This is a genomic window from Chryseobacterium sp. RR2-3-20 (assembly GCF_017808115.1).
GTDB lineage: Bacteria > Bacteroidota > Bacteroidia > Flavobacteriales > Weeksellaceae > Chryseobacterium > Chryseobacterium oryzae.
The window spans coordinates 1-57,671 of the sequence record NZ_JADQBD010000007.1; the positions used below are offsets into that span (position 1 = coordinate 1).

General features: G+C 33.8%; 52 protein-coding genes (1 of these 52 running past the window's edge). 22 read left to right on the forward strand and 30 right to left on the reverse strand.

Annotated elements, in window-relative coordinates:
- Positions 1–300 precede the first annotated feature (300 nt).
- From IV513_RS02900 to IV513_RS02910, 3 genes are all read right to left on the reverse strand, one after another.
- A complete protein-coding gene (locus IV513_RS02900; protein ID WP_209389018.1) occupies positions 301–1,293 on the reverse strand; it encodes a phosphotransferase in 993 nt (330 codons plus the stop codon).
- 235 nt (positions 1,294–1,528) lie between these two features.
- Complete coding sequence (locus IV513_RS02905) at positions 1,529–1,828, reverse strand: type II toxin-antitoxin system RelE/ParE family toxin (protein WP_209389019.1); 300 nt, start codon at positions 1,826–1,828, stop codon at positions 1,529–1,531.
- Positions 1,828–2,076 (reverse strand): type II toxin-antitoxin system ParD family antitoxin, encoded by a 249-nt coding sequence (locus IV513_RS02910; RefSeq protein WP_077564582.1) that lies wholly within the window; start codon positions 2,074–2,076, stop codon positions 1,828–1,830. Before IV513_RS02910 ends, IV513_RS02905 begins: the two co-directional genes overlap by 1 nt.
- A 517-nt stretch (positions 2,077–2,593) precedes the next feature.
- Between IV513_RS02910 and IV513_RS02915 the strand changes: the two genes are divergently transcribed.
- The 7 genes from IV513_RS02915 to IV513_RS02945 all read left to right on the forward strand — a co-directional run bounded on the left by IV513_RS02915 (position 2,594) and on the right by IV513_RS02945 (position 12,747).
- Complete coding sequence (locus tag IV513_RS02915) at positions 2,594–3,811, forward strand: site-specific integrase (protein ID WP_209389020.1); 1,218 nt, start codon at positions 2,594–2,596, stop codon at positions 3,809–3,811.
- A gap of 95 nt (positions 3,812–3,906) precedes the next feature.
- Positions 3,907–4,782, forward strand: a complete 876-nt coding sequence (locus IV513_RS02920; protein WP_209389021.1) for an IS982 family transposase — start codon at positions 3,907–3,909, stop codon at positions 4,780–4,782.
- Positions 4,783–4,869: 87 nt separating this feature from the next.
- Positions 4,870–5,340 carry a hypothetical protein gene (locus IV513_RS02925; RefSeq protein WP_245168838.1) on the forward strand — a complete coding sequence of 157 codons (471 nt, stop codon included), beginning with the start codon at positions 4,870–4,872 and terminating at the stop codon, positions 5,338–5,340.
- A 12-nt stretch (positions 5,341–5,352) separates the two neighbouring features.
- Positions 5,353–5,568 (forward strand): hypothetical protein, encoded by a 216-nt coding sequence (locus IV513_RS02930; protein ID WP_209389022.1) that lies wholly within the window; start codon positions 5,353–5,355, stop codon positions 5,566–5,568.
- Entirely contained in the window at positions 5,552–7,981 is a 2,430-nt protein-coding gene (locus tag IV513_RS02935; protein WP_209389023.1) for a hypothetical protein, read from the forward strand. The genes IV513_RS02930 and IV513_RS02935 overlap by 17 nt, the downstream gene beginning before the upstream one ends.
- 87 nt (positions 7,982–8,068) lie before the next feature.
- Positions 8,069–9,166 (forward strand): metallophosphoesterase, encoded by a 1,098-nt coding sequence (locus tag IV513_RS02940; protein WP_209389024.1) that lies wholly within the window; start codon positions 8,069–8,071, stop codon positions 9,164–9,166.
- Positions 9,163–12,747: an NACHT domain-containing NTPase gene (locus IV513_RS02945; RefSeq protein WP_209389025.1), complete on the forward strand. Its 3,585-nt coding sequence runs from the start codon at positions 9,163–9,165 to the stop codon at positions 12,745–12,747. The genes IV513_RS02940 and IV513_RS02945 overlap by 4 nt, the downstream gene beginning before the upstream one ends.
- A gap of 86 nt (positions 12,748–12,833) precedes the next feature.
- Here IV513_RS02945 and IV513_RS02950 read toward each other — a convergent pair whose 3' ends face one another.
- From IV513_RS02950 to IV513_RS03070, 25 genes are all read right to left on the reverse strand, one after another.
- Positions 12,834–13,742, reverse strand: coding sequence for a hypothetical protein (locus IV513_RS02950; RefSeq protein WP_245168839.1), 909 nt, complete (start codon positions 13,740–13,742; stop codon positions 12,834–12,836).
- Positions 13,739–16,843, reverse strand: a complete 3,105-nt coding sequence (locus IV513_RS02955) for an AAA domain-containing protein (protein WP_209389026.1) — start codon at positions 16,841–16,843, stop codon at positions 13,739–13,741. The genes IV513_RS02950 and IV513_RS02955 overlap by 4 nt, the downstream gene beginning before the upstream one ends.
- 54 nt (positions 16,844–16,897) lie before the next feature.
- Positions 16,898–22,027: an SNF2-related protein gene (locus IV513_RS02960; protein ID WP_209389027.1), complete on the reverse strand. Its 5,130-nt coding sequence runs from the start codon at positions 22,025–22,027 to the stop codon at positions 16,898–16,900.
- A gap of 13 nt (positions 22,028–22,040) precedes the next feature.
- Entirely contained in the window at positions 22,041–22,721 is a 681-nt protein-coding gene (locus IV513_RS02965) for a hypothetical protein (protein ID WP_209389028.1), read from the reverse strand.
- Positions 22,722–22,789: 68 nt separating this feature from the next.
- Positions 22,790–23,542, reverse strand: coding sequence for a DUF6449 domain-containing protein (locus IV513_RS02970; RefSeq protein WP_209389029.1), 753 nt, complete (start codon positions 23,540–23,542; stop codon positions 22,790–22,792).
- Positions 23,543–23,593: 51 nt separating this feature from the next.
- Positions 23,594–24,310 carry a hypothetical protein gene (locus IV513_RS02975; protein WP_209389030.1) on the reverse strand — a complete coding sequence of 239 codons (717 nt, stop codon included), beginning with the start codon at positions 24,308–24,310 and terminating at the stop codon, positions 23,594–23,596.
- Positions 24,300–25,190 carry a M23 family metallopeptidase gene (locus tag IV513_RS02980; protein ID WP_245168840.1) on the reverse strand — a complete coding sequence of 297 codons (891 nt, stop codon included), beginning with the start codon at positions 25,188–25,190 and terminating at the stop codon, positions 24,300–24,302. The genes IV513_RS02975 and IV513_RS02980 overlap by 11 nt, the downstream gene beginning before the upstream one ends.
- Positions 25,191–25,194: 4 nt before the next feature.
- Positions 25,195–27,183: a type IV secretion system DNA-binding domain-containing protein gene (locus tag IV513_RS02985; RefSeq protein WP_209389031.1), complete on the reverse strand. Its 1,989-nt coding sequence runs from the start codon at positions 27,181–27,183 to the stop codon at positions 25,195–25,197.
- 34 nt (positions 27,184–27,217) lie between these two features.
- Positions 27,218–28,099: a DUF4138 domain-containing protein gene (locus tag IV513_RS02990; protein ID WP_209389032.1), complete on the reverse strand. Its 882-nt coding sequence runs from the start codon at positions 28,097–28,099 to the stop codon at positions 27,218–27,220.
- 2 nt (positions 28,100–28,101) lie between these two features.
- Positions 28,102–29,301, reverse strand: coding sequence for a conjugative transposon protein TraM (traM, locus tag IV513_RS02995; RefSeq protein WP_209389093.1), 1,200 nt, complete (start codon positions 29,299–29,301; stop codon positions 28,102–28,104).
- A complete protein-coding gene (locus IV513_RS03000) occupies positions 29,297–29,650 on the reverse strand; it encodes a hypothetical protein (protein ID WP_209389033.1) in 354 nt (117 codons plus the stop codon). Before IV513_RS03000 ends, traM begins: the two co-directional genes overlap by 5 nt.
- Position 29,651: 1 nt before the next feature.
- The gene (gene traK, locus IV513_RS03005) at positions 29,652–30,266 is read right to left on the reverse strand and encodes a conjugative transposon protein TraK (RefSeq protein ID WP_209389094.1); all 615 of its coding nucleotides are present in this window, start codon (positions 30,264–30,266) and stop codon (positions 29,652–29,654) included.
- 57 nt (positions 30,267–30,323) lie between these two features.
- A complete protein-coding gene (locus IV513_RS03010) occupies positions 30,324–31,559 on the reverse strand; it encodes a hypothetical protein (RefSeq protein ID WP_209389034.1) in 1,236 nt (411 codons plus the stop codon).
- Positions 31,560–31,561: 2 nt separating this feature from the next.
- Positions 31,562–32,392, reverse strand: a complete 831-nt coding sequence (locus IV513_RS03015; RefSeq protein WP_245168842.1) for a hypothetical protein — start codon at positions 32,390–32,392, stop codon at positions 31,562–31,564.
- Between the two features lies 1 nt (position 32,393).
- Complete coding sequence (locus tag IV513_RS03020) at positions 32,394–33,059, reverse strand: hypothetical protein (RefSeq protein WP_209389035.1); 666 nt, start codon at positions 33,057–33,059, stop codon at positions 32,394–32,396.
- Position 33,060: 1 nt separating this feature from the next.
- A complete protein-coding gene (locus IV513_RS03025; protein WP_209389036.1) occupies positions 33,061–33,744 on the reverse strand; it encodes a hypothetical protein in 684 nt (227 codons plus the stop codon).
- Between the two features lie 11 nt (positions 33,745–33,755).
- Positions 33,756–34,409, reverse strand: coding sequence for a hypothetical protein (locus IV513_RS03030; RefSeq protein WP_209389037.1), 654 nt, complete (start codon positions 34,407–34,409; stop codon positions 33,756–33,758).
- On the reverse strand, positions 34,396–37,470 hold the full coding sequence (locus tag IV513_RS03035) for a TraG family conjugative transposon ATPase (protein ID WP_209389038.1): 3,075 nt from the start codon (positions 37,468–37,470) through the stop codon (positions 34,396–34,398). The genes IV513_RS03030 and IV513_RS03035 overlap by 14 nt, the downstream gene beginning before the upstream one ends.
- Positions 37,442–37,756: a DUF4133 domain-containing protein gene (locus IV513_RS03040; protein ID WP_209389039.1), complete on the reverse strand. Its 315-nt coding sequence runs from the start codon at positions 37,754–37,756 to the stop codon at positions 37,442–37,444. Before IV513_RS03040 ends, IV513_RS03035 begins: the two co-directional genes overlap by 29 nt.
- 1 nt (position 37,757) lies before the next feature.
- The gene (locus tag IV513_RS03045) at positions 37,758–38,078 is read right to left on the reverse strand and encodes a DUF4134 domain-containing protein (protein WP_209389040.1); all 321 of its coding nucleotides are present in this window, start codon (positions 38,076–38,078) and stop codon (positions 37,758–37,760) included.
- A 121-nt stretch (positions 38,079–38,199) separates the two neighbouring features.
- Complete coding sequence (locus IV513_RS03050) at positions 38,200–38,733, reverse strand: hypothetical protein (RefSeq protein ID WP_209389041.1); 534 nt, start codon at positions 38,731–38,733, stop codon at positions 38,200–38,202.
- A gap of 47 nt (positions 38,734–38,780) precedes the next feature.
- A complete protein-coding gene (locus IV513_RS03055) occupies positions 38,781–39,431 on the reverse strand; it encodes a ParA family protein (RefSeq protein WP_209389042.1) in 651 nt (216 codons plus the stop codon).
- A gap of 94 nt (positions 39,432–39,525) precedes the next feature.
- A complete protein-coding gene (locus IV513_RS03060) occupies positions 39,526–41,025 on the reverse strand; it encodes a relaxase/mobilization nuclease domain-containing protein (protein ID WP_209389043.1) in 1,500 nt (499 codons plus the stop codon).
- Entirely contained in the window at positions 41,015–41,374 is a 360-nt protein-coding gene (locus tag IV513_RS03065) for a hypothetical protein (protein WP_209389044.1), read from the reverse strand. Before IV513_RS03065 ends, IV513_RS03060 begins: the two co-directional genes overlap by 11 nt.
- A gap of 31 nt (positions 41,375–41,405) precedes the next feature.
- Complete coding sequence (locus IV513_RS03070; protein ID WP_209389045.1) at positions 41,406–42,602, reverse strand: hypothetical protein; 1,197 nt, start codon at positions 42,600–42,602, stop codon at positions 41,406–41,408.
- 800 nt (positions 42,603–43,402) lie between these two features.
- Here IV513_RS03070 and IV513_RS03075 point away from each other — a divergent pair.
- The 15 genes from IV513_RS03075 (at position 43,403) to trxA (ending at position 56,947) form a co-directional block, all read left to right on the forward strand.
- A complete protein-coding gene (locus tag IV513_RS03075) occupies positions 43,403–43,783 on the forward strand; it encodes a hypothetical protein (protein ID WP_209389046.1) in 381 nt (126 codons plus the stop codon).
- Between the two features lie 58 nt (positions 43,784–43,841).
- Positions 43,842–45,902: a TonB-dependent receptor gene (locus IV513_RS03080; RefSeq protein ID WP_209389047.1), complete on the forward strand. Its 2,061-nt coding sequence runs from the start codon at positions 43,842–43,844 to the stop codon at positions 45,900–45,902.
- A 27-nt stretch (positions 45,903–45,929) separates the two neighbouring features.
- Positions 45,930–47,210: an amino acid permease gene (locus IV513_RS03085; RefSeq protein WP_317196396.1), complete on the forward strand. Its 1,281-nt coding sequence runs from the start codon at positions 45,930–45,932 to the stop codon at positions 47,208–47,210.
- A gap of 6 nt (positions 47,211–47,216) precedes the next feature.
- The gene (locus IV513_RS03090; RefSeq protein WP_209389049.1) at positions 47,217–47,909 is read left to right on the forward strand and encodes a class I SAM-dependent methyltransferase; all 693 of its coding nucleotides are present in this window, start codon (positions 47,217–47,219) and stop codon (positions 47,907–47,909) included.
- 78 nt (positions 47,910–47,987) lie between these two features.
- Positions 47,988–48,533 carry a DinB family protein gene (locus IV513_RS03095; RefSeq protein ID WP_209389050.1) on the forward strand — a complete coding sequence of 182 codons (546 nt, stop codon included), beginning with the start codon at positions 47,988–47,990 and terminating at the stop codon, positions 48,531–48,533.
- On the forward strand, positions 48,533–48,898 hold the full coding sequence (locus IV513_RS03100) for a carboxymuconolactone decarboxylase family protein (RefSeq protein WP_209389051.1): 366 nt from the start codon (positions 48,533–48,535) through the stop codon (positions 48,896–48,898). Before IV513_RS03095 ends, IV513_RS03100 begins: the two co-directional genes overlap by 1 nt.
- 83 nt (positions 48,899–48,981) lie before the next feature.
- Positions 48,982–49,563 (forward strand): TetR/AcrR family transcriptional regulator, encoded by a 582-nt coding sequence (locus IV513_RS03105; RefSeq protein ID WP_209389052.1) that lies wholly within the window; start codon positions 48,982–48,984, stop codon positions 49,561–49,563.
- Positions 49,564–49,581: 18 nt separating this feature from the next.
- Positions 49,582–50,907, forward strand: a complete 1,326-nt coding sequence (locus IV513_RS03110; protein WP_209389053.1) for a TolC family protein — start codon at positions 49,582–49,584, stop codon at positions 50,905–50,907.
- Between the two features lie 4 nt (positions 50,908–50,911).
- Entirely contained in the window at positions 50,912–52,003 is a 1,092-nt protein-coding gene (locus IV513_RS03115; protein WP_209389054.1) for an efflux RND transporter periplasmic adaptor subunit, read from the forward strand.
- Positions 52,004–52,007: 4 nt separating this feature from the next.
- The gene (locus IV513_RS03120; RefSeq protein WP_209389055.1) at positions 52,008–53,231 is read left to right on the forward strand and encodes an FtsX-like permease family protein; all 1,224 of its coding nucleotides are present in this window, start codon (positions 52,008–52,010) and stop codon (positions 53,229–53,231) included.
- 3 nt (positions 53,232–53,234) lie between these two features.
- Positions 53,235–53,927 (forward strand): ABC transporter ATP-binding protein, encoded by a 693-nt coding sequence (locus tag IV513_RS03125; protein ID WP_209389056.1) that lies wholly within the window; start codon positions 53,235–53,237, stop codon positions 53,925–53,927.
- Positions 53,928–53,932: 5 nt separating this feature from the next.
- Positions 53,933–54,574 (forward strand): carboxymuconolactone decarboxylase family protein, encoded by a 642-nt coding sequence (locus tag IV513_RS03130; protein ID WP_209389057.1) that lies wholly within the window; start codon positions 53,933–53,935, stop codon positions 54,572–54,574.
- 186 nt (positions 54,575–54,760) lie between these two features.
- On the forward strand, positions 54,761–56,227 hold the full coding sequence (locus tag IV513_RS03135) for a rhodanese-like domain-containing protein (RefSeq protein WP_209389058.1): 1,467 nt from the start codon (positions 54,761–54,763) through the stop codon (positions 56,225–56,227).
- Positions 56,228–56,247: 20 nt separating this feature from the next.
- Positions 56,248–56,619 (forward strand): rhodanese-like domain-containing protein, encoded by a 372-nt coding sequence (locus IV513_RS03140; RefSeq protein WP_209389059.1) that lies wholly within the window; start codon positions 56,248–56,250, stop codon positions 56,617–56,619.
- A gap of 34 nt (positions 56,620–56,653) precedes the next feature.
- The gene (gene trxA / locus IV513_RS03145; protein ID WP_209389060.1) at positions 56,654–56,947 is read left to right on the forward strand and encodes a thioredoxin; all 294 of its coding nucleotides are present in this window, start codon (positions 56,654–56,656) and stop codon (positions 56,945–56,947) included.
- A gap of 73 nt (positions 56,948–57,020) precedes the next feature.
- On the opposite strand, the gene IV513_RS03150 is transcribed toward trxA, so the two are convergent.
- Positions 57,021–57,539, reverse strand: a complete 519-nt coding sequence (locus IV513_RS03150) for a TlpA disulfide reductase family protein (RefSeq protein ID WP_209389061.1) — start codon at positions 57,537–57,539, stop codon at positions 57,021–57,023.
- 62 nt (positions 57,540–57,601) lie between these two features.
- A protein-coding gene (locus tag IV513_RS03155) for a bifunctional UDP-sugar hydrolase/5'-nucleotidase (protein WP_245168843.1) crosses the window boundary here: on the reverse strand, positions 57,602–57,671 show its final stretch. 1,475 nt of this gene lie beyond the right edge of the window; 70 of the gene's 1,545 nt are visible here — the last part of the coding sequence; the start codon falls outside the window, past its right edge; its stop codon occupies positions 57,602–57,604.

The window sequence follows — 57,671 nt, forward strand, 5'->3', positions numbered from 1 at the left end:
TTTTTGATAGGTATATTTTGGACACCTATTGAATTTTTCTTGTTCCATAGTTTGACAATATTTAATGAATTTTTTGTCAACCTATTTCAGGAATATGCATTGTATAATATTGCACATAACGGAAAAAGTATTGGCGAAGACGGGCAAAAAGGAATTCGGAGAATTCAATTTTGACTGAAAGAAGCCAATGCTTTTTCGTGGAAACTAAATTACAAAAAAAGTTGGAACGAAAAGCATTGGCGGCTAAGAATATTCCAATTTTCAATTTGGATATTCAAGCCCGTTTTTGCCAATACCGTGTTAGCCGTAGTTATTTTTTTCTTCATAATAATTAAGCCAATTTTTTATTCTTCCGACAAACATTTTAAGATAATTTTCTGTTAAAAAAATATTCGACCAATCAAATCTTTGAGCTTGAATACCAAGATAGAATACAAATATTGATGCTCCAGCTTCGGGAATTAATTCAATTTCTTTTGATGATAAATTCCTTAATTTTTGATAACCATTAAGAAAATTTTTTGCCTTTAATTCGTATTCATTTTTGTCAGATTCTATAAAGAATAGTTGCTTAAGAAAATAACCGACATCTAAAATTAATAATCCATTTCCGCAATTATCAAAATCAAATATTGTGATTTCATTTTCATTATTTACGCTTAAATTATCATACCAGATATCTAAATGAACGATTCCTGTTGTATTTTCTAATTCATTAATTTCATTAAATTTCTTTGGGATTTTTTCTGCAATATCTTTTAACAGCTTCATTTCATCCAATTTTTCGTCAAAATATGGCTTTAAAAAATTGTATGCTTTGTTTAAAAGAATTTCAGAATCATAATTAATTCTGTCTATTTTTTTATTTTCGGTTATGTTGTGAATTTTTGCCATCAAAGAACCTATTGAAAAACAGATTTCATTAGACATAAAACGCATTTTTTCACCTTTAGCAAATGAAAAAAGTACAGCATATCGAACTCCTTCAGGAGCATTGATTTCTTGAATTAGATTTAGGTTGCTATCTGGAATTGGATACGAAATCGAAAGAGAATGATTTTTTAGTAAATTGAGAAGTTCTAATTCTTGCTCAATTTCTTTTTTTGTTCGCCAATTATAACAGTAAACTCGAAAAACAAACCTTATTTCATTATCCGAAATAAAGTACGTGTGATTTACTCCCGTTCTAAATAATTTACACTGAAAATTTTCTGATAGTTGATATTTTTCCTTTATAAAATTTCCTAATTCTGTTTCCGATAAAGTTGAAGCTATTACTGGGAAAGTTGTCATTGAGCACTGCTATTTAATAATTACGGCTAACGGAAAAAGTATTTGCGAAGTGCGGGCTGAATTGAGCGAAAAGTTCAATTTAGACTAAACGTAGCCGATGCTTTTTTCTTACACTAAATTACTCTTTTTTGTGGAATAGAAAAGCAGCGGCGGCAAAATATTACAAAATTTCCAACTAAAACTTCACCCCGCACTTCGCCAATACTATGTTATCTGCAGCCAGAATTGCGGTTATTTAATCATTTATGTGAGATTCGACATCCATTTGTTGATGAAGTATTCTGATAATTTCTATACATTCTTCCTTAAAGTTAATTCTGTAAAATATAAAATGAGATTTTACTCGAGAACGAAAATATCCTTTCCTAATTTCGTTATAATCTTTTCCCGATTTTGGATTTTTAGAAATATATTCGATTTCATCCATAATCAATTCAAAATAATAGTCAGCTTGTTCAATCGACCATTCTTCAAAAGTATAAAGCCAAATATTTTCTAAATCAATTTCTGCTTGTTTACTGATTTTGTAATTCATTATTCTGCAGAATATTTTTGATGTAAGTTTTGTTTGAAAGTTTCTCTATTAAAACTAGCCGCAAATCCCGATTTTTCACCTTTTTTAAGTTCTTTAATTAATTCAGATTTTTTAGTTTCCTCGTGTTCAAACATTCTTAAAGCGGCTCTTACAACTTCACTTGCTGAAGAATATTTTCCATTTTTAATTTGTGAATTGATAAAATTGTCGAAATAATCGCCCAATAAAATCGAAGTATTTTTTGCCATAACAATTTGATTTAATATTCAAAATCAAATATACCAAGTTTTGGTATTTAAACCAAATTTTATTTACGTAATATTGGTCAAATCTGGTTGCAGATAACGGAAAAAGTATTTGCGAAGGGCGGACTAAATTGGACGGAAAGTTCAATTTCGACTGAACGAAGCAAATTGCTTTTTTGTGGAACTAAATTACAAAAAAAATGTGGAACGAAAAGCAATTTGCGACTAAATGCATCGGGTTTTTGTATTATATATTCAACCCCGCCTTTTGCAAATACTATGTTATATGTATAATTTAATTTTTCGAATTTAATTGCCTGTAATTGCTTATAAATAGGGTATTTTTAAAATATTACTATGTAAACAAATGCGAAAAAAAGCAAGTAAAATAAATAATTGTTGTACTAAATGTTGTATCTTTGAAATGTAATGCTTCCGTTTATATCTCGTTGGATTTACGTTGTTTCATTTGGTTGCATTGCTTTTCAAATTTAGTTCTATTTCTTAAATTACAAAGATTATGGCAACAGTTAAACTGATACTTAGAACACAGCAGATAGATAAAAACGCAGAAAGCCCTTTATATATCCGAGTTATCAAAGATCGCAAGTCAAGGTTTATCAGTACAGGATATAAATTCAAGGAAAACCAGTGGGATGAAGAAAAGCAAAGGGTGCGAAAAAGCTTCCCTAATTCAGCAAGGGTAAATGCATTGTTGTCTCAAAGGGTTGCAGATGCAGAAGGACACGTTGCAGACTTGGAACGAAAATCAAAAACAGTGTCGGGTAGGAGATTAAAGGAAGCTATTAAAGGAAAATCCTCAGTTAATTATTTCAATTATGCTTACAATAGGTTAGAGCAAATGAAACACGGAGTTTCTTATAGAACCTACAGAGGCTACAAAGATTGCATTTCGAAGTTTGAAAATTTTATAGAAAGTAAAGATTTGAATTTTGATGATATGACAGTTTCAATGTTGAAGGACTATAACAATTATTGTAGTAATGTTCTCGAAAATTCAAATACTACAATAAAGCACGCCATGACCATTTTAGCTAAATTCTTTAAAGATGCCATAAAAGAAGATTTGGTGGATGCTAATGTCTATCCATTTGATAAAATTCAAATAAAGAAAGAACCAGGAAAGCGAATGTTTTTAAATAAAGATCAAATTCAAGCTTTTAGGGATTTAGAAGTAAGTCAGAATTCAAAAGCACCTGTTATCAAAGATATGTTTTTGTTTTCTGTTTATGCCGGAGGATTGCGTTTGAGTGATGTTCTGGAATTGCAATGGGAACATATTAACCTCAAAGAAAATAGAATTACCAAAACTATTCGTAAAACAAGAAGATTTCATAGTTTCAAAATAGGACAAGTAGCAATTGACATTCTTAACAAATACAACGACGAAGGTCAGGAAGAATCAGACTTTGTATTTCCAATGTTGGAAAATAATACTCCGTTTTTCGAAAATAGACTTTATGCTAATGCTGAAATTGAAAGGTGTACATCTCTATGTTCTTTACACCTAAAGAATATTGGAAAAGCTTTAAAATTACCTTTCAATTTATCTTTTCATCTAAGCCGTCATACATTTGCTACCAATGCACTCAACAATGGAATGCGGATAGAACACGTTTCAAAACTAATGGATCACTCAGATATTGGGATTACTCAGATTTATGCTAAGATTATTTCTCAAGAATTGGATGACGCGGTGGATAAATTTGTTTATTAATTTAACCCGTAGTGCATTTGTAAGAGTAATATAAAAAGGTTGTTCCAAAATAGAATATTTTGTATATTTAATTAATTACCAGTTAGTTAAATAATATGAACAACCTGAAAGCAAGTTACAATAAAATTTTGAGAACGATTAATAATTTGGAAAAACAGGAAAGCTATCTTGTTCAAATCAGAAAACCAAAACTAAATGATAAAGAAGTAGTTTCTTTAGTATTAGTTGCAGAATATTTGGGTATAGACAGTGAATATGAACTCTTTCGTAAAATGCCAAAATCATTGTCCTTAAAGATAGAAAGGAGTGTTTATAATCGTAGAAAAAGGAAACTATTTCCTTTTATTGAACGAATAAGAGGGCGAATGTCGAAAGCCATTATCTCTAATGAAGAATATCATATAGTAGACAGCATGCCATTGGAAATCTGTAAAATGTCAAGAAAACATAGGTTGAAAATCTGCAAAGAAGAATTTACAACATCTCCTAATGAAGGTTTCTGTGCCTCACAACAAACTCGATATTATGGCTATAAACTTCATGCTGTATGCACAATACAAGGTGTTTTTAGAAGTTTCGATTTGAGTAAAGCTTCTGTTCATGATATTCACTATTTACATGATGTTGAAAATTTATTTTCAAATGTTACTATTCTTGGAGATAAAGGCTATTTGAGCAAACAAATCCAAATAGATTTGTTTAATTATCACAAAATTAAGCTGGAAGTTCCTATGAGAAAAAATCAGAAAGATTATAAAGAACAGCCATATCTGTTGAGAAAATCAAGAAAGCGTATTGAGACACTTTTTTCACAGTTGTGTGATCAGTTTAATATTAGGAATAATTATGCAAAAACTTTTCAAGGATTTAAAACAAGAATATTAGCTAAAATAACCGCTCTAACTGTGATACAACTCATTAATAAACAAAACAACAGAAATATTAACAATTTAAAAATTAGTATTGCCTAAATGCACTACGGGTTAATTTAGTATTTTTGTTAAATTTTAGCACAAAGTGGCAGCGAATTGAAAGCCTTTATTAAGCGAGATTTGATTATGAATAACGAATTAAGTAATAAGACAGTTACTATTTATTTTGATGCTCCAATGTCTTTTGAGGCAAAAAATATTAAACCCCTGAATGGTATTACTGGTTTATATTTTATTTTTAGTTCAGATATCCAAATACAATATCCTTTTGATAAATCAAAGTTGCTTTATATTGGGATGAGTGAGAAAAGAACAAATAGTATTGGTAGCAGACTAATTGGGCATTTTGAAGGCACATCAAAAAATATCGGATTAGTGAATTACAGAAAAGTAGAACCGCTTTGGTTTACTTATATCAATATTGAAATGCTAAGGAATATTTGGGATTTCAGAGTAGAGGATTTGGAAAGTTATTTCATTCTGAATTTTGTTAAGCACTATGGTGTATATCCAATTTGCAACAATAAAACAGGATTTGAAATACTTAATAATACATTGACAACAGATTTTAAAATTGATTGGAGTTACTTCAAATAAAATAAAGACAGAATGGAAGAAGCAAATAAAAACATAATCGAAGATACAAAAGTAAAATCAGGCAAAGAAATTTTAGATGATTTTTTCAAAGAAATTTCATCAATTGAAAACGTTGATAAAAAGATTGCTGAGAGTTTGGCAGAATTATACACCAATGGAAAATTAACTGACAAGAATGTGGTTAATGAACTACAAAAAATAAGAACCGAGAATGGCAACGAAAATTAGAAGCATATCAATTACAGGAATCAGGGGAATAAAAGATTCCATTTCATTACCGCTTAATGAAAAATCTGTATTGCTATATGGCGATAACGGAACAGGAAAAAGTAGTATTTCTGATGCTATTGAATGGTTTTACACTGACAAAGTTTCTCATTTGTCGGGTAGTGAAATTGATTTGAAAGATGCTTTACGAAATTCATATCAAAAAGAAAATGACACATCTTCTATTGCCATTTCATACACTAAAAATGCAATTGATGCTACAAAGAATTTGTTTAGCAAAAAAGGAAAGCTAATATCTGAAACGTCAAATTCTTCCGATGATTTTCAAAAATACTATTCCGCTTCACAAAACGAAAACTTACTACTTAGATACCAATTTCTGCGTGATTTCATTGACCAAACCAAAGGCGACAAACTCAAATACTTGTCAGACATTATTGGTTTTTCAGAAGTAACCAAAACGAAAGATGTTTTACGAAAAGTATTTAATTCAATTAAATCAGAAATAAAAACCCAAAACTTTGAAGCACAAATTAACAATGAAAAACAAACGCTAATTGCAAAAATTGGTGCAGCAGTGAGCCAAGAGAATAATTTGTTTGAAAAGATAAATGAAATTATTGAACCTTTAAAAACAGGAATTACTGTAAGCTCTATTGAAGATATTGATAAGGTTTTAAACCACATCAAGAAACCTGCAAATACAAAACAGATAACAGAACTTCAATTTTTAGAAAATTCTAACAAAGCACTTTCAACACTTAAGAGCGAAATCTCTTTTATTGACGAAGAATATCAGAAATACTTTTCGGAGTTCAACAAAATTGCCGAAGATGTTCAAAGCATAATGCAAACTTTTTTGGCTGAACTTTTGAAGTCGGGAGAAACTGTCATAACAAAGAAATTCCACAAAGAGGATAATTGCCCATTGTGTTTACAGGAAAAGAACCTTGAAGAGTTAAAAACTGACATTCAACGGAGGTTAAAAGAAATTGAAGAATCATCTAAAAAGAAAATTGTATTTGACAGCGCTAAAAAATCTGTTTCCGACATTATAGCAGAACGATTGAAACGACTTGAACTTATAGCGAATAATGCTTTACTGAATGAACAAGAAAATGAAAGTATCAAAAAGGCAATAAGTAATTTAAGCACCAAGCTAACCGAATATCAGAAATCAGCTAATGAAAAAGTTACTTCGGGAAATAAACTTCCTGCAAACAATATTTTGATTTTAGCTGAAGATGATTTCAAAATTCAAGAGCAAATTTCTACAAGATTTGAAACAATACAAACTGCAATTAAAAACGATAAATCAACTGAACTTTACGCAAACATTTCGGCTGCAAAAGATGCTTTTTTGAAAATCAAACGCTTTGAAAAAGACAAAAGTAAATTAGAATATCAAAAGAACTCTTTGGAACTTGTTTTCAACGAATTTGTAAAACGCCAAAAAGAGGGTTTGGAAAGTTTCATAAATGCGTTTTCTTCATACATCAACGACTTCTATCAATATATGAATCCTGATGAACAATTTCACGAAATCAGGATTGTTACCATTGGCGAGGATGATGAATTAAACGGAATTACTATTGAATACAAATACAATGATGAGTGGGTTTCGCCACCACAAAAGTATTTTAGTGAATCACACTTAAACTGTTTTGGAATTTCATTTTTCTTGGCTTCTGTAATTGCTTTTAATAAGGAGAATAAATTCATCGTGTTAGATGATGTTATATCAAGTTTTGACACTACACACAGAAAACGCTTTGCAGATTTACTGTTTGATAAATTTGCAGATTATCAATTCATTCTTCTGACGCACGAAGCAGAATGGTTTAGTTATGTCCAGCAATTAGCAAAAAGAAAAGGTTGGACAATCGGAGAAATAAAATGGACAGAAGCAAAAGGAACACACCTTGAAAAAAAACCAAGTGATCTAAAAGAGTTTATTGAACGAGAACTAGCAAACAGTTCAGTTGAAACCCTTGGAAATCCAATACGAAAATATTTGGAAGCCAAACTAAAAGAGATTTGTTTGAATTTGGATGTAAAAGTAAGTTTTAGACTAAATGATGTGAACGAAAAAAGAATGCCAGATGAATTATTGAATGAATTAAAATCAAAAATTAATAAAAATGGCGGACAAGACTTAAAATCGAAAGTTCCAGTTATCGAACGTGTTGCAAATTCTTCTTTACTGGGTAATTTACTTTCTCATGATAACCCGTTTAACCCTAAAATTGGTGATTTAAAAGCATTTTGGGCAGACATAGAAGAGCTTGAAAATATTTTTTACTGTCAGGAATTAACTTGCAAACGACCTAAGGTTTCCATTAAAAACTATGATAACGTTGCAAAGAAAATAAGATGTGGCTGTGACACGACAAAATATGATTGGAAAATTTAAGTTTTCACCTAATCTTAATTTACTGTGTAATTAAACTTTTGGAACATTTAGATTAAAAATAACGACAATTAATAAACTTTTTACTTAATGAGAATCGTTCATATTTCCGATATTCATCTCTCCAAAAATAATTATACGGAGTTTGAAAATAATTATCGTGAAGCACTAATGAAAGTTCTGGAAAGGGAAAAGTCTATAAAACCAATAGATATTATTGCTATTACAGGTGATTTAGTAGATCAGGGAGGTCACTCTTTACTTGAAATAGAGAAATTTTGTGATTATAAAGACCCATATCTTATTTTTGAAGAAGAATTTATTTTGCCTTTAAAAATAAAATTAGGTTTGTTTAATTCTAATTTTTTATTCATTCCGGGGAATCATGATGTCGACGAAAATGGAATAATATGGGTCGACGAAAAAAGACTTCAAGATTCAGAAGTTAATGGTAAGGTAGACGAATTACTTTCCGCAAATAGAAGTGGATTTAATAGTAGTAATAAGCGTATTGAGTTATTTAAAAATTTTGAGAAGCGATTTCATAAGGATACAGATAAGTATACCTTTTCTAACAATGAATCAACATTTATCTATGAATATTCCAATGGAGTAAAGGTAGGCTTTGCATTAATAAATGACAGTTGGAGATGCAGTACTTGTCATTTGAAAAAACATGAAGATAAAAAGTTGTATTTCGGTGAACAACAACTATATCACGCTCTTAATAGAATTTCAACGTTTGGTACCGCTTGTAATATTATTCTCACTCATCATCCATTAGAAAGTTACGCCGAGAAAGATGAGGTGTTTAGGACTCTAGCTCAAAAAGACTTTCATTTGCATTTAATTGGAGACAAACATCATCACGCTTATTTAAATCACATTACACCAACAGGAAGTTGTTTTGGCATCATGGCTAGAGCAGCATTGAATAAACCAGCAGAAACCGAAAATAAATGGCAACCTGGGTTTCATATTATTGACATTAACTTTGAAGAGGCTATAATTGAAAAAATTACATACTACAAATATATACATGATAAATGCATGTTTGGAAAAGATAGTGATACAGCACCGGATGACGGTTGTGACAATTCTAAACATAAATTATCATTTACAAAAATTGAAAGGAATGTAAAGGTAAATAGTCAAAATCTTGATAAATCTAAATTTTTCAGATCATGAACAAAGAGTATTACGAGTTAAGATATATTGAAACAAGTACAATTGATACTGGTACGTTTTCTTTATTTGATGATATTGAAGATCGCAGAACTTTATTGGATTTCATTTACGATAATGATAAGATATTTTTATTAGGGAATCCGGGTGTTGGAAAAACAACGGAATTGAAATATATTTTTGAGGAAATTTGGAAGGATATAGATACAAGCCAATTAATACCTCTTTATCTCAACATCAAAACTTTTAGAACAATATCGACGATCGAAGATTTAATTAATGTTGAGAATTGGCAAAATTTGCCATCTATCATTTTTATTTTTGATGGTCTTGATGAAATTGCCAATATTCAGGATTTTATTTCAGAGTTGGAAAATTTTATCTTGAAATACAATGATTTAAAAATAAAATACGTATTAAGTTGTCGTACGAATATTTATGAAAAATATTTAATAAATGTTCCTGAATTTAAAAGGGTCTATCTTAAATACCTTTCTTTAGATCAAATCAAAAGAATTTTTGAAAATAAGCATGGTTTACAAGTTTCTGATGACGGAATTGAAAATTTAGAGTCTGTTCTACAGACACCATTTAACTTAGATTCGTTTGCAGAATACTTTTTTTTAAATGGAGATTTTCCTTCTACGCTGGTAGAATCCATGGAGCTGTTCATTGACTCGGAAGTTAAAAAGACAAAAGAAAAACTATGTAAAAGATTTAACTTTACAGAATCTCAAATTTTATCTGCATGCAAAAAAGTGGCTATATCAGCAGAATTAATGCAACAGAATTCAATATCTGAAGTACAGCTGCATACAATTTTAGAAGATGCTGGAATTAGTATATTTCAAGAACTTCCTTTTATTGAAATTCAAGAATCTAAAACCGATTTCAATTTCAGACATAAAAATTATCAAGAATATTTTGCAGCAAAATATATTGAGGGTTTAGAAAATGAAAAAATAATAGATTTTATTTCTGTAGAAGGTTTAAAAAAAATAAAGCCTACTTTATTTAATACAGTTACATTTCTTCTTAATATTTTGGAAGGAATACGATTTGATTACCTGAAAGAGTGGCTTATAAAACATGATATTGAAATTTTGTTCTTTGCCGATGATGATAGGTTGTCACCTGAAATCCAAAACCAAATTTTTGAAACATATTATACAGAGCGATGTTTAAATAAAACTTTTTGGTTAAATCAGAATGGGAAAGTTAAAATTGATATTCTGGCAAAATATGCCGACTTCAATTTTATTATAAAAGAAATTGAGAATAAAGAAAGATTAGAGCGAAGTCGTATTTCGCTTATTGAAGTTCTTTCTTATAAAAAATTATCAATTAGTCAATTAGAAATTACTAAAGATTTATTTTTTAAACTGATTAATGATGAAAACGCCTATTTTCAATCTGAAATTTTGAAATCTATTAAAATTCAGAATATTCACAAAAAAGACTCAGTATATTGGAAACAGGTTCTACTTTTGCTCAAAAATTCAAAAGACAAATCTATATCTCATCAGCTTATCTCAATATTGGGCACTATTCCTGAAAATGAAAGAAATAACAATATTGTTTACACAATAATTTTAAATCACTTTAATCCTGAAGATGATAGGGTTCTTCGTGGTACAGAGCAATTGGTTGGAAATATAATGCTTAAGACAAATGACGCTGATTTTTTTATGAATTTAGTCAAATTACTTTTTGATGATAATAATACCTTACGCATTGATAGTATATATTCGCCAGATTTCAAAGATGATTTAGCAATTAGAATTGAGCAGTTTTCAAAAGAAGCTGAATTTAAAAATTCATTTTTAGATTTTTGTTTTTCAAATGACGTTAGATTGTTTTCCCGAGAAGAATTCTTAAGTAGTACTTTGAATAGAATTGGAGTATCTACTGAAGATATGTTACGTCTTCTGCAATCGAACAAAGTACAGCAAAACTCATTATACGTACTAAGTAGATATTTTACAGAAGATTCTATTGATGAGGTAGTAATCGCATATACTATAGGTCAGTTAGAATTTCTTAATGCAAAAGATATTCAATCAATCCGGAACTGGATGTCTCATGACAACAGAGAACTAGCTGTATATTGGCAGAGCAAATTTTTGGAAAAAGGTTATGAATTTTCAGAGTTATTATATACAGATGAGCAAATTAGAGATTATCAAGAAAAATATGAAAGTTTTAAGAAATGGAATTTTGAAATTTTATTTAACAAAGAAAAATTAATTTCTGAAATTCAACATTTCTTTGCAACTAATGAAATTGGAGAAATTGAACAAGCAGAATTTCAAAAAATATTTTGGAATTGGTATGAGATAACCGGTTACCATGGATTACGCTATTCTGTACACGCTGTTATTGAAACGGCATTTCGTAAACAAAACAAACTTAATTTTGATTTCGTAATTGAACTTCTCAATGATGAATACTTTTATTTATCTGTGATTAAATCAATATTGAGTCATAATAGTGCGAATTTTTATAAACTTTCAGAGGATAATAGAGAAAATTTGAAAGAATTGACCTATAAGTTGGAAAGAAAAATTGATTACAAAAATGTTTTAGACCTTCATCCAACGGAAATAGATAGGTTTTCGCCTACTATTAATTATGAATATATCAAAATTCTTTTATTCTTAGATATTAAATTTGAAATACAGAGAAGTGAAGATTTTTATCTTAATGTTCTTGAATATGGAAATATTGCAGGTTCTTCGGGACAAGAGAATGCTAATTTTATAGATTTCATAAAGTCAAGAATAATTGACCCGATAAAATTAAACAATAGAGTTATAAAAAATATCAAAGAAATCTCGCTTCGATATTTGGCAAAAAAAGACCATTTTGAATATGCAATTGAGAATAATCTAAATGAATGTTATACGAAAATAGGACAACAATTAATTGAGGATGATTTTTTATATTTTAGTAGTGATATTCTTGATTATTTTTCAGATAAAATTGATAATCCTCTCGAATATCTGAAATCTTGTTGTACAGATGTATCTACTCATTTGTGTTGGAGAGCAGTTAATCTAATTAAAGAAAAATATAATGATGATGCTTTTTGTTTAGAAATAGCAAGGACATATTTAGGGAAAGATCACAAAGAATTTATTCATAAAGCCGTAAATATTCTTTTTTATACAAATCAAAAGGATTCCTTGTATTATTATGATGTTATGCTCAATACAATGATAGATATTCAGCATGGGGGAGCAAGCGGAAATCTTCCAAAAGATGTTTCCAATTATAAACGATTAAATGAGCTTGAACTGATTGAACCACTATTTTATAAAATTTTTGTAGAAACGTATGAGGGTTCATTTTACTTACATCATTCAAGGGAATTTTTGAGAATTGTTATTGCTAATCTTGGTTATTGTGAAGAAGGATATAATAATTTGAAAATAATTTTATCAAAGATTAAATCTGATGTTGATGATAAAACTAATCAAGCTTTTTATATTAACCATTTAATTGAAATTTTAGAAAACTCCTATCTGAAATCAAATTCAAAAAAAATTTCTATAAATGATGTGATAAAAACAATAAATTCTTAAACTTTTTTCAATCATTGAATAAGAAAAATCTTGCGTTGCTTTTCATAAAATTTTTGTAGAAATCATCTCTCTGAACATAATTCACGTTAGCTAAGAAAATTTTCTTGAATTTTGTACAAATAACAAAGAAGCCAAATTGTAATTCCGGTTTTAATTTTTAAACTTCTTACCTGACTTTCATTTATACCAATATTTGGCTGATGAACATTACATAATATTGAATAACAATCACAAATATATTGAATGTCTTTTTGTGTAAATTCTTCTAAGAATCCATACTCGAATTTACGTGTGAAATATTTGATTTTTTTACTTCGCGAAACCTTAACGAAATGAATATCTTGCTTTCCATTGTGATATTTTTTAAATTCAGATTTGAACATCTCATCATTTTTAATCTTTTCAAAAGGTGCAAGTTTATCATCTATAAGGTATTCAAGTATTGTCCTTAATGAAATTAAACAGTGTCTTAATTTATCAGGGTTCTCTGAAGATTCTATAGCATAATTAGCACCAAGCCATAAGTTATCTAATTGAAGTTCTTCTAAAAGTGGAATTAAGTTTTTGTTAAGTAAATCTTCCTTCTCAGTTAGTTTTTCATCAGCAAGACTTTCAATCAAAGATTCTTTTAATTCTTCCGTTGATTTAAGATTTAGAATTTCTAAATCTGTTATAAATGAGAATTGAACTTCTGGATTATTTGATATTTTCTCACCAATTTGAGAAATGCTTTTTAGAGATTCAAATACATTTGAACTGTAATAAATATTTTTTGAAAAATCTGGGATTATTTTTTTATAATCAGGAAATTCAAAATTTGGAATTATAGTTTCAGAAACGAAAGTCTTTGGTAAGATTACACTGATTCTATATTGGGTATCAATCATATTTTGAACACCTGGTGGCAATGAAAATATGTTCATTTGTTTGGTAAGTTTCCATAATTTAGAATCTATTCCGGAAAGCTCTTTAATTTTGTCGAAATTATTTGTCATGAAAGTTTCTTTAATTGATTAAAATAAGACTGTTTTAACCATATATCTCCGTCTCCAATTGCAATGAATCTATATTTAGCTCTGGTAACTGCAACATTCAATAAATTTGGTTTTTGTGAAGCCCAGTTTGCGGCACCTTTTGATTTTTCATCTAATCCCAAACATAAGATGACTCCTTCCGCTTGTTTTCCCTGAAAAGTATGTACTGTTCCTATATGAGTTTTTAACCACTCTGTCATTTCATTATTGCTTACCTCTTTATGCTTTTTTATTTCATTTATTAAATATTTAAAAAGAAAGCGGTTAAGATTAGACGCGATTTCACTAAATGGTGTTATTACAAAAACATCAGGTAGATTTTTAGTGAAATTTATTTCTTCTTTTAAAAGGTCTTTAATAATATCGGCTTGCTCTTGTACAAAATGTCTTCCAATGACATTTCCTTTACAATGAATAAATGAAGTTTGAAATTTTACACTAACATTATCTTTGTTAGCCGTGCAATTATACATGGTATTGTCATACGCAATACTGTTTGAAATTTCAAACATAGGACTGATGCAACGTCTATGCACTCTCAATGGCATTCCTATCCATTCTTTTTTACTATTGATTGTCAGATATGAACCAAAAGGATTTATCCTATCAGCCATTGATTGCACCGAGAGTTCAGAACTTATTTGATTTCTGTCCAAATCAAAATATTTACTAATATTATCCGTAATTGTGTTTGGAATAGTTACGACTGGCTCAATTTGAAAAGGATCACCGACAACACTAACTCTTTTTGAACGCCAAATAGAACCAGCAGCGGCTTGTGGCACTGCCTGACCTGCTTCATCAATGAAGAGCCAAGGAATATCTTCTCTGTCTAAATCCTTGAACATCGTTTGAATGGAGGCAAATGTTGAAGAAATCACAGGAATTACCAAGAAAAAAGTGTCCCACATTGCTTTTATTTCTTGTTTGGTAGCTTGCGTATCGCCTTTTAAATATTCAAAAAAGCCAGCTAAAGTGGTAGAAATTCTGCTTGAAGTTGAATTGGCTGTCAGAATAAAAATTTCATTAAGATTTAAGGAAATTATAAATAATTCAGATTGTAATTTTTTTAATTTTTCAGAATACCACGGACAAGATTCCTGTGAGTTTTTTGATTCTATATTTTCCCAAAAATCAGAATCAGCATAATTATTTTTTAGTTCTAGCCTTGCTTTGTTAGCCAAGGTTTTTAATTCGTTAAGCCGTTTGTTCAAAACAGATTTCTCATCAGTTTGTTTTGTTTTTAGTAGTTTTAAAGTATCTAGCTCTGACTCCGTTTTTGATAAAATAGAGCTTTCAGTATTTAAATTCTCGGAAATTTTATTATAATTATTTAATGCCATTTCCAAAGCATTTTTATATGTATTTCGTCTGTTTTTATTGAACCAATATGAAAAAAAGCTTGGCTTACTAGTTTTAATTATTGAAAGCTCGTTTAATGTCGTTTTTTTATTTTTTTCTAATGCTGAGACTTTAGTTTCTTGGTTTTTAAAGCTATTTTTTAATTTTTCAAAATCAATTGTCGTAGTATCTAATTCTTTTGTTACTTTAAATAGCGATTCTTCGGTACTAATTAATTCTTTATATTCTTTTTCAAATAACGTTAGTCTTTTCTTTTCCGAAGATATTTCATCAAGCTTATTTTTAAATTTAGTTTTTATCGCACTCCATTCCGAATTATCAAAAATCTTATCTTCTTTAAGAGTGTTTTGTAAATCTTTAAATTCAGCATTAAACCACAAACTACTTACTAATTCATTTCTGTTTTCTTTGTTGCCTAAAACGGCTGAAATTAGTCCCCAATTGCCTTCATCAATACATTGTTCAGCAACTGTTTTAAAGTATGATATATTGGAACTATAATGCGTTGAGATTTCTTTTTTTAAAGGTAATTCTTTTGAGATATTTTCTACTGCACCGTTATTTGAAGAAGCTATTAGGATTCCTCCGTTTGTCAATTCTTTGATTGGTTCATAAATATAGGGTGAGTACTCTTCATTGATTTTTACAGAACCCACTTTTTTAAAAGCTTGGGAAGGATTTTCAATTTTACATAATTGTTTTGCACGTTTTACGATGATGGGTGCAATAATATCTCTTAGTAAAGTTGTTTTTCCTGTTCCTGGAGGACCATTTACAGAGAACATACCTTCCTGATTGTTTTCAGATAAATTATTAAAAATGGTATTTATAGCAAACTGCTGCATTAAGCTTGAAGTATAGTCAGAGGGCCAGCACCCATCTGGATAATTATCTGGGGTTAAAACACTTTTAAATTTTTTTATATCTTTTACAATATCAATTCTTTCAGATTGCATACCCAAATTCCCATTTAAATACTCTTTAAAAGCTTTTGGTATTGGTTTTTCGATATAATTCGAAATAATTTTTTCTAGGTCTTTAGCATAAAAACTATTAAGTATCTCCGCATTAGATGTGACTTCTTTATCATTCTTTGTTTTAAATCTCTCAACTCTTTTAATATAAATATCTTTCAAAGGTTTGATACTCCATTTGCTTAATGAATCTATTTTATCTTGAAGCTTTAGTAGTTGAATGTTGTTTACAACTTTTGAAATTTTTACTATTTCATTGTTTGCATTGGTTATTGTCTCTTTAAAGTTTATGTAAATATATTCTGCTAAATTTTCTTTGATAGTCTCAAAAGTGGTTTCCCAATCATCATTATTTATTTTGCCATTCTCAAGTTGGCTAAGTGCCCATGGCAAAGTGGATAGTCCTAACGACTCGTTTATATATTTACCATTTTCATCCAATTTTAAGGAAGCATAGCATATTTTTGAATTTCTGAAATTCTCATCTTTTTCTGTGTTTTTGAAATAGGTTGTAACAAAATCATTTACTATTGATGAATCAAAAACACCTATGTAAATTGTGTACTCAAGAACTTTGTTTTGTTCTGCAGATTTTAACGGAATTTTCCAAGGTTCCTTTTTTTCGTTAAGTACATCTACATTTATGTCTGATACTTTTGGTACAGAAGCAGGGCTGAAATGCTCAAGTTTATGCCAGCAAGATAGTAATTTTTTATGTTCGTTCATTGATGATTATTTCGATTATTTAATTACATAAAAATAAAGAATATTTTCAATCTATTATCTTCTCCTCTGAAAAGAAGTCATCTGTTCCGGTATTATCGGTATCTTGTTATTCAGAGGAGTAGAATTGCTGTTTTTTATCTCATAATTAAAATCAGTCTTTTTAAAGAGAAAATTGTTTTCCGTTTCCCTTTCTTTCACATAATCCTTATTGGCACTAGCTTTAAGTTGCTCCTGTTTTTCCAAAGTATATCGTGAAATTAATTCAATTTTTCTTTCGGGAAGTTCTTCCAATTTTTTGTCAAGTTCAGCAATTTTATCTTCGGTCATTTTAGTTTGGAGTTCGATCTCGGTCACATTTACTCCTTTTTGAGATAAATTTTCAATGGCTTCAGAAACCAAAATTTTCGCAGAATCAATTGACTTTTGATAAAAGGGGAGTTGGTTTTTCCAATATTCTCCATTTTCACTTTCCTCTTTAGAGTAGCCTAAAATCCTGTTGTAATTGTGCTGAGCTTTGGTTACATCTTCCTGAACTTTGATAAAATCCTCATACTTTCTCAATACAAAAGCATTGTCGGCAAAGAATTTATTTTTCTCGTTTTCCATCTTTTTTTTCATCAGTTCAATTTCAATATTGGCTCTGGTTTCCGGATTGGTGATAATGGCAGTTTTCAGTTCCTGCGTGCTGATATCGGAAATATCCAAAACGTCAGCACCTTTTTTCATGGCTTCCAAATATCTAGCTTGTTTGGATTGCAGTTTTTGAAGCATAAAAACATCAATACTGTCATTGGTCAGCATAAAATTGATCCGCACATTTTCATTTTTGTTTCCTTGCCTCCAAGCGCGTCCTTCCACTTGTCGAAGTGATGTGAAATTATAGGGCAACGAAAGAAGATATACATCCGTTGTATTCTCCTGAAGATTCATTCCTTCCTGAATCGCTTCGCTGCCAATAACCACTTTTATTTTCCCAGAATTGAATTCATCCTGAATTTTCAATCTGTTAAGTTTGCTTGTCGCTCCAGTAATCACTCCAATTTCTGTAGGTTTGTAGCCGATTTCCTGTACGAGATATTCTTTTAGTTTTGGAAATTCAGAAACGGCTAATTCAGAATAAATAATTTGCCCTGAATCTGGAATGTCTTTTTTGTTCTGCTGGATCAAATCCATGGTCTGCTTTAACTTCGGAGAATTTTCAATAAATTCATTCAAGGTAGGTTTTTCTCCTTCATAATACGGAGACAAATAAGGAGAGATAGCAATCAAACGTGCATTAAGAATGTGCGTTAGAATCGCTCCTTTTTCACTTTCTGCAAAGTTTTCATTCAATAAATCGTATTGCTCATTTGTCAAATCATTTTGCTCAATTTTATATTCTTTATTTATTTTCGTAGGACGAATAAGTTCGGGATTGTCCTCTTCACCTTTAATATCAATAAACTCCGAGAGCAGTTGCTGAAAAAGAGAATTATTCTTGAATCTTCGGACATTCGCTTTAAACTTTACATCACCTTTAGCATCAATCTCCATATCATTATCCGCCTCCATAAAGGTTTCAAAGAAAGTATTGACATTAAAATATCCCGATTCTTCCAAGCGTTTGTTGGCAATAAGCGATAGGATGGAATAATACTCCAAAGGTTTGTTGGTAAAAGGCGTTGCGGAAAGTAGCGTAACATTTCTGCCGTCGTATTGATCCTGAATGTATTGTGCCGCCATCCACGTATTGATTCCGAGTTTTGAAGTTTGTTGGTTTTGACTTCTAAAATCCGAAGCAAACCTGCGGTCTTCAATTCTCACTTTTCCTACAATATGATTGGCGTTGTGAACTTCATCAAATGTCAGATGGTCAAATCCAAAATCTTCCCAATCGTAGATTTTCCCTCGCTTCATTTTTCCTTGGATTTCTTTTTCTTTTTCCAATTCTTTCTGGAAATCTCTTTCGCTGATGGAATTGACACTTTTTAATTCATTCTCTGAGATGTATGAAAATTTGGAAGCCAGATTTTCAGTGACATTTTCGGAAAAGCCAATGTTATTAAAACCTTCGTAGGTAACGATGGTAATTTCACTGTCTTTATTATCGAATCTAGACAAATCATAATCTTTTCCTAGATTTCCTAAAACATTGACTTTGGCATTAGGAATCGTCTCAAAAATCGTTTCTACCCATTGTTTTAAAATACTATCGTTCGGAACTATGATAATCGGTTTTTTGGCATTTCCACGCTCCATTGCTTCATGCATGGAAAGAATTCCCGATAAAGTTTTCCCGAATCCCACTTCATGGGCCAAAAGTCCAACACCTTTGGTAGTTTGTCTACCAATTCCTGCTTTCTGAACTTCTGTTAACCGCAATTCTCGACCTTTAAAATTCAAATGAATTTTTGAAAACAAAGGAAATTTCGAATAGTCCGGAACGTGAATATTGTTGTAATTTCGGTTGAAATCCTTAACAAAACGTTCTCTCAAATCATCGGATAATTCTTCCCGAATAAACTTGTAAAACAAATCGTTGGCTGCTGCTTTTCGTCTTTCCCGGATTAAAGCATTCCGTTCTTTGTCGCTTCCCGTAACGGTTTCATTATCAACAAAACCTTTAACTTCCCAAGATGATGATCCAGCAAAAGCATCACTAGATAAAGTACCTACAAAGTCTTTAAATTTTTCGGCAAGATTGTAATCTACAACTGCTGTTTCAGAACGTCTTGTAGTATAATTATAGTATTCCTTTTCTATTTGTCCTAACCCGAACTGATGTATAAATTCGTGATTCGGGCTGATGAAAATTTCATCTAAAGTTTTTGGTTTTGGAAGAACACTAAGAAGCAATTTCTTTTGTTTTTCATATTGGTTTTCTGTTCCGCCAACGGAATATTTATCAGAAAAATCTTTTTCAAGCTGTTCTAATTTTGCATAAATATTTCCTTCGGCATAATAAAAATCGTGTACCCATTTTCCATCCATATAATTGGCAAATTGGTAGTGTTTTCCATGATTATTCAGTGTTCCGTCATATTCAGTATCTCTGAAGGCTTGAATCTGTTCTTTGGTAATGTCGGAGCTGTTTTGTAGCGAAGTATTGACCATTTCATCTGCTTTCGAAAATTGATATTTTAGAATTCCTTTTTTAATTTCAGGTTTCGTCTGGATTTTATATTCCGCATTTCTTTCATTTTGGGATTGAATGATTTTATCTGCTTTTTGCTGGATTTCATCAATTTGGCTTTGGTCAAACTTCTTGGGTTCGCTAGTAATTTGAGATTGTAGTTTAGAGTATTTTTCAATTTCCTTTAAAACTGCCGGAGATTTGAATTTTACAGCATTGAGTGTTGAAATTACCTGTTCAATTTTTTCCAAAGTTTCGGATGTCTCTGGAATGTTCTTTTGACTCGAAGCCTTCGTCGAACTTTTGGTTTCTGAAACTTTATTCTCAGTTTTAGGTTCTTCAATTTCTAAAAACAAATCTTCAAAAAGATTTCCGATTCTTTCAGTTTGTTGTTTGTTTTTAAGTTGCTCTATTCTCGATAAAGCATCATCTAGATTCCCGTGAACATAGTTTTCCAAACGCCCGAAACGATTGGTTTTTTCACGCGTTTCGCCAAGAATTTTTTCAGGATTTTGCTCAAAATAGTCTGAAATATTCTGAGATTGTAAGAGAGTATTTTTCTTTAAAATGATAATGTCTGTACCGATTTGCGTTCCGGCAAAAGCTCCGACCGGCAAACGGAATCCTTCTATAATTTCTGCCTTTTTCAAATTGTTTTGTCGGTTTAGCCAACCTGAAGGAAGCACCATTGCCAATGTTCCACCATCTTTCAGAACGTCCAAACTTCGTTTTACGAAATAATCTTCGTATTTGGATATTTTAGCTTCTTCGCCTAAACCTTTGTAATAGCCCCGATGTTCGCCGTAAGGTGGATTTCCGATGACCAAATCGTATTTTTCCGAAACCTCTTTTTTACTGCCTTTTTCATCAATAAATTCAGTTTCAAAAGAACGAAGGTTGATAGAGGCTTCAGGATAAAGGATTTTAGCAATTTTTGCAGTCGTTTCGTTGATTTCAAAAGCGGTAATGTTTGCTTTTAATCCCAAATCTTTCGCAGCATAAAGAAAATTTCCGGTTCCGACACTCGGTTCTAAAACTGAAACTTCCTGTCCATTTTTAAATTGGTCTTTGATTAAATTACGAACGGTATCTACAATTTTGGAATCGGTATAGTATTCATCTAAGATTCCTCTGCCTTCTTTTGCAGTTCCACCGGATTCGTATTGATTGCAGATGTCTTTTAAATCATCGGTGATGATGAGATTTTCTTTGAGAACAATTTTGTTGTCGGCAGAAATGAAACAAGTTGCGGAAACGACTTCTGCAACTTGCTCGTTGGTCAGTTTTTGACCTTTGTATTTTGAAATAAGAGCTTCTAAATCCTCATTATTTTGAGCAGATAAATCTAATTTTCGTTCTGTACTATTGGATATAGCTCTTCTGGATACGATTCCGCCCAAGGAATGTTCTTTTCCTTCATTTTCTTCAGCATTTTGCGGTTGTGCTCCGTCATTGGATCTTCCATTTCTGTCTCCGACCAAATGCTTCCAGATTGTGTCTTTAAGTCCATTTCCAGCATTGTTGCTGTCCACATTTTGTCCGCTTGTGTTATTTCTGTTTTGCTCGGATTGGCTGTTTTGGAAAGGTTTTCCAGAATTTCGTTCAGAAAATTCGGATCCCAAGTGCTGAGTGTCGGAAATTCGGTTGGATTGAGTTCTATCATTTGCATGTTTTGAAATTTTTGGTTCAACTAAAGTAGTATTTTTCTTTTGAAGTTGGAGTTTGTTTTGTAAATATTCGCTAAGGTTTTGATGGCCGTTTTCAGAAATTCCGTACAACAAACGGATGTCTTTACTATTTTTGTTTTGAAGTTCACCAAGAATTTTTCTGGTTGCTGTATCTCCTGTTTTGTTTCCGCTTAGGCATAGGAATATTTTACCATCAAAATTCTGATACCTGTTAAGAAATTTCTTTGTGTTGATGGTAGAATTCAAGGTTATAAGAGTTCTGTTATTTTCCTGGCTATTTAATTTCAAAAGTTGTAGAAATGAAAGGGTATCCAATTCATTTTCAAATACAATTAGTTCATTTTTGCTTCCTTTAAGTACGGAAATATCATCATTAACGTTCATAAAATCTGTTGTTTTATTTACTTTTTCTGTTCTTTATAAAATGGTTGAATTCAAATAGTTCTTTCGCTGAATCATCCCAATTTTTTCTAGGCAGTAATTGAAGGCTTACAAAAACATCACTTTTTTTGTTGTAGGAATCAATACGCTCCAATCTTCCGTTGTAATCATGTTCTGCATGTTTGTAAATTGAGTAGGGTAGAATGGTATCTGTTGGATAGATATAAAACCGAGTGTAAGTCCAAGGAGAATTGATTTCAAAACGTTTGTATTTTTTATTGAATAGGAGTGTATCCGATAAATTTCTTCTGTTTTTATAATTCGGAATTTCTTCTTTTGAAAAAATAGCTCCTTCTTTTTTGTTCCATACCAATGAAGCTTTTTGCTTGTCAGAAACATCTGAAAGTATGATATTACCGCTTTCCGTACCCAAGGAATAACACAATGAATCTTTGATGTAATACATCTCTTTATTGATTTCGGGGAACGTAAGATCGGGAACCAATTCTATAAGCGTATCTCCCGAATAATTCATTTTTGACAAATGGAAATTCTGCATTCTGTCCAAACCTTTGGAAGCATCGAAATACACATTGGAAATCATGTCGATTCCACCTTTTTCGGATTTGATTTCTTTGTGACAGGATAGGAGAGCTAACCCCAAAATGGAGCATGAAAATATTGGTTTTCGTTTCATTTTAATTCGATTTAAAAAAAGCGGCAAATCATCAGACGTACCGCTTTCGGAAAATGGTCAGGTATTATTTATCGTTTAATGCTTTGCTCTCGTACGTTGTTTTTTTCGTGCTTATTGTCTTGTTCCAGACCTTCCAAAGGTTTATTGGTGTTGAGTCTGTTCATGTCGTTGTCGTAGAGTTTGAGATTCCTGTTTTCAGGATTCAGAATTGCTTTTCCTTCCACAATTTGATCATTTTCCTGAAATTTCACTTTGACTATATTTCCTTTTTCAAGGGATTTTATGGTATTTTCCTTGTACTCCGGTTTATCGAAAATAAGATTGGATTTTTCAACAATTTTGTCAGTATCCACGCCATATTTTTGATAGAAATTCTGAAACAGATAGTTTCCTTTTTCTGTTTTGGGTTCTTCGAAGTTGAATTGGATAAAAGCAGTTTCCTGCTGATCGCTTTTCGGGTTGTGAAATTCAATCTTTACGCTACGTCCTTCCATAAGATTCACGGCTTCTTTTGCGGTGAATGAGTTTTCTCTATTGACCGGAAAATTGTGAGAAATTTCTTCGTTCTTTTCGTTGGTTAGCTTTGCATGATACGAATTGATAAAAATGCCACCACTTTCCGTTTTGTTGAATTTTAAGGTAAAATCAGCCTTGTTTCCAGGAAGTGTTTTGTCGGAAGTGGTTTTAATTTCAAACTGCTGTTCTTTAGAATTTATACCTTTTTCTAAATCTTTGTGAAGTTGTTCGCCTTCTCCGAAACCTAGGTATTTCAATTGGTCTTTTAAAAATTTTACTTTGTCGAATTCTTTTTGTGTTTCCATACTATTTGGATTTTGATTGTTACTATTTATTGATCGTTGTCTGTTGTCAAATTATCTTCTGAAACCTCGTGATTTCTGTATTTCTTCAGTTTCTTTTTGTTCTTCTCTCATTCTGTTGGCATCTTCAAATAGATCTCTATCGTTCACAATCAGTTGAATGTCGGAATTACCTCCTTTAGAAATTTGTTTCTCATCGGGTGAAATACTGTTTACGTTGTTTAATTCTTTAGAAACAATATTCAGGTTCTCGGTAATTTCTTTGGCGATTTCAGGATATTGGTCTATTTTGTCCTGAAGAAAAGATTGAAGTTTTTTCAGTTCGATTTTGTACCGATTCACTTCTTCAGGTTTTTCTCTTTCTGTAATCAATTGGGTAATGATTGGAGCATCTTTAATCATATCATATTCGATTATTTTTTGTTTTTTTTCATCGAATATAAAGGCAGATTTCGTCCAGTTGAGCCGTGCAGCATTCTTTTCATCATTAATACCATACTTTGAAAAAGTAGTAGAGTATTGAATTTCGTTTTTGCTGTTGCTCAGTATTTCGGAAAGATTCTTATCTCTTTCCAAAAAGATGACTTTCAACTTGGTATTGTTTTCCGTGAGCTGAAAAGTTGCTCTGTTTTTGTCGTTATCTGCAACAATGGTATATCCTTGCAGAAATTTCTGGATGTCATCTGCATTCAGTTTTTTGGAGAATGATAAATCTTCGTTGATGATTCCGAATTTTTTCAAATCTTCGGTGGGTAAATTGTTATTGTTCATAGTATGTTGCAATTAGATTATTCACTTTTATAAGGTCATTTAGAAAATGAGCAGGATTGATTAGTTTTCCATATTCTTTTACCATAAAATGTAAATGTGGTCCTGTAGAATTTCCGGAGTTTCCAGATTTTCCAATTATAAATCCGGCTTTTACATGTTCACCAACCTGGTAATATATTTCTGAAAGATGTAGATAGGCGGTTTCAAACCTGTTGAAATGTTTCACTTTAATATAATTTCCTCCGCCTTTAGAATCCCAACCTGCTTCAATAACAGTTCCGTCTAAAACAGCATATACATTTTCATAATTGGCCTTAAAATCGATTCCATTATGCAATTTTCTTGTCCCAAAAATGGGATGAATGCGGTTTCCAAATGGTGATGTAACGGTCATCCTGCTTTTCAGAGGCATATTGATTTTGGAAACAAAATCATTTTCACTGTTTTGGTCTTCCAAAAATTCAGATTGTCGTATGAACTTTCCGGGATTACCCAGATTTCTAGTATTTTCTTTTAGCATTTTGATTAGAGAATCTTCTACTTTTCTGAAATCGAAATTCTTTTTTTCGTTTTTTATTACACTTAATTTGAGCATCTGGTTTTTCAGAGAATCTATTTGACTCGTTAACCACTTCGTGGAACTTTCAGTTTCATTATTTAAATTGGATTTTGTAGTTAAATTCAATATTTGCTTCCACGATTTTTTATCCTTTTTTTGCTTTGGATTGTTCTCTTCAACCGCTTTAGTGTTCTCCAATATTTTTTGGTTTTCCATTTTCTTTGGCAGCATTGGTGTTAAAGTGTTGAACTGTGAAAATCCTGATGAATAAAAGAGAAAGGCTATTAAAGCGTAGTAATATTTCATTTTACTTGTATTCATTTGATTATGCTTTATTGTTTTCATTGACAATGAGTTCCACTTCCATATTTATTTTCCTGAAATTGGTCATGAGTACTTCGTCTTTTCGGTTATTCCCTTTTTTATCCACGAATGAATAGTAGATTGGCATCGGAACGTAGTTCTGTTCTTCATTTTTAATGGCTTTCATATCGAGATTAATTTTGCCGTTGATTGCGGAAGTTTTGTATTCTTCAGTATCGTTTTCTTCACCTTGAGCAATCATTCCCACCATTTCTCCGGTTCTTAAAGCGGCAATTTTTCCTGCAGGAATCATAAAATCCATTTTTTCATTGATACTGGTGGTTGTTCCTTGCTGAGAAATGGATTGGGAATATGACTTTTGTTTGATTTTTCCGAACAGTTTTTCAAGCCAGTCCAGTGTATTTTTATCTCTTGCTGAACCTGAAATAATGTTTCCTACAATAGCAGAAATCGTATCTGCTACTTCCTTTTTATAAAATTGTCGAAGCTGTGGAATTTCTTGTAATCCTAATAATACTGCCACTTTGTTACTTCTTGCGGTCGCCACTACATTGTCAATTTTATGGATGTAAATGGTTGGAAATTCATCTGCGATAATTCCGCCCGGAAGATTGTGTTTGGAATTGATTAATCGTAAAGTCCGGTTTAAAACCGACGAATACAAAGCAGAATTAATGTCCTGTGTTCCCGGATCGGAAGCCAATATCAAAATAGACGGATTTTCTCTGTCCGTAATTTTCAATTCCACTTCATCTCCTGAAAACACCCAAAAACTCTCTTTTGTTGCCAATCGGGAAAGGAATATTTTGAGTGTTCCGATTTGTCCTTCCAACTGGTCAAACGCTTTATTGTCATACGCTGTTTTGAAGGGCGAAAGCAGGGAAAGAATTTCTTCATTGGTAAAAAGCGTGTCGAAAATTTCTTTATAACTCCGGTTCATGAAAGAAAGAATATGGGGCAGATCCGAATATTTTCCGTTTTCGAGGGTAGCAAAAAAATAAATACAGGAAGACAGAAAGTTAATGGCAGATTGCGTAAAAAATGCTTCAGAACCACCTCCGGAACTTGCTCCACCTTTCTGCAACGAAGACACCATAGATTCAGCCATTTCTTGTGCTTCTGCTAAAGTTTGAATGTATTTTTTATGAAATGGGTTTACTCTTTTTGATTTTTCGACTTCATTCAGATTAATCACGTGGAAGCTGTAATTATATTCTGACTCTTTGCTCTTTTTCAATAAATAATGATAGTATGCGATTTGTGCTAAATCGGGAAATTTAAAATCATAAATGCAAAGACAAAAACCTTTTGCAATCATTTGTCTTATAGCCGGATTTATAATTCCAAAAGACTTTCCGGAACCTGGTGTTCCGATTACCATTGTTCCCCGAAAAGGATTGAGATTAATCCAGCCGTTATTCGTTTTTTTGTTAAATCTGAACAGATACGGAATATTAATGGACGTATCGGTTTGTACCAATTCCTGATTTTGGGCAAAACTTTCTTCTTCTATATTCCATCGGTCTTTTCCCATTTTCTGTTGCATCAGCTTTGAAATAGAATCTGCACCCATCTGAAGAATGACAGCTCCTAAAAAAGAAAGAACAGCGTATAGAATCTGATAAGTGCTAAGCATCGGAATAACTTTCGGGAAATAGGGATTACTCGCCAAAATGGCGAAATAAAGAGAACCGAATATCATGGTCAATCCAACGATAATGGGAAGTATAATTGCTTTTACAATGTTTAAATCCTGCTTCTTTTTGGCTCTTGTTCCCATTGCAACCAAGGCAATAAGAATTAATGTGGAGATTTTGGCATTGACCGGAGGATAGAAAATCTGCATTTTCGCAAACCCTTCTAATAATTTGGACACCACAGAAACTTTAGCATGCAGAAAAAACAAGGTGATACAATCCAATGCAACCACTGCATACACTGCTTTTTGCAGGAATCCGTAAATTTTAATCTGATGTTGTTGTTCTTGCATTTTATGAGAATTAAAAAATTCTAGTATTAGGAAATTAGAATGTGTCTGCTTTAAGGATGTCGGAATAATTCACTTTTATTTCTATGGCTCTTCCTGAGAGCTGTTCTTCGATTAATCGTATCATCATGACTTTAGAATTCGGAAAAGTGAATTTTTTGAATATATAGATATTCCTAAAGTTTTTCCTGAAATGTTTTTGAGGATTCAGCTGAAAAAGAGGAGTAAGCTCAATACTTTGGTTGTTCATTGCTTTATGGATTTTTTTATCTTCTATGGAAAATTTCAAATCCTCAATATCATAGCTCAGATTCGAGTTGTTTTTAAAGGTCATATCTAAAAAGATGTAATCACTGATGACATAGACGTTATTGATTTGGACATTGAGTTTTAGATTTTTCTCTTCCCGGATTGGATTTTTCACGGACTTATTCTGAATGATGTCCATTGCGAATTTCCTTAGCTCAAGACTTGAAAATCTCATTTTATCAAATTCAATAGGCTGCATTTCTTCAGGTTGGATGTGAATGTTCGTCACGATATTGAGGCTTTCAGAATTTCTGTAAACGGCTTTATATTGTGCAATAAACGATTGCCCAACAACGGTAATAATTCCGATGTTTTCTCCAATTGAAAAAGATGGGACAACATTTTTAGTGGCTTTTTCATTGTTTTCTACAGAATCAGACGAAGAATCATTGATTTTAATTCTGGCAATATTGGTGCTTGGTAAATCTCCGGTGAGTTTCTGGGTTGATAGATCCACATACTGAATCGGTTCCGGTGAAATAATATGCAGGTTGATTCCTTCGGTAATTTCCAATTCCGGTAAATCGGAAATGATTTGTTCTTTGGTAGCGGTTTGTGCGGTTAAAAATTGAGCTGTAAATAATAGCAGGGTATATAAGATTGCTTTCATTTTTATTTTTTTTGTTGGTTTTGTGAATTTTTAAGCTGGCTTTCATCAATAAGAAAGACATAGGAGTTGTATTTCAGTTTGGCTTTATTGGTTTTGATTAGGTTGGCGATAGATTTTGATGTGGAAGAAAATAGTTTGGAACCGATGCTGGTAAAAAATCCTTCTCCGCCCATATCCATTTGAGTTCCCTGAACGGAATTGCTTCCCATTTCGCGAACCATTTCTCTGAAAATACTTTGAGGAACATATAATCCTTTCATTCCGTCCACGTCATAAATGGTGAGATTGACAGGAAGGATTTCTCCTTTCGTAAATATGGATACAATGGTAAGATCAACTCTTTGCATTGAGAATCCTGAGATTTGACCGTAAAGAATGGAACCTTTACCAAGCTTTTTGTTTCCAACAAAAATGTCTTCCAGTAATCGAAATCGGATTCTGCTTCCCAGGAAACCTTTGTTGTTTTCGTCAATCACGGCTTTGATAAAGCTGTTTTCTTTTTCCTTGTAAAAAGCGTTGAACTCGCTATTAATTCCCGATTTACTTACGTTAAAGGTTGAATTGAGAAATGCGTCCATTTTTTCTTTATTGGCTTTGAGTTTCTGCTCGGCTGCCAATTTGTTTTGATATTCTGGATCTTTCGCTTTTTCCAAAGAATCCATGACCAGCATTTGCTGTTTCAGAATTTTTACAGGGTCTTGCTGGACACTTTGTGTCTTTTCTTTTGATGTATCAGTGTAATTATTTTCCGGTTTTCCGTAGGATTTATCATTCAGCATTCTGATAATTTCTGAAGATCTCTTGTAATCTTTATCATCATTTTGCTGATTCGGATTATAGTACGATGACGGATTTTCTTTCCTTTGATATTTTCTTGAAGAAACAGCTTTCAAAGAATCAATTTTTCTTTTTTGGTCTAATGATAACTGGTCACCATAGCTTAACAAGCTGTCATTTTCTTTGTCCAATCCATCAAGCATTGTTCTGTTATCCTCTTTTTTAAAAAGTGCATCATAGGCATCATTTTTTGTCATGATGGAATCCTGAGTTTCTCCTAAAGAAAGGGAAAGCTCTTTGGGTTTCTCATTTTGTGATGCATCTTCTTTGGTAAACTGAGCACCTACATATACAAAGAGCAATAGAAACGGCAATGCTAAAAGAGGCAGAATATATTTCTTCTGTTTGAAATCAATTTTTTTAATGTCCATGTTGCAATTGTTGATATTGGTTATACAGATATTCAATTCTGAGACTGTCTTTTTTTTGTAAAGCGTTTTGGTCTCTTTTTACTTTTAAAGTCTTGAGCTCAGTCACTATTTTTTCCATTTCTTTTTCGTTGTTTAGAGTTGTATTTTGGGCGGTATTACTTTTAGAATAAAGAATAGGAGGCTTTATTTTAAATGCGGTTTCAGAGGGAAAGAAAATTCCCTGTATCATTGATATTGCGAAAGAAACCGATAAAAAAAGCATCGAATACACAAAAAACTTTTTTGGATTCTTAACAACCCAATTCAGCCACTTTTGTCCGGATTGTTTAAAAAAAGTGCTCATTTTAATAGGAATTTTTAGTTTGGTTAGATAGTTCTTCGTTGCTAATGATCCGCCAGTTTTTTAGGAGGACACCGTGTGGATTGTTGGGACTTCGGATGATGTCTTCAAAGAAGCCTTCCGTAATAAGCCTTCTTGTAATGACGGATGATTTTCGGGTAATCATCTGTTTACCGAAAAAAGCGAATTTTTTATGCTCCATATCCAATGCGATAGAATCTGTATGGATGCTGACCATTGAACTGGAAGCAACGATTTGATTATAAAATCCTTTTTCTTTTAGGTTCGTATATTCTTTTTTTCCACTGTCGTCAATCAGATACAGCGATTTTTGGATATTATCCTTAATATAAGCATCATCAGGAGCGAGCGTGAAAAATAGCCTATGGAATAATTCGATTTGGGCTTTGTACTCGACAGGTCTGTTCAATAAGACATCGGTTTGTTTTGCAAGAACTGGAACGCCATTATCCAGAATGTAAATGGATTTGCGGGAATCCTGAATCATTTTGTACGCAAAGAAAAAGCCACTGATAAGAATAAATACTGCAAAAGCAATGGTTGATATTGAAACAATCTTATTGATTTTAATTCTTTGTTCTATGTTTTTAATAAGCATTTTTTTAGTTGTTGGGTTTTGGTTGGTTGTCGGTTGATGGTAATTGATGATTAACATTTATTTTCCGTTTTTCATCGCATCCTGCACTCTTCTTGATGCAGAACCTGCTGCTGCGGATTTTACAGCAGAAGCTCCACCTGTTTTAACTGCTAATACGGCTGCTTTTGCACTACCAGCCATTTTTCCTACGGCACTTTTCATTTTGGTCATCGCTCCGGCTCCTCCAGCAGTAACAATCGTATCGGCAATGGTCGGTGTCATGAGAACTCCGATTCCTGTCACGATATAGGCTACGCAGGTAAAGAGTTGATTGTAGATCATTCCGGAATTACTGACATAAACCATTAGGGCATCCAAATTGGTAATGGTACCGTTGGTTAAAAGGGTATCATATCTTTCGATTTCCATTTCATATCCGGAAGCGATGAGTTGCTGACCGATATTGATGATGGTGTACGCAACAAAAGTGTACAGATTGATATTGATGAATTTGGAAACCCAGCTGTACAATGAGTTTTCAAATCCGGGGATAAGTGCCATTCCAACAGCAATCGGACCTAAAATGATAAGAATGTACGCCCAGATTTTCTGGATAAAGAAAATAAGATAGACGCACACCCGAAGAATGGAAAGGCAGACAAATTCTATGAGTTCAGCGACTAATTTTTGCATCTGGAACTCCATTCTGATTTGCCATTCTTTGATGGGTTGAATGAGCTTGTCCAATCCTTCGCTGATGTCAAACCAGGAATCATCTGCATCCTCTGTCGTATTATTGATGACATCTTGTTTGGCATCTTCTTCGGCTTTCAGTTTAATGACGGCATCGAGTAATTGCTGTTGCTTTTTGAACCTTTGTATTCTTAAATCGTTGACTTCGGACTCTATATCACTGAAAATGGCAATTCCGGGCTCCGCAATGGCTTCAAAAGGAGCTTGTATCATATTGACAAATCCTGTCCAATACACGAGCGTAAAACCTATGAGAATAGGTTTCAACATAGGAGTGATTTCCCATTCACGATCACCAGCTGCCATTTGCCATCCCATATAGCCGAGGTACATCAATGCTCCCAAACCGCCGATAGCTCTCCCGACCAATGCAGATCCGGCTGCACTGTCCTGTACGCTGTTATCCAGCTTCGTAAAGACCTCCATAAACCATTTTTCAAAAGCACCGTCACCTTTTAAAAATTGGAGCAGGTTACTGTAATCACTATCTGTCTGGGCAAAGCCAATAATTGGTAATAAAAGTGCCAGAAAACAAAAAATGAATGTTATTTTTTTATTCATATCTAATATCTGTGTTTGTATTGTTGCATCACATTTTGAACAATGTCTTTATCCGAAGCAGGAGTCCATTGTGCAGGCAAAGCGGTTGATAAATGGTTATTCAAAATGTTTTTATAGTCAAGGAGCAATGTTGTTTTGTTATTGTATTTTCTTAATTCCTGAACAAATCTTCGCCATCTGATGAGTGTTTCGTGATACATGATGAATCGTTTTCCTCGGGGCATATCCATGGATCGGGACATGGTATATTTTTCTTTAATCATATCCAGCTCTTCTTGAAGTCGTTTTAATGTTCCTGTAGTATTGAGCGTTTCATACGTCTGCTGGTCTCTCAATCTCCAATCAATGAAATTTTGTGGTGTATCGGGAAATTCGGTGATGGGTTTCAGCATTCTTTTATAATACAGTAGCCAAAGGGGATCGGCATCAACCGTTGTGGACGTCCAATGGGCAAAATCCTGTACGCTTCGTTTATAAATAGTGTCGGAGGCGGCTTTTATCTTTTTGGCTTCTTCTTCCTGTAATTTTAGTTGTGCAAATCTTTGGTTTTGTATCCCTGTTGGTTTTAATGGCCGAATGTCCTCTCCATTTTTGTAATCTCTATTTCGGGATGGAGCCCAGTTTCCCCAAACCGTAGCATAAGCAAAATTGGTTTGAATGCCCAGAAGATATTTGGGATAAGGTCGCCAATCGCCCCAGCTTTCAAAGGTCATTCTTTTATGCTGGGCAACAATAGAAGGATCGTTCAGTCTCTTTACACTTTGTCCAAAAGCATTTGTGACCAAAAATAGAAAGAGGGAAAAAATTCCTTTTATGAATGGGTTTTTCATCATTTTAATTGAATATGTATTTGTATTTAATGATGATTTCTCCGACAATGGCTTTGTCTATATTGATGTAATTCCTTAGTACAGGAACCTGATACAGGTAGGGAATTTTCTTAGCATTTTGCAATCGTAAAATGATGTAGAGAATATTCCCATTGATATTTCTTACCCGTGTAAATATGTTTTCAATGAGCATCTCCCTGTCCATTGCATCCATCAGAAAGTCTTTGTTTTCATTCAATATATCCTGCGATACTTCCTGCTGAAGCTTTAAGACTTGTTTACCGATTTCAACGTAATATTTTGAAACCAAAACAGAATATTCAGGGTGCTGTGCTGATAAATCCAGCATGGTGTTTGAATTGGTCACAATCTTCCCTAAATACTGGTAGAGATAAACCAGCTTTTTACTTTGTGTCAATGCGGAATTGACATTTTTCAACTGCTGATAGATGTATTCTTGAATGGCGATGACCTGTGCCGTTTTGTTTTTAATCTCGTTATACAGTTCATTCTGTTTTTCATAAGAATCCAAAAACGTCTGTTCACTTGCCAATCGTACTGTATGATCTTTTGTAAGTTGAGTTAATAACTTGTCGTTGATAACAATTTGCTGACTATTTACAGAACCCCAAAAGAGGAATAAAGTTGATATGATTACGATTTTTCTCATTTTAAAAGTTTTTGATATTATTCATAATATTCTCCACAACCTGCTTATCCCGATTGACGTAATATTGAAATGCTCTTTTGTTCCGTAAAACTTTGGCTTTGATATCTCTAATTTTTAAGAGCATATGGGTGGAATTTCTGCTGAGTGTTTTGACTTCTGCCAAAGCATAGTCCAGTAAAATTTTACGTTCCGATTTCTCCATCTGGTTGATGGCTCCGTAAGAAAGAATGATTCCAGTTATTAACCGTGTTACCATTTGCAAGTCATCTACAAACTGAACTTGGGAAGGTAAAACTGCAATAATAGAGTAGGGAGCTGTATTGATTTCACCAATGATAGCCGTCTGATTTTGGGTGATTTTTGTAATTTCTCTGCTCATTGCGATTCCAGTAGGGATAGACTGAATGGCAAATGATACAATACGTAATCTGTCTTGAATCTTGGTAACTTTATCTTTGAAGTCATTCCACTGCGTTCTGTTTATGGCTTCTGTACTGGCATTGAGAGTTTGTTTCTGTCTCATTTCTTTTTGGCGGTCGTGTTCTTTCATTGTAGCATTGATCTCCAAATTCATCATCGGGAAAGAAACATTTTCTTTTTCCCATGCAGGAGTGGAACCACCGCTTGAAGATGTGATAACGACATACACTGTGGGAATCAATAGGATTTGAAAAACCTTCTTCATTTTAATGAGTTTTAGAAATTTCGTTTATATCGATTCATAATATTTTCCACAATTCCTTTATCGGTATTGATATATCCTGCAAAAGGATTGATGGAATTCCAGAATCCCAATCGATTGGCTTTTTCCAGTCTTAGCTTTATCGCCAAGAGCCATAGCTTTAGGTTTTTTACATTTTCGGAAATGTTATGCAGGATTTTGTAACGATCACCAGCAGTCGCAAGGTTTAATTCTCCGGAAGCAAGAATATCTGAAACGTCAGTAACGATCTTCAGACTTTGCTCATAGGTTTTTTGTGAAGCTTTCGTTCCAAAAATGGCATACTGAGGATGTTGTGATGCTAATTGAACTACATCTGAAGAATAGGTGTAGCATTTATTCAACTCACTGTAAATCTGCTGCACCTGAATTCCGTTTTGTAATGTTCCGGAAACTTCTTTCAAGCCTTTCAGTATTTTATTCTGAATATCGTTGGCTACGACCATCTGGGTTCCTACCCAAGCCTGAGCATCTTTTAACTTGGAAGTTTGTTCGATGACATCATTCTGTTTTGCTTTTAGGTTTTCTGAATACAGGATCATTGCTGCAGTTACGGTAGGGTCGATGTAGGTATTTTGAGCATACAGAAAGCTGCCAAATCCTAGAAATAATAGGCTAAACGGTTTCATATTGTTGCTTATTGATTAATTCCGAGAAACTGATATTTTGATTCTCTAATTCCTGTGAGATAATTTTAAAGACATTTTTCCCTTTGTGCGTTTTTTTCATCCTATTGTAATAGGAAACAATTTTTCCATCCAAAGGATTTTGATACAGATTGACCAGTGACACTAAGTTTTCAAGGCTGTCTCCAAAGTTTTTTAAATCCGATACAATTTGTAAAAGGGCTTCATCATAGCTTCCACATTTTTGCACATAATATTCAACAGCGGATTTTTCAGGTTTTTCTGTCGTATAGGTGAGATACTGCTCAAGGGAAACTTCATTTCCATAGATTTCACCTTTGGAACCACGTTTCAGATAAAATTCTTTGAAACGGCTACGTCCAAATTTGTTGTTGAGATTATTGATGGTGAAAATCTTATTTTGTTCTACTTTATTTAAAGAAAGTAAAGCCGCAATACGATCAAAATTGTCTTTGAATTTGGTTTGGTCAAGCAAAATGAAGGTATCGGAATTGTTGATGATGGAATCTTTTACGACAGCATTTCCGATAATGTCGTCCAGTTCCTGAGTTACGACAACAGCTTCACCCCAAAATTTCCGTACAGTTTTATAGAGATAAAGGATATATCCTCCCATCAGCTTACTTGCTATCGCTTTCCATGCTTCTTCGATAATGAGGGCTTTTCTGCGGTCTTTTCTAAGGCGCATTTTCTGAATGAACGTATCCATAATAATCAGCGTAACAATTGGAAACAGCTTTGGATTATCCTTTACATTATCAATTTCAAAAACAATGAAAGATTCGTCAAAGAGTGTATTATCAGCAGATTCGTTTAACGTGGTTCCATATCTTCCTCCTTTGTAAAAGTCTTTCAGAACAAATAGAAAAGTTCGAAGATTGAATTCATTCTCATTGATTTTATGCTTTTTGTTATTGAGATAAATCGGAAGAAATTTGTCACAATAGTCATAAAAACCATTAAATGACAATTCCTGAACGGCTAATTTTTTTTCTAATTCCTTGATTTTTTTGATGATGGAATATCTCATTGATTTGTTCCAGTCTTCAGCATTTTCAGGACGCTTTATAATTTCATCGTACTTAATGAGAATCAGTTGGGATTCATTATATACTTTTCTTTTTTCTTCATTTGAAAGCGTTTCATAAGCTTCATAAATTTTATAGAATTCTTCACCGTCATAATCGGGATTATTTCTGTTTTTATCGGGATGATGAAGCATTAATAATTTTCTTCCTTTTTCTTTGACTTCTTCCGTTGTGGCATCGAATGGAATTCCGATAATGTCGTAATAGGTTTTTACGGTGTATTCATTTTCTAATGCAGCTTCAATTTCGTCTTCATAGATATTATATTTTTGAAGATGTAAAAGCAATTCTTCGGAATCTTTGGATTCATACCAATTGGTTCCGGCATTGAAATATTGATGATAATACGACATCAGTACATTGTCCAGAATGGATTTCTGTTCAGAAGACAAAACAGCATCTGGACCTTTCCAAATCAGGAAGATCAGATTGACCAAAAATTCGATTTTCTCAATATTGAATTCTTTTTTATCCATCAGAAAAGGATTCATGGTAATCGGTTTCTCTTCGGTGTACTGAATGTATCTTCCGCCTTTGTATTTACACGTTCCGGAATAAGAATCTCCTGTGTCTACAATCACAACATCATAATTGTAGGTCAAGTACTGTTCAATGATATTGTTCATCAGAAAAGATTTTCCTGAACCTGAAGGACCTAACACGAATTTATTCCGGTTGTTGATTCTTCCTGTTTTCATGGGTAAATCTGAAGGATCTACTTTTAAAGGAACCCCTTGTCGGTCTGTAAATCTTAGGTAGAAATTAGATTCTTCGTTCACGGGGTAACTTTCTTTAAAAAAAAAACACAAGGCCGCTTCGCTTGTCGTCATAAATAAATCATACTCTCTAAGTTCCGTGGCATTGCCTGGAATGGCTGCCCGAAAGAGTTCCAATTGGTTATACGCATTCTTGGAAACAATGATTCCTTTTGTGAAGAGCTTGTTTTCGACCATCGATTGGATGTTTTCCATTTTTTCCAGAGTGTTTGTTGAAAATAGTAGCGAAAAATGAGCATTAACCACCAACTGCCCGTCAACAGCTATATTATGAAGCAGGGTTTCAATTTCTTCTGCTATAATCGCATTGGACGGAGAATTGTTGGCTGCGCCTTCGTGCTTTTTCTTCTTTTTGTCGAGTTCCCTTTGCTGTTGTGCTTGTAGTGGAATGGTTATGACCTGATTATAGATGATGGTTTCGTAATCTTCCAGCTCATTGATAAAACTAAAATTATCCACTGCTGTTTCGGCCGCCGCACCATTTCCTCCCAATAGGGAATAGGGTTCAATTTCAGAAGGCAGATCAATATTTTCTACATCAACATATGAAATGTTTTTAACGAATCGATTTCCGATTTGGAGATATTCATTCGTCGATTTTATATTATCAAATGATGGTATATCTGAAAACTTCATGGACAAAACTCCAGAAATATAATATTCAAAATCTTTCTCGAATATAAATTCAGGTTCGCAATTTTCCTGTTTTAAAAGCATCCATACTTTTTGACATTTGTCCCGAAGTTCTTTGTAGCTTTTTTCTGTTATATTGCCACCGGTCGCTGACCGGCCATTTTTCTTTATTTTATCATTTATAGTATCCGTGAACAATAGTACCGTTTCTATCGTTTTAAAAAGCCTTCCGTCAAAATGTTCTGAATACTTTTGTTGTAGAAATTGATTGGATGATTCAGCTGTATATTTTTTCTTGCTGAAAATATCGAGTTTTTGTACAATTCTTCCTTCTCCAATAATAGATACTACCTGATTGAGAACCGTATGGAAATTTAGATAATTGTCGGGATCCGCTGAATATTGCTCTACAATATTTTTTATTCTGATTCCTATAATGGGATTTCCATATTGCCCAAATAATACGTCAAAATCCCAAGCGTAATCTTTTCCATAATCGTAGCCGATAAAGGGAATATCAAATGTCTGTTTTTTTTGTAGTGCCATTTTTTGAAAGTTTTTTGTTGTTTACTCTTTTTGGAAAGATTAAAACCTGGTCAAAATTTTTGGTTTTGTTGTACAAACCGTTTTTGTCTTGTTTTTTGAAGATGTAATAAACACCACATCCGGTTACGGCAAGTCCTAATAAAGAACCTAATAGACCGAATTTGGATAATACAAGTGCCGCAATAACACCGCTTCCGATGACTCCTACAGCATAAAAAATGTATTTTCCTTTGAGTCCGAAGAATACAAGGGGTTTTTTAAGCCCCTTGTAGAGATAGAATCCCATATTAGGCAAAGAATGCAGTTACAAATTCCGGAACGACAATGAGGAAGATCATCGCACCTCCATAACCGAGAATTTCTTTGTTGACATCCTGGTCTCCATTCGTCCATTTGTTATAGACTCTAAGACCACCGATGAAACCAACCAATCCTCCAACGGCTTTTAGGATTAGTTTTATCGGATCCCAATAATCCCGAATATCACTGGCAGCATTTGAAATTGCCGTCGCACCGCCCTGTGCAAAAACAGGAGTAACGGCTAAGAGCATGACGAAAGCCGTAAGGACTTTTTTCATCATCATGTGTTTTTTGAATTTTTGATTCATAAAAAATGAAATTTTAGAAGGTTAATAATGAATTGAATGTTTAGTTTTAGGCGTAGAATTCCCCGCAACGGTTTTTTAAGTCGTTGTAAATGATACTGTTAAATATTTTTGGGTTTAGAGGTTACATCATGGACTGATACGTTTTAAATCCATCGGTATTGGCAATAAGCTGTACACTGGTTTCCGCCAGATTGAGCATTTGATGCCATTTGTTTGTATTTAATTTTTGAATGGGTGATGTAGGTTCCTCACGATGCTGATTCTGACTCTTTTCTTCATTTTTTGAAAGAAGAGCTTCTGCATTTTCAGGAGTATTTTCTGTTGATTCTTCTTTGTTATTAAAATCATCCATATTTTCTTCGGATTCAAATTTTTCCCTCCAGTATTCCACGTCCTGTATTTCATCAGAATCTTCGGGGGATGTCGGGATGAGTTCTCTTTTGCTGAATGATTTTGGGGTATTGAGATTTTCTACATCATCAATACCGATTTCCTGTACTTTATCTTTGTTCTTTTCTGCAAACTCGCCCAATGAAAATTCCTCCGTTGCATCAGTTTGTACAGCCTTTTCTTTTTTCAGGAAAAGGTCATAAACGATATTTCCGGCATAATAGAGTAGGTAAGCTCCTAGAAGGATCAATAAGTATTTTAACATATCTATTTTGGTTTTTAGTGAATCGTATTTAGTTTTTGTTTCAGACCTTATAATGTGATTTCTAATGTTTCATTGATATATTCCATGAGTTCATTAAATGGATTTTTCACTGCATATTTCTGTTCATGTGTCAGTTTCCTGGTATTAATGGTTTGCAAGCAGTTCCTTTTGAATACAGAGTTTTTCAGTAGTTTTCCGTATTTGGTAATTTCGATATCCATTCCTTCCTGATTCAGATATTTATAGCCTTTATCATATTTTGATCGGATAAAAATCCGTTCTGACTGACTTTCTAAAAGTCCTAAGAGATTCACAAATACCAAAGTTGATTTTGCAGATACATCGGAATATTCAAACGGAATGACGATAACATCACTGTAAATCAACAAATCGCTGTATTTCGCATCTAATGTTCCTGCCAAGTCAAATAAGTTGATGTCTTCACTTTCTTTTAAATTAATGAGTGTTTCAAAATCTGCAAAAGGTTGTTCATCCTCTTCGCCAATGATCTCCACGTTGTATAATTTAGGAAGGTCCAAAAATTCGTCTTCTTTCCATTTATGGTAGAATGATTTCTGATAATCGAAGTCGAAAACATTGATTTTCCTTTCCGATAGGGAAGAGATGTAGTTGGCAAAAGCTATGGCTAATGTTGTTTTTCCGGTTCCTCCTTTTTGGGTGGCAAATGTGATAATCATAGGTTTGGTTGTCAGTTGTTGGTTGTCGGTTGTCAGTTGTTGGACTTAAAAAAAATGTTGATTTTTCCATCAACTATCAACTAAAAACCATCAACTACTTTCTCTTTTTTCTTCGTTTTTTAAGTTCGTCTTCCGCAGGATCTTTTGCCGTTCCTGAACTTTTCATCAATTCAAATAGCATTTCGTTTACGGTTTTATTTAATTCTGTTTTTTCTTCATTTTCAGTTCGGTTTTCATTGGTTTGAATCGGATTTATAAATTTTTGAAATTCCTTTTCTCCGATTAATGACCGAAGATCTGCGATGTAATGGAATCGGGTATGAATCGCATACATTTTTCCGTCTTCCGCTTTTGTTATTGAAATGTTTTTATCCTTATTTTGTTTGATATTTTTGATAAAATCCTTTACTTCAAATTGTACTTTCCGGTAGGTTTCCAGATCTTTTTTGCCTTTGTTCTCAAAAAGCCTAAAACCCTTAATTTCTGCTTTGGGATATCTGCTTGTCAAAAATTGCAGCAGTATCTTTTTTGAATCCTGATTGGGAATGTTGTAGTCTTTTATGATTTCAAAAAGTTTCTTATCTAATTTTTCGGAAGTGAATTCAAACAAATCATTCATTTTCATGATCTCACTTCCTTTGTAAACACGCCCTGTTTTATGGTCAATGACCGAATAACCGAAAGGATTTTGATCTTCTTTGCTGTGAAAAATCACATCAATCCCGAATACATCTCTTAGCTTTTTCTGTAATTCGCTCTCAAATTCAATTTTGGGTTTCCAATCATCATTTTGCTTTTCTGTAGGAAGCATCGATTCTTGCTGTGACTTGTTTATCACTTCGTCGAATCTTCGATTTCGTCTGTCTTCCACTTTAAAAACTTTATTGGGATACAGTTCTTTGTATTTACTTGCAATGGCTTTAATTTGTTTGGTTCTGCTGTCATTTTTTATATTATCAAAAACAATCTGCTTTCCCGATACTGTCCGCTGAATAACTCCGTTTTTTAAGATGTCAAAAGAATTTTCATCATTTGTGTTTTTGCTGAGTTTGTAACCTTTCCTGTGGAGAAGGGTTTCTAATTGATGGAGCGAACCTATCTTGTAGTCCAACAGATTGTTTAATTTTTTTTCCTCACTGATTCCGTAGAGCTTTTCCATCACGCTGGCTAAAGCTTTTTGGGATTTCAGTTTTTCATAACTGTCATTTACTTTCTTACCGGTTGATTTATCAACTCTGGTCGATACGATGTGAACATGGTTGTTTTCAGTATCGTTATGAAAAACCACAATAAAAGGTTGATTCTCATAACCCATTTCCTGCATGAAATTTTCCGCAACTTTTGTCAGTTCTTCTTTGGAATGCTCCTGAAATTTTGTGGAAATAACTGCGTGGAATTGTGGTTTCTTTACTTTTTCACTCTTAGAAACTGATTTAAAATAATCCCGAATCTGCTCTTGGCTACTGTCTTCATTGATGAAGGAAGGGAAATTTTTCATCAGCATCAGTTCTCCGGTTCCTTTCTCCACTTTCTTATCGTTGTATTGAACTCCATGAAAGCTAGAACTTGCAGAACCTAAAATCTTAATGATCATGAGCAATCAGAGAGTAGATTTTTATGAAAATTTCATTCTGTTGCTTTTTCAGTTCAATGACGGTTTTCATTTGCTCTTCGAAAAGGATTAATTCTTTTCCTCCGATAAATTTTTGTCCGTTTGCTATTTTTGCTACTTGGTTAATATTGTTTTCAATTTTAGCAAAAAGGTTGTCTTGCTTTTCAATGAACGCTAATACTTTTTTCCTCTCGTCGTCCATCATTCGGTTTTCAACTGAATTGATGATTAAATTGGTTAGGGAAATTTGCTTTTGGGAACATTGTTTTTTCCAAGCTATTTTCCTTTCTTTCTTAATTCGGAATTTTATGACATCTGATTCTTCAATCATCTTTTCAGCTTCTTATTGAACCATTTCTTTATTATTCAGCCATCCATTGCATTGTACCGTTCACTGTTTTTAGAATATAATTTCCATTTGCTGGAGGTGTTGGAATTGGTGGTGTATTCGTTTTATCTTCCCATCCAAATGTGCCATCTGGTTTAGCAACAATTATTTTGGTGAACGCATTTCCATTTTCTAAATAGGAAGGATTAATAATCAATTTTCCATTTAACCTAAACCATCTTTCAATAAAATCACCAGTTACCAAAGCATTTGCTAATGAACTTCGGCTTGGATCACTGAAAACACCTTCATTGGTCATCGAATTGTAATCCGCCATTGTAAGCGTATTATTTGAATGAATGATGAGTTTGTTGCTGATATTACTATCGGAAAACCCAGCTCCACTGCCAATTAAAATATTATTACTTCCGAGAGTTGTTACAGGAGCATTGCCGTTTGAGGAACCAGCATTATTTCCGATAAGGACATTATAGTTGCCAAGATTTCGAAATTGACCTGCCTTATACCCAAATATGGAATTGTAGCTTCCGATGCTATTGTGATAAGCCGCAGCCATCCCGAATATTGAATTTTTGTGACCAGTGGTATTATTTGCTCCAGCTTCGTCACCGAAAAAACTGTTTGCATTTCCAGTGGTTGTTTTCCCACCAGCAAATGATCCGACTGCTGTTGAATAGGCTGAAGTGGTAATTTTTTCAAATGCATTGTACCCGAAACCAATATTATAATTTCCGGTTTGGTTGGGATTCATATTTCCAAAATACATCGAATAAGTATTTTCATTCATTCCCAAAGCGCCATCTCGAGACGGAGAGGCTGTATTTCCAATGAACGAAATGTATCGAGGTGAATAATTTCCCCTTTTCACAACATCTTCAAGAGTGTCATCTTCAAAAGACTTCCAAATTAATCCATCGAAATAGTAATATCCGTTTTCAACAACATTGGCTGTTTTGAATGAAGTTTCAGAGAAAAGTAAAGGTTCTGTTACAAAAACGATTGTTCCTTTTTGGTCGTCATTATATAATGCATCTTTAAGTTTTAAATCAGAACCTTTTAATCGTGGAGCAATAATCCCATCTGCTTTTGAAGCATCTGTGATATTGACCATAACATCCAAAGTTGCTTTTGGTTCGGTCGTATTAATTCCAACTTGTGAGAAAATAACAATATTGAAAATAAGTGATAAGGCAGTGAAAAATCTCTTCATGTGATTAATAATTATGATGCAAAATTGACACTTTGATAAATATTTATCACTATAATTACGAATCTGTGGTTTACTTAATCGTATTTTGGATTAAAAACTATTCAATTTGTAATTCTAAAATCTAATTTGGATGATTCTGGGTTATTGGGGGAAAAATCTTGAAATTATAATTGAAAATTGCTGCTGAAATGGGTAACCTCTTTTATTAATTTCAGTACCCTACAAAAAAAACAAGTTCCGCAGTTTTTTCTCTTTTTTACAAAAAAAGCAAGATCGTCTTAGTTCCTATAACTTGAAAAGTTTGTGGGCACAAAGACACATCTTGCTATAAAATGTCGCCTAATTTTTAGAATTCTAAAAATTTGTTTGGAATATTGAATTTAGGAATGTTAAGCGATAATTCAGATGTTTTGCTTTAGAAACAAAAAATAATGCAAAAACTGCTTTTTGAACCTATATCTTTTTTACGCAGGTTTCGGTTAGGGTGGAGTTGTTTTACGCAGGTTCTAAAATCAGCTGTAATCATTTTACGCAGGTCGTAGATATTTAAGTGTTTACACTACTCAGGTTTTGAGAATAATTGTAGTTATTTCATACATTTAAAACATTTTTTACTTGTACTTATTTTACGCAGGTTGTGGATTTATTTGTATCTGTAGTATACAGGTTTGAGAATAGGTTGCATTTGTTTTGTACAGGGAAAATATTTTTATTCCAGATATTCTTATGTAACATTGGTTACAATAAAAATCATTCTATAGAAGTAACTTTGTTGCAGTAAGTATTTCAAATGATTTTCTTTGAAGAAAGCAATCTTGTACATATTCCTTTTTGCTTTAGTGTTTAGAATATTCTATGCACAGTTTCATTATGCCTTTTATTTACTAGACACCGACAGGTATATAGAATTTTTTTGTAAAAATCAGGAGAAACCCGAATTACAATGTAACGGAAAGTGTAGCTTAAATAAAGTTACAGAAGAGTCGTCCGAAAAACAAGGGAAAATTCCTGAGCAGATTACATCTATCAGTTTCCTTGATTTTATTCCTGCTGAAGAACTATCCATTCATTTTACATATTTTGAATATGTAATGAAAAAAAACTTGACGGAATACGCTTCCCAATATTCTTTTCTGTTTTTTCATAAAGAGAAACAACCTCCACAAAATTTGATGATCTGATTGTTCAAAATTCCGAATAATATTCGGGACACATTTATCATTCATCAAATTTTAAAAAATGAAATCAATATTATTGGTTTCGCTGTGTGCTGTGCCTATTATGGCAGTTGCTCAAAGCGAACAAAAAGAGGATACGATAAAAACAACAATTCTCAATGAAATCATAGTTACAGGTTACAGATTGGAAAACCCCACATTCAGCAAGGTTTCCAACAACTATGACGAAAAAATAGTCCAACCTAAAAATGTAGCGGGTTTATTTAGTGACATCAATGGATTTTCCTTGATAAAGAGAGGAAATTACGCAATGGATCCCACATTTCGTGGTGCACAATATGAGCAATTGAACATTCAATACGATGGTGGACTGAAAGTGATGCACGCTTGTCCCAATCGTATGGATCCGATTACCTCTCACATTTCACCTGAAGAAATTGAGAAAATAGAAATCATTAAAGGCCCCTATAGTGTGCGGTACGGTGCAAATTTTGGAGGCATCGTCAATCTGATCACACGCAATCCATCAAAAGGAGAACACGGCTTTCACGGTTCGGTGGCTTCAGGCTACGAAACCAATGGAAGTGCCTATGTAGGAATGGCTCAACTACAGTATGTAACACAAAAATTTGACGTAGCTGGAAATTTCGGTTACAGAGATTATGGTAATTACAAGGATGGTGACGGCATTGAAATTCCGTCCTCATTCAGAAGTACTGACTATGGTTTGAAATTAGGCTATAATATCAATCCGAATCAGCGTATTCAAGCATCCTGGAGACAGGCTTTCGGACGAGATTTGCTCCACGCAGGTCTTCCTATGGATACCGAATATGACAACAGCAGCATTGCTTCATTGGATTACAAATGGGATAATGTTGGGAAAAATCTGAAAAGTCTGCAAGTAAAAACCTACTACAGTTATGTAGATCATCTGATGACGAATTATAACCGTACTACGGCAAAAGCGACAGAAGCAGCAGCCGATGTAAATTCTACAACCATCGGAGCAAAAGCAGAATTCGAATGGAAAACGTCCGATAAACTTCATTTTTTTAGCGGAGTGGACTATCTGCACATTGGTAGAGATGGAGACCGAACAAGACTGATAAAGATGCAGAACGGTAATCCATTGCCTAACCCTATTACAAGAATAAATTCTATATGGCAGGATTCGTATATTGACGATATAGGAGCTTATACGGAAGCTAAGTGGAACTTTCTGCCTTCCTATATTTTATCCGCTGGATTACGTTACGATATGGTCATTTCAGACATTCGTAAACCGGAAGCAGATTTTTCCGCATTGTATGATTTGGATAAAAGAACAGAGCATAATCTAAGCGGAACCATTTCGTTGAAAAAGGCATTTTCAGACCGCCTGTTTTTAGAATTTGCTTATGGTCGTGGTGTGCGTTCTGCCAATATGATCGAGCGATACATCAACCAGTTCAATGTAGGACAGGATAGCTATACTTATACCGGAAATCCTGATTTGAAAGCTGAAATAAATAATCAGTTTGAAATTGGATTAAGCGGTTATGAAAACCTAAGTGGCTTTTTCAATACCATTCGTTTTGAGGGATCTGTGTATTATGGCTTTTTGAAAAATTATATTTCAGCAGTGATTGAGCCTGATATAGCATCTGATGCAAAAGTATTTACAAATATAAAAGATGCTTATAAAACAGGTATTGATGCTTCTGCAAAATTGGATTTCGGAAAGTACTATTTCTTAAAAACAGATTTGTCTTATATCTATACCAGAAATAAGGATTTTGATGAATCTTTACCGTTAATTCCTCCCTTCACAGCTCGTATTTCTACAGGAATAGAAAAAGAAAAATTCTGGGGAAATATTCAGTACAATATTGTTGCAACCCAAAATGAGTTGGCATATTCATTCGGAGAAATCAGAACAGGAGGTTATCAGACTATGGATGTGCGGTTAGGTTATAAACCTGTTGAAAAACTAAGTATCGGAATAGCCGGGCTAAATATTTTTGATAAGACATATCACAACCACTTGAATTTTGCATTCCGAAATCAGGAAGGTTTTGCCAGCGTTCCGATTAATGAAGCAGGTAGAAATTTTACGGTTTTCATGCAATATAAATTTTAATGTATACAGCCAAAATCCAAACATAAAATCACCACGCTAACAGGAATTGCCATTGTTGTTGCCAATATGATCGGCACAGGTGCATTTACCAGTTTAGGGTTTCAACTCAAAGACTTGAATGATCCTTCGGTTGTACTTACTCTTTGGGTTTTAGGCGGTATTTTGGCTCTTTCGGGAGCGTTCAGTTATGCTGAAGTAGGAACGGTTATTTCAAAATCAGGAGGAGAATATGCTTTCTTGTCCAAAATTTACAATCCTTTAATCGGATATCTTTCGGGATGGATTTCGCTTACCGTTGGTTTTGCGGCACCGATTGCTTTAGCTGCGATTGCTTTTTCGGAGTATTTTCCATTTGGGAATTTCAATGTCAAATGGATGAGTATTTCCTTGGTCGCTGTCATCACATTAATCCATACCCGAAGTTTGAAACTGAGTGCTGAGTTTCAGAACATCAGTACTTTGCTCAAGGTAATTTTGATTGTCATAATTATTGGTGTTGGTTTGATTTTGCCGGAGCATTCGGGTAATGAAATTATGACTTCAAAAGGATATTTTACCGAATTAACGTCAACAGCTTTTGCCATAGCACTGATTTATGTAAGCTATTCCTACTCGGGCTGGAATGCGGCAGCTTATATTACCGAAGAATTTGAAAATCCTTTAAAATCTTTACCCAAAGCACTTATTGGAGGAACGGTTTTGGTAACGGTTTTATACACCTTATTGCAATACGTTTTTCTGAAGCACGTTCCGGTTGAGAATTTAGCCGGACAGTTGGACGTAGGCACCATTGCTACAAAGCAAATGTTGGGAGAAAAAGTAGGAAATTTTTTTGGGTTGGCTATTTCATTACTGTTAATCTCAGGCATTAGTGCTATGGGTTGGGTTGGGCCGAGAGTAACATTAAGCATTGCAAAAGAACATCGTCTTTGGTCGTACTTTCAAACACAGGAAAACGGCATTCCTAAAAGAGCTTTGTGGTTGCAGTTTGGCATCAGTGCATTATTGTTGCTTACCGGAACCTTTGAACAGATTATGATTTATTGCGGAATATTGCTCACGGCTTCTTCTTTAATGACGGTTTTAGGTGTATTCAAATTGCGAAAGCAAAAGCAAAATCAACAAATAAAAGGTTTCAAAAGTCCATTATTTCCGCTGTTTCAAATTGTGTTTATTCTTTTATCTGTATGGATGATTACCTACGCGTTTATCAATAATCCGTTTGAAACAATATTAGGAATGAGCAATTTACTCATTGGAACAGGGACTTATTTCTGGAGTAAAAAATTAAAAAAGTCTAATTATTAATATAAAATGAAAAAACAAATTATTACCGCAATCCTTGCGATTGCCTCAACCAGTACAATTATGGCACAGGAACATCAAAACAAAAAGCATCACGGTCACGGAGACGGAAAACCTGCACACTCTGCAAATGAATATATGCACAAATCTTCTACGGATGATTTGATTAACCGTTTCGAATCCAAAGAACGTGACGAATACCAGCAACCGCACAAGGTGATGCAATACTTAGGCGACATCAATGGAAAAGCCATTATGGACATTGGTGCGGGAACGGGATATTTTTCTGTGAAACTTGCCAAACACGGAGCAAATGTAATTGCAGCCGATGTAAATGATGAGTTTCAGACTTTCCTAAAAAAACGTATTGAAGACAACAAAATCGAGAATATCACTCTTCGCAAAATACCTTTTGACAGTCCTGATTTGAAAGACAATGAAGTGGATATGGTGTTAATCGTAAATACATATCACCATATTGACAATCGAGCCGAGTATTTTGCAAAAGTAAAAAAAGGTTTGAAAAACAATGGAGAATTGGTCGTGATTGATTTCTTCAAAACAGATGTTCCGGTGGGTCCGCCAACCGACCATAAAGTGTCTATCGATGAAGTAATTGCTGAATTGAAAAAAGCAGGTTATACTTCTTTCGAGGTGAATGTAGATTTACTGCCATATCAATTTATTATTGAAGCGAAATAAATCTCCTTTCTGTAACAATGGTTACTGTGTAAAATCCTGTTACGGCATAATTTTACAACAGTTTAAAATGTAAGAAAAATGGAAAATAAGGCAACAATACAGGAGTTCAATCGCTTCTTGAATATTCACGAACAACTTTATCTTCAAACTCTGGAATTACTGAAAGATGTTCCAGATGAAGTATTTAACAGTACACCAATTGATAACGAAGTGATGTATCTCGGAACCCGTGTCAATACGATTAATATAGGTGGATTAATCCGTCATTTTGTATTGGCAGAAATTCATTGGTTTCAAGCGATGAAGGAAGGAGAAAACGGACTGGCAATTCCAAAACCAGATAACGCTTCTTTATTGGAAAACATTGCAGACGGACAAGAACTGGTCGAAAAATACAAAGACGTTTTTGCCAAAGGATTTGAAATCCTAAAAAGCTATACCGAAAAAGATTTGAATAAAACCGTTTCCTTTATGGGACGGAAATACACGGTAATGGCATTTCTGTGGATTACGTTTGGGCATCATTCGTATCATTTAGGACAGGTGGATATGCTGATGCGTCAAAACGGAATTTATCCGGCTGAATATATGGAATGGCCCAACACTTCAACCTTAATAGGCTAATGGAAAACATTAGAAAAAAGTACGAAGAACTGCTGGGTTTCGTTCCGGAAAACATCGAAAAAAGGTTAAAATTGGCAGCACTTTCAGACGAAACAGATGCCATAGAAATCATCGAAAAATACCGAGAACAACTCATTTACAACAATCCGTTGGACAAGAAAACCCAGCAATTGGTTCATTTTGCTCTATTGATTGGCGGTATGCACAAAGAACCTGCAAAATTGCACGCTAAAGGAGCCTTAAAAGCCGGAGCTACCGTAAAAGAACTTTTTGGAGTTTGCGAAACCGCAGCCATTACAGGTGGAATGCCTGCATTTAGCATGGCAGTAGATTGCGTATTTGAAGCAATTGAAAACCTGGCTTAAAATTTTTTTATTTGTGTAACCTATGTTACAGTGTAGCTTAATGAGTTAAACTACTTTTACATTTTTAAAATAGTTTGGATTAAATGGATTTGTCTGAAAGACAGCTGGAAATCATAAAGGCATCAGGTAAAATATTGATGGAAAGTGGCATTGCAGGGCTTACAACTAAAAATTTGGCGCGGGAAATGCATTTTTCAGAAAGTGCTTTGTATCGTCATTTCAAAAATAAAGAGGCAATCATAACACTACTAATTGCCTATTTATCAGAAAATATTACCCAGCGTTTTGATACTATTATCAATACAAAACAATCACCGGAAGAAAAGTTTAAAGCACTTTTTAAAAGTCAGTTTTCGTATTTCAAGCAAAATCCGTGTTTCATCAATATTGTTTTATCAGACGGGTTGATTGATAATTCTGATGAGGTAAAAAATGCCATACAGCAATTATTACAAACTAATTTCATCCGTTTCAATTCCCTGATAAAGGGAGGACAAGAGACAGGTGTTTTTAGAACAGTAATAGCTTCAGAAGAACTCGTGCATATCGTTATGGGTACGTTTCGGCTGCAAATGCTGAAGTGGAAATTGGCTTCTTTTGAATTTGATATTGAGGTTCAGGGACAAAAAACAATGAATAGCATTTTAGCTTTAATAAAGGTCTAATTTATAATATTTTTTTGAATGAAAAAGTTAGTGAATATTCACAAGCATAAATTACTAATAGTCATCCTTTTCTTGCCTTTTATGGTATGGTCGCAGGAGAAGAAAGAATTTCACACGCTGGACGAAGTACTTGCCTTTGCAAAGGAGAAAAAAGTCAGTTTCAGAAATGACATCATCCAGCAAAATTTAGCAGAGCTGACCAGAAAAACCGCAGTTGGAAATGCCTTTAATCCGAGAATTCCGGTATCGGCTCAGGTTATTGATAATATGAATTTGCAAACCAATTATATTCCTGCTGAAGTTTTCGGCGGTTTGCCAGGTGCTTTTCGCGAAATCACAATGGGTTTACAATATGTCAGCACATTCAGCATACAACCGCAGTTCGATATTATTAACCTTGGAAATATAAGCCGTATAAAACTTGCTAAAACCAATCAGGAACTGGTAGCCAATCAGCAAAAAATAAACGAATGGACTATTTATGACCAGTTGAACGGCATTTACTTTAATATCTTATCGTTTCAGGGACAGCAACAAATAGTAGAGCAGAATATCGTCATTGCAAAACAAATTTTAACCATCGTAAACAACAGATTTGAAGAAGGACTTGTACGCAAACAAGATGTAAACGAAGCCGAAGTGAACCTTATTCGATTACAGGATCAGCTTTCGCAATTGCAATTTAATATCCAAATCCAACAGCAAAACCTTGCTTTGTTTTTTGAGAATGAAGTCAATCCCATTTTAAATCAAAACATTCGAGATTTTGATCATAAACAAATATTGACAGAAGCAAACAACAATTTATGGGTAAACCATTATCAGCTGAGAGAAAAAGTGGCAGAACAGGAATGGAAAGCGGCACAAAAACAACAGTTACCCGTTTTGGGATTTGTATCTTCCTTTAATTGGCAAAACTTGAGTAATGAGTCCTTTTTTCATCCTAATTCCAATTGGATTAGATATAATTATGTTGGTCTTCGTTTGAGTTGGGATTTACCTACTACCGTTTCAAAATATTCGGCGGTGAAAGAGAAAAAAATGCAATGGCAAATGGCCGAAAATGATCGTATTCACTTTTTGCGTGAAAACGAAACCCGCAATAGCAATTTGTTGGTGGAGTACGAAAAAACATCTTCACAGCTCGAAAACTTTAAGAAAATTCAAACCCTGAAAGAAGATACTTATCAGAAATACTTCGATCAGTATCAGGAAAATATTCTGCCCTTAGACAAATTACTTACTGCACAAACTGATATGCTGCTGAGCCAGCTAAATGTTATTACAGCTTTGGCAGGCATTGGATTTAGTGAAAATAAAATTATCATCAATAATAAGTTTTAAACATATGAAAATAAAGTTGTTCGTTACCATTGTACTATTCGTTACACTACAATCCTGTGGTTCAAAGGAAGAAGCGCAGCCGGTGGTAAAAGATATAAAAGAATTAGTTTTTGCATCGGGAATGCTCGATTGGGATGATGCCTATCATCTCGCGGCACAAACAGATGGCATACTTACAGAAGCCAATTTTGAGGTGGGAGACAAAGTGAATACAGGAAAGGTCATTGCGGTTATCGACAATCCGTCTAACCGTATCAATACGCATTCGGCAGAGGAACAATTAACCATTGCCAACGAAAACCTAACGGAAAATTCGCCTGCCATTCAGCAACTGGAACAAAACATTCGCTATGCAGAAAGCAAATACGAGCAAGACAAACAACAAGCTGAACGTTATGAACGCCTGTTCCAAAAGCAAAGTGTAGCCAAGGTAGAATTTGAAAATATGCAACTGGCAACAAAAAATTCACTGGCACAGCTGAATGCCTTAAAAAAGCAAAAAACAGAACTGTTGCAACGTGCCAAAATACAGCAAATTTCTAACAAAAATCAGCTACAAAACAGCAAAGTGATAGAACGATACAATCAACTGATAATACCTCAAAATGGTACGATTGTCAATAAGCTGAAATCAACAGGAGATTATGTCAAAAAAGGAGATATTGTTGCCACAATTGCTGATGACAGCAAACCGGAAGTGGTATTGAATGTAGATGAAAAAAGCATCGGAAAAATAAAATTGGGACAATTGGTTTATATTCAGTTTAACACAGATAAAAGCAACGTGTACGAAGGCAAAATCAGTGAAATAGTTGCTGCGTTTGATGAAAAAACACAATCATTTATTGTAAAAGTGCTGCTGAATGAAGCACCTTCAAGTAGTATTTACGGCACACAACTGGAAGCTAATATTTTGACAAGCGAAAAGAAGAATGCTTTATTAATTCCGAGAAGCTATTTGGGTTTTGGAAATAAGGTAAAGCTAAAAAGAAAAGACGAACCCATTGTTGTAAAAACAGGTATCATTTCTACCGAATATGTAGAAATATTGGAAGGAATCAGCAAAGATGATATTCTGGAACATATAAAACTTTAGACTGATGAATATTAATACAGACATAGCCAGAACCTATCTGTTTTCGGGCAAAAAAATGACTGCTGTAGCCGTTCTTGGGGTATTGCTCGGAATGTCAATCTATATTTTCATGAACAGTTTACTGGTTGGTTTTGATAAAGCATCTGACGAAAATATTTTCAAAAATACGCCACATATTCGGTTGTACAATGATGATGTCATCAGCAAAAATCTGGTAAGTGATACTGCTGCCGAGTACCTGATTTCCAATCCGAAAGTAGTACCCAAAGTCAATACCATCATTAACCCGAACGGTATTGCAGAAATGGTACAACAACAGAAGGAAGTAACTGTGGTAACAGCCCAAGTCAACACAAGCGTGTTTTATAATAACGGAAAAACTCAGGTGAGTGGATTAAGCATCGGGATAAAGCCAGACGAAGCAGATATGATGTACAGCATTACATCATCAATGGTTGAAGGCAAATTTGAAACCCTGAAATCCGACCCGAACGGCATCGTAATCGGTATAGGAATAGCAGAAAAAATGAACTTGGCACTTGGTGATAATATCAATCTTACATCACAAAAAGGTGTAACTAAGAACCTCCGTGTAGCAGGTATTTTTCGATCATTTAATTCAACTGCAGACGACACCAAATCGTACGTTAATCTATACACGGCCCAGCAATTGCTCAAAGAAAACAATGTGTATGTAACAGACATCAGTGTCAATGTAAAAGATCCGTATCAAGTGGCAGCCGTTGCCGAAAAGTTATCTCAGTTAACCGGATACAAATCCGAAGATTGGAAAGAGAGTAACGAATCGCTGATGGCACTCAGCAAAATGCGGTTCATTATGATCAATTTTGTCTCTACAGCCATTATGCTCATTGCTGGTTTTGGCATTTACAATATCTTGAACATGACCGTTTCACAAAAAATAAATGACATTGCCATCTTAAAAGCTATTGGTTTTAAAGGGAAAGATGTGATACGGATTTTTGTAACGCAGGCATTATCTATTGGCTTGATTGGTGTAGTTGGCGGAATGTTGATGGCATTGCTAATGATTACCTTGTTGAAAAAGGTATATATCGGTGGTGACATAGGATACTTTCCTGTAGATTATGAACTGCAGAAATTCATTCAGGGAGTTGTTATGGGCTTAGTGATTACATTTTTTGCCGGATACATTCCTGCCCGTAAAGCAGCAAAAGTAGATCCGGTCAGCATTTTTAGAAAGTAAATCATGGATAAAAATATCGTTTTAAAAACAGAAAATATCGACAAGTATTTTTATGACCCGGTAGAATTTCAGGTGTTGAAAAATATTGGTTTTGAAGTAGAGAGAGGTGAATTTCTAACACTTATCGGGAAGTCAGGGAGTGGTAAATCTACTTTGCTCTATATCCTTTCCACTATGGACAGAGATTATAATGGAAATTTAGTGATAGATAATGAATTAATTACCGGAAAATCGGTTGATGAACTGGCTGCAATCCGAAACGAAAAAATAGGTTTTGTATTCCAGTTTCATTACCTGCTGTCAGAATTTACCTGTCTGAAAAATGTGATGATTCCTGCACTGAAATTAGGTAAGTTTTCACCAAAAGAAATAGAAGAACGGGCTTATGAAAAGTTAAAAATGCTGGGTATGGAAGATCAGGCTCTCAAACCTGCGAATAAACTTTCGGGTGGACAGCAACAACGTGTTGCCATTGCCAGAGCGTTAATTAATGATCCGTTGATTATTATGGGTGATGAGCCAACAGGTAATTTGGACAGTAAAAATACAGACATTGTTTTTGATATTTTCAAAGACCTGACCCGCAGTTTTGGACAGACCATTATCGCTGTCACCCACGATGATGAATTTGCTCAAAAAAGTGACCGAACCATAGAAATGAAAGACGGAAACATCATTGGCGGACATAAAAATTAAATACAATGAATAATAACATATCTATACCTCAATACATTGAAAATCAAACTTCGTATAAAAGAAAAGTTTCTTTATCGGAACTATTTCGTTCGCTGGTATTAGCACCGAGGTCAGCAATAGTATTTATCAAAAATAAAAAACAGAACACCATTGATGAGCAATTTTTAGAAAGATTGCAACTGGCAGTAACTGAGGTCAACTCTTGTGCCGTATGTTCATACGCCCATACGCAGATGGCATTAAAAATGAGAATGAATAACGATGAAATATCGGGTTTCCTTACGGGAGACAAAAGCTTTGTCAAACCCGAAGAATCGAAAGCCATCCTATTTGCTAAACATTATGCCGAAACACGTGGATTGCCCGAAATGGAAACATACGAAGCCATTGTAAAAGAATACGGAAAAGAAAAAGCAAGAATTATATTAGCTGCCATTCAACTGATGCTGATGGGCAATATGATTGGCTTACCAATGAGTGCACTCCGTGCCAGAAAGAAAGGGAAACCTTATTCAGATAGTTCTTTGTTGTATGAATACGGAATGATTATAGCCGCTATATTCATAATTCCGATTGCATTGGTTGTTTCATTCGTAAAATGGATTTTTGGAAGACCGAATATCTATTTTGAGACCAACAAAGAATAGGTAAAAGATTAAAACAATGGAACAACTGCTTTTTTGAATGATTTTTTATTCCTGCACCCCTATGTAACCTATGTTACTTACCGCCCAAATGAGAATTGCTAATTTTGGTAATTTAAAACTACACTATATCCATGTGAAGTTAGTGTAGATAATTATATAACATTGAAATTTTAAAGCAGTTAATATATGAAATCTATCTTTTTTAAAAGCAGTTTCCTTGGGTTGGTAGCCTTACTCTTCTTATCGAATTCCTCGTTTGCACAAGGTCTTTTTTTTGAACGTATTTATGACGAAACGCTATCACAGGCAAGTTATGTGATTGGCGATGCACAAACTAAAGAAGTAATTGTTATCGACCCTAAAAGAGACATTGATACCTATTTGCAAATTGCAGAGAAACATAATTTGAAAATTACCAAAATTACCGAAACACATATTCACGCAGACTTTCTCAGTGGTTCGAGAGAACTCGCAGCAGTTACTAAAGCACCCTTGTATTTATCCGATGAAGGCGGAAAAGATTGGCAATACGATTTTCCACATACCGGACTGAAAAATAGCGATAAGATTTCGGTTGGAAGTATTACGATAGAAGTCATTCACACCCCGGGACATACGCCCGAGAGCCTGACTTTTTTGGTTAAAGACGATACAGAAAATCCAATCAAAGCCATTACCGGAGATTTTATTTTTGTAGGAGATGTCGGTCGTCCTGATTTATTGGAGAAAGCAGCCGGACAGATTGGTTCGCAGGAGCTTGGAGCAAAACAACTCTACCGTTCTATCGAGAAATTTTTGAAATTACCAGATAATACCGAAATATGGCAGGGACACGGAGCAGGTTCTTTCTGTGGAAAAAGTTTGAGCAATATTCCACAATCGACTTTGAAACAGGAAAAACTGACTAATCCGGCTTTGCAATTTTCAGGGAAAGAAGCAGATTTTGTAATTTATATTTTGAAAGACCAACCAGCTCCACCAAAATATTTTGCGGTAATGAAGCATCTGAACAAAGCAGATCGTCCGCTATTGGTTGAAGTGCCAAAACTTGCTGAACTCAATCAAAAAGAAATAGATAATGCAATTAAAAATGGGTTAATCGTTATAGATGCCCGTCCTAAAGCAGTTTCGAGTCAAGGATTTATTTCGGGAAGTTTTCTGATTGAAAATATGAAAACATTCTCCACATTTGCCGGTTCGATTGTCGATTATCAAAACCAGATTATTTTGATTGCCGAAGAAAATCAAATCGAAGATTTGATGCGAAAATTGATGCGTATCGGGATGGACAACATCTATGGTTACATTACCAATCCGTCTGAACAAAATTTGGCTTTGCAAAATGTAAAAACCATTGATATAGAAACTTTCAAATCGTATTTAGGAAACAAAAAGATTCAAAAAATTGATGTTCGTACCGAAAGCGAATACAAAAATGGTCATATCAAAGGTGTTGAAAACATAGCATTGAATATACTTGAAAAAAATCTTGATAAAATCAATAAAAAAGAACCTGTCATCATCCATTGCCAAAGCGGAACAAGAGCGGCAATCGCTTATTCCATTCTTGTAAAAAACGGTTTTGAAAACATTCTGAATTATTCTGGTGGAATTAACGAATGGAAAGAAAAGAAGAATGAACTTGCCCAATAATTAAAAAATCAAATGTACACATGAATAGAAAAAATAGCGTAAGAATATTAATTGGTGTTGCAATTTTGCTCCTGTTCTTGCAATTTAACGGTTTTTTTAGTCAGAGAGATAACGGTCAGCTAAAAACGGTTCTTCAAGAGAATGCTTTTCTGGTGGATGTGAGAACACCGCAGGAATTTTCATCAGGGAGTGCGAAAAATGCGGTGAATATTCCTCTAAGTTCCATTGGAAATGAATTGGATAAATTCAAAAACAAACAGAATATTGTCGTTTTCTGCAGAAGTGGGAACAGAAGCAGTCAGGCGAAAAAAATATTGGAACAAAACGGATTTCAGAATGTAACTGATGGTGGAACATGGAAAAATGTTTTGGAGGTACAAAGTCAAAAGTAAAAGTACAGAATAACAAAAGTAAAGCTTTATATAAATGAAATTTCAAGAAATTATTAATCAGGACAAACCGGTATTAGTCGATTTTTTCGCAACATGGTGTGGTCCTTGCAAAATGCAGGCTCCGATTTTGGAAGAGCTCAAACAACGAGTAGGGGATACTGCAAGTATTATTAAAATAGATGTCGATCAAAACCCACAAGTAGCAGCACAATACCAGATACGAAGTGTACCTACACTCATTATTTTCAAAAATGGAGAAATCCGTTGGAAACAATCAGGAGTATTTCCTACCAATGAACTGGAAAGATTAATTAAGGAAAATCTTTAATTATAGTGCGAGATTATCCATAATTCAAATAAAAAATGTTCTCAGCAAAAAGCGAGAACATTTTTTTTTGAACTTATTTTTCCTCCGTCAATTCCTTTAGTGTTTTGACAATGGTTGGAGAAGAATAATCTTGACCGCCTAAAATCCGGGCTTCGATTTCTCCATTTTTATTGAGGATAATCGTGGTTGGAAGTGCACCGGAAAACAACTCACCGGGAATTTCACTTTTTGGAATATACACCGGAAGGTTGTATTTGTTTTTCTCCATAAACGGAATAGATTTCTTAAAATTCTGATCCATATCTACCATAAGAAAGACGATGTTTTCGTTTTCATCAAATGTCGATTTCAACTTGTTGATAGAAGGCATCTCATGAATACAAGGAGGACACCATGTTGCCCAAAAATTAATGAAGACTACTTTTCCTTTTAGTTCATTTAAAGAAAATGTTTTTCCCTGAACATCCTGAAAGATTACATTTTCAGTTACCGATGTTGAAGCTGAAATTTCGGTTTCAGGTTTTTGTGATTTTTTATCATCCCCTTTATTAGAACAGCTTGCTAAACCAACTAGGAAAAAGTTGGTAACCATTCCAATAGTGATAAAAATATTTTTTTAAATGTACCATTTTTTGTTTTTAAAGTATTTAATTTTTATTTGAAAGAATATCCCGTTTCCGGCATTTGTGAAAATGCATTAATGTCCAAATCTACAGCAATCGAT

Coding starts and splice junctions, on each gene's coding strand:
- IV513_RS03040 (WP_209389039.1), bottom strand. CDS start 37,756: ATGGGATTCTATCTCTACAAGGGGCTTAAAAAACCCCTTGTATTCTTC.
- IV513_RS03140 (WP_209389059.1), top strand. CDS start 56,248: ATGAATAGAAAAAATAGCGTAAGAATATTAATTGGTGTTGCAATTTTG.
- IV513_RS03135 (WP_209389058.1), top strand. CDS start 54,761: ATGAAATCTATCTTTTTTAAAAGCAGTTTCCTTGGGTTGGTAGCCTTA.
- IV513_RS02945 (WP_209389025.1), top strand. CDS start 9,163: ATGAACAAAGAGTATTACGAGTTAAGATATATTGAAACAAGTACAATT.
- IV513_RS02950 (WP_245168839.1), bottom strand. CDS start 13,742: ATGACAAATAATTTCGACAAAATTAAAGAGCTTTCCGGAATAGATTCT.
- IV513_RS02920 (WP_209389021.1), top strand. CDS start 3,907: ATGAACAACCTGAAAGCAAGTTACAATAAAATTTTGAGAACGATTAAT.
- IV513_RS02915 (WP_209389020.1), top strand. CDS start 2,594: ATGGCAACAGTTAAACTGATACTTAGAACACAGCAGATAGATAAAAAC.
- IV513_RS03100 (WP_209389051.1), top strand. CDS start 48,533: ATGGAAAACATTAGAAAAAAGTACGAAGAACTGCTGGGTTTCGTTCCG.
- IV513_RS03020 (WP_209389035.1), bottom strand. CDS start 33,059: ATGAGAAAAATCGTAATCATATCAACTTTATTCCTCTTTTGGGGTTCT.
- IV513_RS03045 (WP_209389040.1), bottom strand. CDS start 38,078: ATGAATCAAAAATTCAAAAAACACATGATGATGAAAAAAGTCCTTACG.
- IV513_RS02940 (WP_209389024.1), top strand. CDS start 8,069: ATGAGAATCGTTCATATTTCCGATATTCATCTCTCCAAAAATAATTAT.
- IV513_RS02975 (WP_209389030.1), bottom strand. CDS start 24,310: ATGAACAATAACAATTTACCCACCGAAGATTTGAAAAAATTCGGAATC.
- IV513_RS02910 (WP_077564582.1), bottom strand. CDS start 2,076: ATGGCAAAAAATACTTCGATTTTATTGGGCGATTATTTCGACAATTTT.
- IV513_RS03025 (WP_209389036.1), bottom strand. CDS start 33,744: ATGAAGAAGGTTTTTCAAATCCTATTGATTCCCACAGTGTATGTCGTT.
- traK (WP_209389094.1), bottom strand. CDS start 30,266: ATGCTTATTAAAAACATAGAACAAAGAATTAAAATCAATAAGATTGTT.
- IV513_RS03110 (WP_209389053.1), top strand. CDS start 49,582: ATGAAAAAGTTAGTGAATATTCACAAGCATAAATTACTAATAGTCATC.
- IV513_RS03125 (WP_209389056.1), top strand. CDS start 53,235: ATGGATAAAAATATCGTTTTAAAAACAGAAAATATCGACAAGTATTTT.
- IV513_RS03055 (WP_209389042.1), bottom strand. CDS start 39,431: ATGATTATCACATTTGCCACCCAAAAAGGAGGAACCGGAAAAACAACA.
- IV513_RS03015 (WP_245168842.1), bottom strand. CDS start 32,392: ATGATGAAAAACCCATTCATAAAAGGAATTTTTTCCCTCTTTCTATTT.
- IV513_RS03030 (WP_209389037.1), bottom strand. CDS start 34,409: ATGAAACCGTTTAGCCTATTATTTCTAGGATTTGGCAGCTTTCTGTAT.
- IV513_RS02935 (WP_209389023.1), top strand. CDS start 5,552: ATGGCAACGAAAATTAGAAGCATATCAATTACAGGAATCAGGGGAATA.
- trxA (WP_209389060.1), top strand. CDS start 56,654: ATGAAATTTCAAGAAATTATTAATCAGGACAAACCGGTATTAGTCGAT.
- IV513_RS03150 (WP_209389061.1), bottom strand. CDS start 57,539: ATGGTTACCAACTTTTTCCTAGTTGGTTTAGCAAGCTGTTCTAATAAA.
- IV513_RS02905 (WP_209389019.1), bottom strand. CDS start 1,828: ATGAATTACAAAATCAGTAAACAAGCAGAAATTGATTTAGAAAATATT.
- IV513_RS03035 (WP_209389038.1), bottom strand. CDS start 37,470: ATGGCACTACAAAAAAAACAGACATTTGATATTCCCTTTATCGGCTAC.
- IV513_RS03115 (WP_209389054.1), top strand. CDS start 50,912: ATGAAAATAAAGTTGTTCGTTACCATTGTACTATTCGTTACACTACAA.
- IV513_RS02970 (WP_209389029.1), bottom strand. CDS start 23,542: ATGGAAACACAAAAAGAATTCGACAAAGTAAAATTTTTAAAAGACCAA.
- IV513_RS02990 (WP_209389032.1), bottom strand. CDS start 28,099: ATGAAAGCAATCTTATATACCCTGCTATTATTTACAGCTCAATTTTTA.
- IV513_RS02900 (WP_209389018.1), bottom strand. CDS start 1,293: ATGACAACTTTCCCAGTAATAGCTTCAACTTTATCGGAAACAGAATTA.
- IV513_RS03010 (WP_209389034.1), bottom strand. CDS start 31,559: ATGAATAAAAAAATAACATTCATTTTTTGTTTTCTGGCACTTTTATTA.
- IV513_RS03060 (WP_209389043.1), bottom strand. CDS start 41,025: ATGATCATTAAGATTTTAGGTTCTGCAAGTTCTAGCTTTCATGGAGTT.
- IV513_RS02960 (WP_209389027.1), bottom strand. CDS start 22,027: ATGAACGTTAATGATGATATTTCCGTACTTAAAGGAAGCAAAAATGAA.
- IV513_RS03000 (WP_209389033.1), bottom strand. CDS start 29,650: ATGAGCACTTTTTTTAAACAATCCGGACAAAAGTGGCTGAATTGGGTT.
- IV513_RS03070 (WP_209389045.1), bottom strand. CDS start 42,602: ATGAAGAGATTTTTCACTGCCTTATCACTTATTTTCAATATTGTTATT.
- IV513_RS02925 (WP_245168838.1), top strand. CDS start 4,870: ATGAATAACGAATTAAGTAATAAGACAGTTACTATTTATTTTGATGCT.
- IV513_RS03095 (WP_209389050.1), top strand. CDS start 47,988: ATGGAAAATAAGGCAACAATACAGGAGTTCAATCGCTTCTTGAATATT.
- IV513_RS02985 (WP_209389031.1), bottom strand. CDS start 27,183: ATGCAAGAACAACAACATCAGATTAAAATTTACGGATTCCTGCAAAAA.
- IV513_RS03105 (WP_209389052.1), top strand. CDS start 48,982: ATGGATTTGTCTGAAAGACAGCTGGAAATCATAAAGGCATCAGGTAAA.
- IV513_RS03065 (WP_209389044.1), bottom strand. CDS start 41,374: ATGATTGAAGAATCAGATGTCATAAAATTCCGAATTAAGAAAGAAAGG.
- IV513_RS03120 (WP_209389055.1), top strand. CDS start 52,008: ATGAATATTAATACAGACATAGCCAGAACCTATCTGTTTTCGGGCAAA.
- IV513_RS02955 (WP_209389026.1), bottom strand. CDS start 16,843: ATGAACGAACATAAAAAATTACTATCTTGCTGGCATAAACTTGAGCAT.
- IV513_RS02980 (WP_245168840.1), bottom strand. CDS start 25,190: ATGAATACAAGTAAAATGAAATATTACTACGCTTTAATAGCCTTTCTC.
- IV513_RS03050 (WP_209389041.1), bottom strand. CDS start 38,733: ATGTTAAAATACTTATTGATCCTTCTAGGAGCTTACCTACTCTATTAT.
- IV513_RS02965 (WP_209389028.1), bottom strand. CDS start 22,721: ATGAAACGAAAACCAATATTTTCATGCTCCATTTTGGGGTTAGCTCTC.
- IV513_RS02930 (WP_209389022.1), top strand. CDS start 5,353: ATGGAAGAAGCAAATAAAAACATAATCGAAGATACAAAAGTAAAATCA.
- IV513_RS03130 (WP_209389057.1), top strand. CDS start 53,933: ATGAATAATAACATATCTATACCTCAATACATTGAAAATCAAACTTCG.
- IV513_RS03080 (WP_209389047.1), top strand. CDS start 43,842: ATGAAATCAATATTATTGGTTTCGCTGTGTGCTGTGCCTATTATGGCA.
- IV513_RS03090 (WP_209389049.1), top strand. CDS start 47,217: ATGAAAAAACAAATTATTACCGCAATCCTTGCGATTGCCTCAACCAGT.